At 69.0% G+C, this 56,228-nt stretch carries 51 protein-coding genes and 1 pseudogene (2 of these 52 only partly in view); 28 read left to right on the plus strand and 24 right to left on the minus strand.

The annotated features are described in order from the left end of the window. Both ACIBL3_RS14220 and ACIBL3_RS14225 read left to right on the plus strand, forming a co-directional pair. Positions 1-101, plus strand: the 3' portion of a protein-coding gene (locus ACIBL3_RS14220; RefSeq protein WP_396353704.1) for an acyl-CoA thioester hydrolase/BAAT C-terminal domain-containing protein. 628 nt of this gene lie to the left of the window's left edge; the window shows 101 of its 729 coding nt (coding positions 629-729); the start codon falls outside the window, past its left edge; it ends in the stop codon at positions 99-101. A 22-nt stretch (positions 102-123) separates the two neighbouring features. After that, positions 124-522, plus strand: coding sequence for a hypothetical protein (locus ACIBL3_RS14225; RefSeq protein ID WP_396353705.1), 399 nt, complete (start codon positions 124-126; stop codon positions 520-522). On the opposite strand, the gene ACIBL3_RS14230 is transcribed toward ACIBL3_RS14225, so the two are convergent. Together ACIBL3_RS14230 and ACIBL3_RS14235 are read right to left on the minus strand one after the other, a co-directional pair. After that, on the minus strand, positions 519-1,427 hold the full coding sequence (locus ACIBL3_RS14230) for a TIGR03086 family metal-binding protein (protein WP_396353706.1): 909 nt from the start codon (positions 1,425-1,427) through the stop codon (positions 519-521). The two genes, ACIBL3_RS14225 and ACIBL3_RS14230, sit on opposite strands and share 4 nt — an antisense overlap. A gap of 63 nt (positions 1,428-1,490) precedes the next feature. Next, the gene (locus ACIBL3_RS14235; protein ID WP_396353707.1) at positions 1,491-2,942 is read right to left on the minus strand and encodes a hypothetical protein; all 1,452 of its coding nucleotides are present in this window, start codon (positions 2,940-2,942) and stop codon (positions 1,491-1,493) included. A 125-nt stretch (positions 2,943-3,067) separates the two neighbouring features. On the opposite strand from ACIBL3_RS14235, the gene ACIBL3_RS14240 reads away from it, so the two are divergent. The 4 genes from ACIBL3_RS14240 to ACIBL3_RS14255 all read left to right on the plus strand — a co-directional run bounded on the left by ACIBL3_RS14240 (position 3,068) and on the right by ACIBL3_RS14255 (position 8,198). Further along, on the plus strand, positions 3,068-4,660 hold the full coding sequence (locus ACIBL3_RS14240; protein WP_396353708.1) for a succinic semialdehyde dehydrogenase: 1,593 nt from the start codon (positions 3,068-3,070) through the stop codon (positions 4,658-4,660). A gap of 76 nt (positions 4,661-4,736) precedes the next feature. Next, the gene (locus ACIBL3_RS14245) at positions 4,737-6,440 is read left to right on the plus strand and encodes a GMC oxidoreductase (protein ID WP_396353709.1); all 1,704 of its coding nucleotides are present in this window, start codon (positions 4,737-4,739) and stop codon (positions 6,438-6,440) included. 571 nt (positions 6,441-7,011) lie between these two features. Continuing rightward, positions 7,012-8,007: a biotin synthase BioB gene (gene bioB / locus ACIBL3_RS14250; RefSeq protein WP_396353710.1), complete on the plus strand. Its 996-nt coding sequence runs from the start codon at positions 7,012-7,014 to the stop codon at positions 8,005-8,007. Further along, the gene (locus ACIBL3_RS14255) at positions 8,004-8,198 is read left to right on the plus strand and encodes a hypothetical protein (RefSeq protein WP_396353711.1); all 195 of its coding nucleotides are present in this window, start codon (positions 8,004-8,006) and stop codon (positions 8,196-8,198) included. The genes bioB and ACIBL3_RS14255 overlap by 4 nt, the downstream gene beginning before the upstream one ends. A gap of 56 nt (positions 8,199-8,254) precedes the next feature. On the opposite strand, the pseudogene ACIBL3_RS14260 reads toward ACIBL3_RS14255, so the two are convergent. Then, positions 8,255-8,335: pseudogene (locus ACIBL3_RS14260) on the minus strand (hypothetical protein); the annotation flags it as partial. A 206-nt stretch (positions 8,336-8,541) separates the two neighbouring features. Here ACIBL3_RS14260 and ACIBL3_RS14265 point away from each other — a divergent pair. From ACIBL3_RS14265 to guaA, 6 genes are all read left to right on the plus strand, one after another. Then, a complete protein-coding gene (locus tag ACIBL3_RS14265) occupies positions 8,542-9,846 on the plus strand; it encodes an adenosylmethionine--8-amino-7-oxononanoate transaminase (RefSeq protein WP_396353712.1) in 1,305 nt (434 codons plus the stop codon). Then, positions 9,846-10,967, plus strand: coding sequence for an 8-amino-7-oxononanoate synthase (locus ACIBL3_RS14270; protein ID WP_396353713.1), 1,122 nt, complete (start codon positions 9,846-9,848; stop codon positions 10,965-10,967). Before ACIBL3_RS14265 ends, ACIBL3_RS14270 begins: the two co-directional genes overlap by 1 nt. Beyond that, positions 10,964-11,653, plus strand: a complete 690-nt coding sequence (bioD, locus tag ACIBL3_RS14275; RefSeq protein ID WP_396353714.1) for a dethiobiotin synthase — start codon at positions 10,964-10,966, stop codon at positions 11,651-11,653. Before ACIBL3_RS14270 ends, bioD begins: the two co-directional genes overlap by 4 nt. Then, entirely contained in the window at positions 11,650-12,720 is a 1,071-nt protein-coding gene (locus ACIBL3_RS14280; protein ID WP_396353715.1) for a hypothetical protein, read from the plus strand. The genes bioD and ACIBL3_RS14280 overlap by 4 nt, the downstream gene beginning before the upstream one ends. A 19-nt stretch (positions 12,721-12,739) precedes the next feature. Then, positions 12,740-12,919, plus strand: a complete 180-nt coding sequence (locus ACIBL3_RS14285; protein WP_396353716.1) for a hypothetical protein — start codon at positions 12,740-12,742, stop codon at positions 12,917-12,919. A gap of 378 nt (positions 12,920-13,297) precedes the next feature. After that, on the plus strand, positions 13,298-14,848 hold the full coding sequence (guaA, locus tag ACIBL3_RS14290) for a glutamine-hydrolyzing GMP synthase (RefSeq protein ID WP_396353717.1): 1,551 nt from the start codon (positions 13,298-13,300) through the stop codon (positions 14,846-14,848). Between the two features lie 85 nt (positions 14,849-14,933). On the opposite strand, the gene ACIBL3_RS14295 is transcribed toward guaA, so the two are convergent. Continuing rightward, a complete protein-coding gene (locus tag ACIBL3_RS14295) occupies positions 14,934-15,947 on the minus strand; it encodes an Rv2578c family radical SAM protein (RefSeq protein WP_396353718.1) in 1,014 nt (337 codons plus the stop codon). 98 nt (positions 15,948-16,045) lie between these two features. Here ACIBL3_RS14295 and ACIBL3_RS14300 point away from each other — a divergent pair, with 98 nt between their 5' ends. Together ACIBL3_RS14300 and ACIBL3_RS14305 are read left to right on the plus strand one after the other, a co-directional pair. Then, positions 16,046-16,879: an NAD(P)H-binding protein gene (locus ACIBL3_RS14300; RefSeq protein WP_396353719.1), complete on the plus strand. Its 834-nt coding sequence runs from the start codon at positions 16,046-16,048 to the stop codon at positions 16,877-16,879. Between the two features lie 20 nt (positions 16,880-16,899). Continuing rightward, the gene (locus tag ACIBL3_RS14305) at positions 16,900-17,694 is read left to right on the plus strand and encodes a TetR/AcrR family transcriptional regulator (RefSeq protein ID WP_396353720.1); all 795 of its coding nucleotides are present in this window, start codon (positions 16,900-16,902) and stop codon (positions 17,692-17,694) included. On the opposite strand, the gene ACIBL3_RS14310 is transcribed toward ACIBL3_RS14305, so the two are convergent. Beyond that, complete coding sequence (locus ACIBL3_RS14310; protein ID WP_396353721.1) at positions 17,689-18,651, minus strand: endonuclease/exonuclease/phosphatase family protein; 963 nt, start codon at positions 18,649-18,651, stop codon at positions 17,689-17,691. The two genes, ACIBL3_RS14305 and ACIBL3_RS14310, sit on opposite strands and share 6 nt — an antisense overlap. A gap of 114 nt (positions 18,652-18,765) precedes the next feature. Between ACIBL3_RS14310 and ACIBL3_RS14315 the strand changes: the two genes are divergently transcribed. Both ACIBL3_RS14315 and ACIBL3_RS14320 read left to right on the plus strand, forming a co-directional pair. Beyond that, complete coding sequence (locus ACIBL3_RS14315) at positions 18,766-20,526, plus strand: HSP90 family protein (protein WP_396353722.1); 1,761 nt, start codon at positions 18,766-18,768, stop codon at positions 20,524-20,526. Continuing rightward, on the plus strand, positions 20,523-23,183 hold the full coding sequence (locus ACIBL3_RS14320; RefSeq protein ID WP_396353723.1) for a tetratricopeptide repeat protein: 2,661 nt from the start codon (positions 20,523-20,525) through the stop codon (positions 23,181-23,183). The genes ACIBL3_RS14315 and ACIBL3_RS14320 overlap by 4 nt, the downstream gene beginning before the upstream one ends. A 45-nt stretch (positions 23,184-23,228) precedes the next feature. Here the strand turns inward: ACIBL3_RS14320 and map are convergent, their stop codons facing one another. Then, positions 23,229-23,996 carry a type I methionyl aminopeptidase gene (map, locus tag ACIBL3_RS14325; protein WP_396353724.1) on the minus strand — a complete coding sequence of 256 codons (768 nt, stop codon included), beginning with the start codon at positions 23,994-23,996 and terminating at the stop codon, positions 23,229-23,231. A 72-nt stretch (positions 23,997-24,068) separates the two neighbouring features. On the opposite strand from map, the gene ACIBL3_RS14330 reads away from it, so the two are divergent. The 3 genes from ACIBL3_RS14330 to ACIBL3_RS14340 all read left to right on the plus strand — a co-directional run bounded on the left by ACIBL3_RS14330 (position 24,069) and on the right by ACIBL3_RS14340 (position 26,206). After that, positions 24,069-24,347 carry a helix-turn-helix domain-containing protein gene (locus ACIBL3_RS14330; RefSeq protein ID WP_396353725.1) on the plus strand — a complete coding sequence of 93 codons (279 nt, stop codon included), beginning with the start codon at positions 24,069-24,071 and terminating at the stop codon, positions 24,345-24,347. Positions 24,348-24,414: 67 nt separating this feature from the next. Continuing rightward, positions 24,415-25,575 (plus strand): CapA family protein, encoded by a 1,161-nt coding sequence (locus tag ACIBL3_RS14335; RefSeq protein WP_396353726.1) that lies wholly within the window; start codon positions 24,415-24,417, stop codon positions 25,573-25,575. Positions 25,576-25,663: 88 nt separating this feature from the next. After that, entirely contained in the window at positions 25,664-26,206 is a 543-nt protein-coding gene (locus ACIBL3_RS14340) for an rRNA adenine N-6-methyltransferase family protein (RefSeq protein WP_396353727.1), read from the plus strand. Positions 26,207-26,263: 57 nt separating this feature from the next. On the opposite strand, the gene ACIBL3_RS14345 is transcribed toward ACIBL3_RS14340, so the two are convergent. Both ACIBL3_RS14345 and ACIBL3_RS14350 read right to left on the minus strand, forming a co-directional pair. After that, positions 26,264-28,000, minus strand: a complete 1,737-nt coding sequence (locus tag ACIBL3_RS14345) for an ABC transporter ATP-binding protein (protein ID WP_396353728.1) — start codon at positions 27,998-28,000, stop codon at positions 26,264-26,266. After that, positions 27,997-29,718, minus strand: coding sequence for an ABC transporter ATP-binding protein (locus tag ACIBL3_RS14350; protein ID WP_396353729.1), 1,722 nt, complete (start codon positions 29,716-29,718; stop codon positions 27,997-27,999). The genes ACIBL3_RS14345 and ACIBL3_RS14350 overlap by 4 nt, the downstream gene beginning before the upstream one ends. 166 nt (positions 29,719-29,884) lie before the next feature. Between ACIBL3_RS14350 and ACIBL3_RS14355 the strand changes: the two genes are divergently transcribed. After that, positions 29,885-30,850 carry a glycerophosphodiester phosphodiesterase family protein gene (locus tag ACIBL3_RS14355; protein ID WP_396353730.1) on the plus strand — a complete coding sequence of 322 codons (966 nt, stop codon included), beginning with the start codon at positions 29,885-29,887 and terminating at the stop codon, positions 30,848-30,850. Here the strand turns inward: ACIBL3_RS14355 and ACIBL3_RS14360 are convergent. Both ACIBL3_RS14360 and ACIBL3_RS14365 read right to left on the minus strand, forming a co-directional pair. Continuing rightward, a complete protein-coding gene (locus tag ACIBL3_RS14360) occupies positions 30,847-32,115 on the minus strand; it encodes a M48 family metalloprotease (RefSeq protein WP_396353731.1) in 1,269 nt (422 codons plus the stop codon). The two genes, ACIBL3_RS14355 and ACIBL3_RS14360, sit on opposite strands and share 4 nt — an antisense overlap. A gap of 71 nt (positions 32,116-32,186) precedes the next feature. Further along, a complete protein-coding gene (locus ACIBL3_RS14365) occupies positions 32,187-32,531 on the minus strand; it encodes a PspC domain-containing protein (RefSeq protein WP_396353732.1) in 345 nt (114 codons plus the stop codon). 144 nt (positions 32,532-32,675) lie between these two features. Between ACIBL3_RS14365 and ACIBL3_RS14370 the strand changes: the two genes are divergently transcribed. After that, positions 32,676-33,029 (plus strand): MmcQ/YjbR family DNA-binding protein, encoded by a 354-nt coding sequence (locus ACIBL3_RS14370; protein ID WP_396353733.1) that lies wholly within the window; start codon positions 32,676-32,678, stop codon positions 33,027-33,029. On the opposite strand, the gene ACIBL3_RS14375 is transcribed toward ACIBL3_RS14370, so the two are convergent. Continuing rightward, positions 32,992-33,576: a DsbA family protein gene (locus ACIBL3_RS14375; RefSeq protein WP_396353734.1), complete on the minus strand. Its 585-nt coding sequence runs from the start codon at positions 33,574-33,576 to the stop codon at positions 32,992-32,994. The two genes, ACIBL3_RS14370 and ACIBL3_RS14375, sit on opposite strands and share 38 nt — an antisense overlap. Before the next feature lie 214 nt (positions 33,577-33,790). Here ACIBL3_RS14375 and ACIBL3_RS14380 point away from each other — a divergent pair, with 214 nt between their 5' ends. Further along, a complete protein-coding gene (locus ACIBL3_RS14380) occupies positions 33,791-35,488 on the plus strand; it encodes an ABC transporter substrate-binding protein (RefSeq protein ID WP_396353735.1) in 1,698 nt (565 codons plus the stop codon). Here the strand turns inward: ACIBL3_RS14380 and ACIBL3_RS14385 are convergent. After that, a complete protein-coding gene (locus ACIBL3_RS14385; RefSeq protein ID WP_396353736.1) occupies positions 35,485-36,045 on the minus strand; it encodes a GNAT family N-acetyltransferase in 561 nt (186 codons plus the stop codon). The genes ACIBL3_RS14380 and ACIBL3_RS14385 overlap by 4 nt on opposite strands. 233 nt (positions 36,046-36,278) lie before the next feature. Between ACIBL3_RS14385 and groL the strand changes: the two genes are divergently transcribed. Together groL and ACIBL3_RS14395 are read left to right on the plus strand one after the other, a co-directional pair. Further along, positions 36,279-37,904 (plus strand): chaperonin GroEL, encoded by a 1,626-nt coding sequence (gene groL, locus ACIBL3_RS14390; RefSeq protein WP_396353737.1) that lies wholly within the window; start codon positions 36,279-36,281, stop codon positions 37,902-37,904. 242 nt (positions 37,905-38,146) lie between these two features. After that, positions 38,147-40,426 carry an MMPL family transporter gene (locus ACIBL3_RS14395; RefSeq protein ID WP_396353738.1) on the plus strand — a complete coding sequence of 760 codons (2,280 nt, stop codon included), beginning with the start codon at positions 38,147-38,149 and terminating at the stop codon, positions 40,424-40,426. Between the two features lie 4 nt (positions 40,427-40,430). On the opposite strand, the gene ACIBL3_RS14400 is transcribed toward ACIBL3_RS14395, so the two are convergent. Next, on the minus strand, positions 40,431-40,934 hold the full coding sequence (locus ACIBL3_RS14400) for a putative immunity protein (RefSeq protein WP_396353739.1): 504 nt from the start codon (positions 40,932-40,934) through the stop codon (positions 40,431-40,433). A 38-nt stretch (positions 40,935-40,972) separates the two neighbouring features. Further along, complete coding sequence (locus ACIBL3_RS14405; protein ID WP_396353740.1) at positions 40,973-41,359, minus strand: hypothetical protein; 387 nt, start codon at positions 41,357-41,359, stop codon at positions 40,973-40,975. Positions 41,360-41,615: 256 nt separating this feature from the next. Between ACIBL3_RS14405 and ACIBL3_RS14410 the strand changes: the two genes are divergently transcribed. Both ACIBL3_RS14410 and ACIBL3_RS14415 read left to right on the plus strand, forming a co-directional pair. Next, complete coding sequence (locus ACIBL3_RS14410) at positions 41,616-42,551, plus strand: GNAT family N-acetyltransferase (protein ID WP_396353741.1); 936 nt, start codon at positions 41,616-41,618, stop codon at positions 42,549-42,551. Between the two features lie 48 nt (positions 42,552-42,599). After that, positions 42,600-43,064, plus strand: a complete 465-nt coding sequence (locus tag ACIBL3_RS14415) for a hypothetical protein (protein ID WP_396353742.1) — start codon at positions 42,600-42,602, stop codon at positions 43,062-43,064. Here ACIBL3_RS14415 and ACIBL3_RS14420 read toward each other — a convergent pair. The 10 genes from ACIBL3_RS14420 to ACIBL3_RS14465 are packed head-to-tail and all read right to left on the minus strand — an operon-like array spanning position 43,055 to position 55,102. Next, the gene (locus ACIBL3_RS14420) at positions 43,055-43,777 is read right to left on the minus strand and encodes an FHA domain-containing protein (protein ID WP_396353743.1); all 723 of its coding nucleotides are present in this window, start codon (positions 43,775-43,777) and stop codon (positions 43,055-43,057) included. The two genes, ACIBL3_RS14415 and ACIBL3_RS14420, sit on opposite strands and share 10 nt — an antisense overlap. Continuing rightward, positions 43,774-45,051: a VWA domain-containing protein gene (locus tag ACIBL3_RS14425; protein ID WP_396353744.1), complete on the minus strand. Its 1,278-nt coding sequence runs from the start codon at positions 45,049-45,051 to the stop codon at positions 43,774-43,776. Before ACIBL3_RS14425 ends, ACIBL3_RS14420 begins: the two co-directional genes overlap by 4 nt. 18 nt (positions 45,052-45,069) lie before the next feature. Next, positions 45,070-46,122, minus strand: a complete 1,053-nt coding sequence (locus tag ACIBL3_RS14430; RefSeq protein ID WP_396353745.1) for a protein phosphatase 2C domain-containing protein — start codon at positions 46,120-46,122, stop codon at positions 45,070-45,072. Next, positions 46,119-48,497, minus strand: coding sequence for a tetratricopeptide repeat protein (locus ACIBL3_RS14435; protein WP_396353746.1), 2,379 nt, complete (start codon positions 48,495-48,497; stop codon positions 46,119-46,121). The genes ACIBL3_RS14430 and ACIBL3_RS14435 overlap by 4 nt, the downstream gene beginning before the upstream one ends. Next, on the minus strand, positions 48,494-49,618 hold the full coding sequence (locus ACIBL3_RS14440; protein WP_396353747.1) for a hypothetical protein: 1,125 nt from the start codon (positions 49,616-49,618) through the stop codon (positions 48,494-48,496). Before ACIBL3_RS14440 ends, ACIBL3_RS14435 begins: the two co-directional genes overlap by 4 nt. Next, complete coding sequence (locus tag ACIBL3_RS14445; RefSeq protein WP_396353748.1) at positions 49,615-50,589, minus strand: transporter substrate-binding domain-containing protein; 975 nt, start codon at positions 50,587-50,589, stop codon at positions 49,615-49,617. The genes ACIBL3_RS14440 and ACIBL3_RS14445 overlap by 4 nt, the downstream gene beginning before the upstream one ends. Beyond that, positions 50,586-51,908: a hypothetical protein gene (locus ACIBL3_RS14450; protein ID WP_396353749.1), complete on the minus strand. Its 1,323-nt coding sequence runs from the start codon at positions 51,906-51,908 to the stop codon at positions 50,586-50,588. Before ACIBL3_RS14450 ends, ACIBL3_RS14445 begins: the two co-directional genes overlap by 4 nt. After that, positions 51,905-53,257, minus strand: coding sequence for an AAA family ATPase (locus ACIBL3_RS14455; protein ID WP_396353750.1), 1,353 nt, complete (start codon positions 53,255-53,257; stop codon positions 51,905-51,907). Before ACIBL3_RS14455 ends, ACIBL3_RS14450 begins: the two co-directional genes overlap by 4 nt. Then, on the minus strand, positions 53,254-53,805 hold the full coding sequence (locus tag ACIBL3_RS14460; RefSeq protein WP_396353751.1) for a hypothetical protein: 552 nt from the start codon (positions 53,803-53,805) through the stop codon (positions 53,254-53,256). The genes ACIBL3_RS14455 and ACIBL3_RS14460 overlap by 4 nt, the downstream gene beginning before the upstream one ends. A gap of 31 nt (positions 53,806-53,836) precedes the next feature. Continuing rightward, positions 53,837-55,102, minus strand: a complete 1,266-nt coding sequence (locus ACIBL3_RS14465; RefSeq protein WP_396353752.1) for a toxic anion resistance protein — start codon at positions 55,100-55,102, stop codon at positions 53,837-53,839. A 189-nt stretch (positions 55,103-55,291) separates the two neighbouring features. Between ACIBL3_RS14465 and ACIBL3_RS14470 the strand changes: the two genes are divergently transcribed. Continuing rightward, positions 55,292-55,450 (plus strand): hypothetical protein, encoded by a 159-nt coding sequence (locus ACIBL3_RS14470; protein WP_396353753.1) that lies wholly within the window; start codon positions 55,292-55,294, stop codon positions 55,448-55,450. Positions 55,451-55,603: 153 nt separating this feature from the next. Further along, positions 55,604-56,228: the 5' end (the start) of an AAA domain-containing protein gene (locus ACIBL3_RS14475; RefSeq protein WP_396353754.1), read on the plus strand. 3,419 nt of this gene lie beyond the right edge of the window; only the first 625 of its 4,044 coding nucleotides appear in the window; it begins with the start codon at positions 55,604-55,606; its stop codon lies beyond the right edge, outside the window.

Genomic DNA, 56,228 nt, shown 5'->3' on the forward strand with positions numbered 1-56,228 from the left:
AAGCGGGCGGTCAGCGGATGGCCCGCGGCGGCACCGGAGAAGCCGATCGAGAGCTCGGCGCACTGGCCTGGCGCGACGTGCGTCGAGTCCTCGCGGCTTGAGCGGTTCTGGAAGGATGGCGCCATGGGATTGTTCAGCCGACGGAGCGATCAGGACGCCGACAACGTTGCGCTCGCCGCCGCGCGGGCCAGACTCTCCCCTGACGACGTGGACCAGGTGCGGTTCCTGCTCACCACCAAGAAGTCTGTGCACGCGGTCAAGCTCGTCCGGGACCGGACCGGCCTGGACCTGAAGCACGCCAAGAGCCTCGTCGACGACATCCGGCTCGGCCGCTACGTCCCGCCGGTCACCGACACCCCGGTCGTCCGCCTGCCCGGCACCAACCTGGCCGAGCGCACCCGCGCCCTCAAGGCACAGGGCGAGCTGCACCAGGCCACCGCCCTGGTCGTCTCCGAGACCGGGATGACCGAGGCCGAGGCCGGCCTGTTCGTCGGCGCCCTCAAAACCGACGTACCGGACTAGCCCTTAACGTAGGAGAACTTCTCGGCGATCTTGCCGTCGCGGAGGCGCAGTACGTCGACGCCGCGGACGTGACCGCGCTGACCTGACGCCTCTTGCCACGAGTACGTCCAGCGCACCACGCCCCGGTCGCCCAGCACCACGGACTCCTCGGTCTCGAATCGCGGGTCGTCGGTGTTCGCGAACAGCTTCTCCCACTCCGCGCGTACGGCGGCCGCGCCCTCGAACCGCACTCCGTCCGGCGCAGGCGACGTGGACTCGAACACACAGTCCTCGGTGACCAGCGCCATCACGGCTTCAAGGTCCTGCCGGTCGAACGCCGCTCCGAAACGGGCGACGATCGCGTCGCCCGTAGACCAGCGCGGGTCGCGCCCGAAGGCGCCGATCAGCTGGTCGCCCGGGTCCGTGAACCCCTCCATCGGATCGGCGACCATGCCGGCCGAGCGGTAGAGATCCGCCCGCTCCGCGAACCAGGTGGCGACCTCGTCCACCAGTTCCGGATCGAGCTGGGCCTCGGCGCCGATCGCCGCCGCCAGGTCCCAGCCGTGCACGAGATGGTCGGCGGCCAGCTGGCGCAGGTACTCCGGCGCATCCTCGGCGCCGTACGACAGGTGCACCTTCTCGATCGGTGCCCCGGCCGCCTCCTGCGCGGCGCGGGCCGCGGCGTAGGCGGCGGTCACCGGGTCGTCACCGAGAAGATCGCCGTCCAAGGAGTCGCCGACGTCCGCGATGGTCTTGCCCTCCATCAGCGGTACCGTCCAGCGCTCCTCACCGACGACGTGGTTCACCAGCTCACGAACGTTCCAGTCCGTGCAGGGCGTCGGAGCGGTCCACTGATCGGGACGCACCTCGCCCACCAACCTGGCGAAGTTGCCGACCGTCCGGTTGTGCAGTTCCACCACTTGCATGACGATTCCCCCTCTCAAGCGTCAGCGTCCGCCTGACGAGGGGAGGCGTCAATGACCCGGAGGTTACCGGCCGAGCTGGAGCTGCTGCGCGGCCTCGTGGGCGTGCTGTGAGGCCATCACGTCCCCAGTCGCCGCGAGCAGGTCGCCGTGGTGCCGGTAACAGGAGCCGGCCAGGTCCTTCATCACCGCGTCGTCGTCGGTGAACGGGATCAGCGCGGTCGCGACCTCCGCACACCAGCCGCCCAGGTCGAGCGCGAGGTCGGTGCGGCCGGCCTGGTAGTACGCCTCGGAGATGTCGAGCAGCAGCTGCGCCCAGATCGGCGCGTAGGTGCTGGTCTCGTACCGCATCCGGTGCGACTCCCGCTCGGAGGAGATCGCGAACAGGTAGTGCGCCTCCATTCCCAGAGTCAGCGCGGTGTCCACGTCCTGCATCAGCAGCGGGCGGACCAGCTCAGCCAGCTCGGTCGCGCGTACGGCGGCCGACTCCGGGTCGGTGCGACCGGACACGGTCGCCAGCGTCATCCCGGGTGCGGGCTCACTCAGCGCCAGCAGCCGGTGGTACTGCTCGAACGGGCCGAGCTTGATCTCCGCGTTCTCCAGCGCCGCGACCAGAGTCAGCGGCAGGCCGCGGTCCAGCTCCTCGGTGACCCGTTGAGCGGTCTCCGCGTCGGTGTCGAACGCCGTACGCAGGCAGGTCTCGCCCTCCATGATCCGGCCGACGACGCGGAGGTGCTTGCCCTTCCGGGTGAGCGCGGCGACCAGCGTGCGCATGTCGGTCGTCGACTCCGAGTCCGCGAGCGTGTCGGCCGTGCTCAGCCCGACCTCGTCCGCCTCCAGCGCCAGGTCGAGCCGGCCCTCGGCGGCGTGTACGTCGGCCGACACGGCGGTCGCCGTACACAGGTAACGCGCGTAGGACAGCGACTGCGGGCTCTCGTTGATCTGGTCTGCGAGCTGCAGGAACAACTGGGTCGCCGCGTCTGCGGACGCGACCGCCAGCGCGGGGTCGCCGTACCGGCGCAGGATCAGCGCGTTCATCGCGAGCACCCGGGCGAAGTCCGGCTGGTGCTTCAGCCCGTCCTCGCCGCCGACGAGCTGGCCGTACGCGATCACCGCGCCGTCCATCTCCAGTACGGCGGTCGCCCCGTGACCGCGATGGGCCTGAGTCATCGCCCGCCGCGCCCGCACGTCGGCCAGGAAGGAGGTGGCGTCGAGGACGCCGGCGTCGCTGAGCTCGGTGTAGCCGAGCTGGGCCTCGTGCAGCGCGGCGAGCGCTTCCTCGTGCCGGCCGGACGCGTTCAGCGAGCCGGCCAGCTCGTACTGCGTCGCGGCCATCAGGTGCTTGGCCTCGTAGTGATTCGGGTGCCCCTCGGCGCGTTCCCGGGCCAGCTCGATCACGCGTTGCTGGTACGGCCCGGCCTCGTCGGCCCGGCCTTCCTCGATCAGCACCTGTGCGGTCTGCAGAGCCTCAGCGAGCTCGTCCTCAGGAGGCGTCCAAAGCCCCCCGCTGTCCACCATCTCGACGTTCCACCCCTTCGCAGGTTCAGCCGTTCAGCTTAGTGGTCTACCGGGCGGAACACTTAGGCCTGACACGGCCGATTTCCGGTACTGACATGGGTATTACCGGCAGGTAGCCTGGATCCATGAGTGAGCAGACCTCGATTCCCGCGGATCCCGAGCTCGACCCGACCGCGTCGTACGCGACCGATCAATCGGTCGTGCGCCGTCTGTCGGGGCTGCTTCGCGCCTCGGCCGGGGCGAGGACGTCGTACGCGCCGGCGACCGGGCAGCCGATCGCCACGCTGCCGTTGTCCAGCCCGGACGACGTGGTCGCGGCGGTCCGTTCCGCGCGCCGGACGCAGCAGACCTGGAAGCGGGTGCCGCTGGCCGAGCGCGCGGCGATCCTGCTGCGGTACCACGACCTGGTCCTGGACCATCGGCACGAGCTCGTGGACCTGGTGATCCTCGAGTCGGGCAAGGCACGCAAGCAGGCCTTCGAGGAGGTCGCGCACGTCGCCCTCACCGCTCGCTACTACGGCCGCAAAGCCGCCGAGCTGCTCGAGCCGCAGCGCAAGCTGGGCATGTTCCCGATCCTGACCCGGGCCGAGCAGCGGTTCGTGCCGAAGGGTGTCGTCGGCATCATCTCGCCCTGGAACTACCCCCTCAGCATGGCGATGGCCGACGGTCTCCCGGCTGTCCTCGCGGGCAACGCCGTCGTCCACAAGCCCGACAGCCAGACCCCGCTGACCGCGCTCCGGGCGATCGAGCTGTTGTACGACGCCGGCCTGCCACGCGAGGTCTGGCAGCCGGTGAACGGCGAAGGCCCCACCGTGGGCGGCGCGATCATCCAGAACACCGACTACATCTGCTTCACCGGCTCGACCAAGACCGGCCGGCTGGTCGCGAAGCAGGCCGGCGAGCGCCTGATCGGCTGCAGCCTGGAACTCGGCGGCAAGAACCCGATGCTCGTACTACGGGACGCCGACATCAACCGGGCCGCGGAAGGCGCCGTACGGGCATGCTTCTCCAGCGCCGGCCAGTTGTGTGTCTCGATGGAGCGGTTGTACGTCGCCGACCAGGTGTACGACGCCTTCGTGACCGCCTTCATCGACCGGGTGAAGAAGCTCCGGCTGTCGGCCGGGACCGGCTGGGACGTCGACATGGGCTCGCTGATCTCCAAGGCGCAACTGGAGACCGTCACCCGGCATGTCGACGACGCTCGCGCGAAGGGCGCCGTCGTACTCGCGGGCGGGAAGGCGCGTCCCGACATCGGCCCGCTGTTCTACGAGCCGACTGTGCTGTCCGGGGTGACGCCCGAGATGGAGTGCTTCGACAACGAGACGTTCGGGCCGGTGGTGTCGATCTACCGGTTCTCCGACGAGTCCGAGGCGATCCAGCGCGCGAACGAAGGCGAGTACGGACTGAACGCGAGCGTCTGGACGCGGGACGGCCGGCGCGGCCGGGCGGTCGCCGCTCAACTGGTGGCCGGCACGGTCAACGTGAACGAGGCGTACGGCGCGACCTTCGGCTCGATCGACACCCCGATGGGCGGGATGCGAGCCTCCGGCCTCGGCCGCCGCCAGGGCGTCGAAGGCATCCGCCGGTACGTCGATGCACAGGCGATCGCGACCCAGCGGGTGCTCCCGATCGCGGCCTCGCACGGCATCTCCGACGAGGCCTACGCCGAATTCATGACCGGCGCCCTCCGGGTGCTCAAGAAACTGGGCCGCCCATGACTGAGCGAAGCGAAGTCATCGAACAACACAGCGCTGTTTCTGCGTCAGGCGCGCCCGGAGCGAAGCGAGGACGTGCATGAGGCAGAACGATTACGACGTCCTGATCATCGGGTCCGGGTTCGGTGGCAGCGTCAGCGCGTTGCGGCTGACCGAGAAGGGCTACAAGGTCGCCGTACTGGAAGCGGGCGCGCGGTTCGAGGACGCCGGGTTCGCGAAGAACTCGTGGGACAAGAGCCGGTTCCTGTTCGCGCCGAAGCTCGGCTGGTACGGCATCCAGCGGATCAGCGCGCTGCGGGACGTGATCATCCTGTCCGGCGCCGGTGTCGGCGGCGGCAGCCTGGTCTACGCGAACACCCTCTACGAACCGCTGCCCGCGTTCTACACCGACCGCCAGTGGGCGCACATCACCGACTGGAAGTCCGAGCTCGCGCCGTACTACGACCAGGCGAAGCGGATGCTCGGCGTCACGACGTACCCGCATTTCACCCCGGCCGACGAGGTGATGAAGCAGGTCGCCGACGACATGGGCGTGGGTGAGACCTTCCACCCGACCCCGGTCGGCGTCTTCTTCGGCGAGCCCGGCGTGGAGGTCGACGACCCGTACTTCGGCGGCGCCGGACCGCGCCGTACGGGCTGCATCGATTGCGGCGAGTGCATGACCGGCTGTCGGCACAACGCGAAGAACACGCTGACCAAGAACTACCTCTACCTGGCCGAGAAGGCCGGCGCCGAGGTGTACCCGATGACCACGGTCACCTCGGTCGAGCCGCTGCCGAACGGCGGGTACGCCGTCGACACCCGCCGTACCTCGAACCGCAAGAGCACGCGCCGGTTCACCGCCCAGCAGGTGGTGTTCGCCGCGTCCGCCCTGGGTACGGCGAAACTCCTGCACCGGCTCCGGGACGAGGGCAAGCTGCCGCGACTGTCCGACCGGCTCGGCGTGCTGACCCGGACCAACTCCGAGTCGTTGGTCGGGGCCATCGCCCGGGACCGGGACGTCGACTACACCCGCGGGGTCGCGATCACCTCGTCGTTCCACCCCGACGACATCACCCACATCGAGCCGGTGCGGTACGGCAAGGGCAGCAACGCGATGTCGCTGCTGCAGACCGTGCTGACCGACGGCGACGGGGACCGGCCGCGGTGGCGGACCTGGTTGCGCGAGCTCGGCGTGCAGCGGAAGAACATCCGCCGGCTGTACGACCTCAAGCACTGGTCCGAGCGGACCGTGATCGCGCTGGTGATGCAGACCGCGGACAACTCGATCACCACGTTCGGCCGGCGGGACCGGTTCGGCCGCTGGCGGCTGACCTCGAAACAGGGGCACGGCGCCCCGAACCCGTCCTGGATCCCGGTCGCGAACCAGGTGGTCCGGCGGATGGCGAAGCTGATGAACGGCACCCCGGGCGGCACCATCGGCGAGCCGTTCAACGTGCCGATGACAGCGCACTTCATCGGCGGCTGCGCGATCGGCGACTCGGCCGAGACCGGCGTGGTCGACCCCTACCACCGGGTCTACGGGTACGACGGCCTGCACATCCTGGACGGGTCGACGATCTCGGCGAACCTCGGCGTGAACCCGTCGCTGACGATCACCGCCCAAGCGGAGCGGGCGCTCTCGTTCTGGCCGAACAAGGGCGAGGACGACGCCCGGCCGCCGGTCGGATCGGCGTACCGGCGGGTGCAACCGGTGAAACCCGGGCATCCCGTCGTACCGGCCGATGCGCCGGGGGCGCTGCGGCTCCCGATCATCCCGAAGCAGTCTGTGACGAACCCGTAACACAACGACAACAGTTCACCAGTTGTCAGGTGAAATGAAGAAGCCTCAGCAAACTCGTGGGGCTGCTGAGGTTGGTGGGAATTGCGAAAAGCTCCAGAAAAGGGAGCAGGTCCCTCGGGAACGTTTCCGCCCAAATCGTTTCCCGAGGGACCCACTCAAGCCGGGGTGAGGCGCCCGGCGCTTTGGGATCGGGTCACCAACCACAGCTGGCGACCCGAGCTCTTGGTACCCCACTTTACATCCGATCCGGGGAGTTTCGAGCTTTCGCGGGTGGTTGTGACCACTCTGCGTGCTGATCGTAATGATCAGCCCTCAAGCTCTTCTGAATCGATACTGCGTTGCTCCCTGTGACCGAGAGGCTGTCGTCCTTGCGGTAACCGCCTCTGCACACATCAACGAGCCCCTCTACGGGGGGTTACGAGGTTCTCCGGAAAAATCCAGAAAGTTTTGCCGGGGCTGCGGAGAGTTGCTGCGACGGCTCGATCGCGGGTGTTCCACGTGACGCCCCTCGCAGCAGTTGTCCGGCTCCCTGACTTACTGTGGGCCGACCGTCAGATGAGGCAGGAGAACGATGAGCGACATCCTCGAGGTGGCCCGGGAGCAGGTTCTGGAGCGGGGCGTCGGCCTTTCCCAGGAACAGCTGGTCGAGGTCCTGCAGTCACCGGACGACCAACTGGCCGACCTGCTCGCGCTCGCGCACGAGGTGCGGGTGAAGTGGTGCGGCGAGGAGGTCGAGGTCGAGGGGATCATCTCGCTCAAGACCGGTGGCTGCCCGGAGGACTGCCACTTCTGCTCCCAGTCCGGCCAGTTCACCTCCCCGGTGCGCTCGGTCTGGCTGAACATCCCGGAGCTGGTCGAGGCCGCCAAGGAGACTGCGAAGACCGGCGCCACCGAGTTCTGCATCGTGGCCGCCGTCCGCGGTCCGGACCAGCGGCTGATGTCGCAGGTGAAGGCCGGCATCGAGGCGATCAACGCCGAGGTCGACATCAACATCGCCTGCTCGCTCGGCATGCTCACCCAGGAGCAGGTGGACGAGCTCAAGGCGATGGGTGTGCATCGCTACAACCACAACCTCGAGTCGGCCCGGTCGTACTTCGGCGACGTCGTCACCACGCACTCCTTCGAGGAGCGCTGGGACACCTGCCTGATGGTCAAGGAGTCCGGCATGGAGCTGTGCTGCGGCGGCCTGGTCGGGATGGGGGAGACCCTCGAGCAGCGCGCCGAGCTGGCCGCGCAACTGGCCGAGCTGGACCCGCACGAGGTGCCGCTCAACTTCCTCAACCCGCGGCCGGGGACGCCGTTCGGCGACCTCGAGATCATGGACGGCAAGGACGCGCTGCGCACGATCGCCGCGTTCCGGCTCGCGATGCCGCGGACCGTGCTCCGGTACGCCGGCGGCCGTGAGCTGACCCTGGGCGACCTGGGCACCCGCGACGGCCTGCTCGGCGGCATCAACGCCGTGATCGTCGGCAACTACCTGACCACCCTGGGCCGTCCCGCGACCGCCGACCTCGACCTGCTGGCCGAGCTGAAGATGCCGGTCAAGGAACTCCAGAAGACGCTGTGACCACGCTCGTGTACTGCGGCCACTGCGGCCGCGAGCTGGCCGACGGCAGTCACGAGGACTGCCGTCAGGCCCTGGCTCTGGAGCCTCCCCGCTACTGCGCCGAGTGCCGCCGCCGGATGGTCGTCCAGGTCCACCCGATGGGTTGGTCCGCCCGCTGCTCAGTGCACGGAGAGCTAACGGACAGCATCTGAAGCAGCCACCACATCGACGAGGCCGTGTCCTTTGTCGTACGACGTACTGCCTCCCCGTGGATCCGGTTGGTACGCAGCACCGTTGGTGTACTGGTGTGCGGTCGAGCGACGATCCCGGCGATGTGTGGCGCGGCCATCGACGTACCGCTGATCGTGTTGTAGTTGCCGCCGTCCAACGGGGCCAGCCCAGTGGTGCCAGTAACAATGCTTCGCTCAATGTAAGCCCGTGACCACGGAATGAGAAGGGCGAGCGAGAGGTGGCCCACATCGCGACCACCCGCGCCTCCGCACCCCTGCGCCAGCGATTACCGTGTGGACGGATCAGGCACGGAAGGTGGGCGCGGTGGCCGGCGAGTGGTGGCAACGGGACGCGGAGCGGCTGTGGCATCCGTACTCCTCGCTGAGCGATCCGTCCCCGGTCCGGTTGGTCCGCGGCGCTGACGGCGTACGGCTGCGGCTGGACGACGAAGCCGGCGGCACGGTCGAGGCGATCGACGCGATGGCGTCGTGGTGGTGCATGATCCACGGCTACCGCAACCCGGTGCTGGACGCCGCCGTGAAGAGCCAGGTGGACGACTTCAGCCACGTGATGTTCGGCGGGCTGACGCACGAGCCCGCGATCCGGCTGGCCGAGCGGCTGGTCGAGATCACCCCGGATCCGCTGCAGCACGTGTTCTTCTGCGACTCGGGTTCGGTGTCGGTCGAGGTCGCGATCAAGCTGGCCCTGCAGTACCAGGTTGCCCGGGGCAACAGTGGGCGGACCCGGCTGCTGACCGTCCGGGGCGGCTACCACGGCGACACATTCGCGCCGATGAGCGTGTGCGACCCGGTGAACGGGATGCACTCGCTGTTCACGGGCGCCTTGAAGGAGCAGTCGTTCGGCCCGCAACCGCCGGCCGGGTTCGACCGGCCGGAGGACGATCCGGAGCTCCGGGCCTGGGCCGCGGCCCTGACTGCTCTCGCGGACGAGCGTGCAGGGGAGATCGCCGCGATCGTCGTCGAGCCGGTCCTGCAGGGCGCGGGCGGGATGTACCCGTACAGCCCGGCCTGCCTGCGCGTACTGCGTGACCTCGCCGACCGGCACGGGTTCCTACTGATCTTGGACGAGATCGCCACCGGCTTCGGCCGGACCGGGACACTGTTTGCCTCCGAGCATGCGGGGATCGATCCCGACATCCTGTGCGTCGGTAAGGCCCTCACCGGCGGCTACCTCTCCTTGGCTGCGACCTTGTGTACGACGGACGTCGCGCACACCGTTTCGAACGGCCCGGGTGGCGCGCTGATGCACGGCCCGACCTTCATGGCGAACCCGTTGGCCTGCGCGGTTGCGCTTGCTTCGATCGACTTGTTGCTCTCGCAGGACTGGGCCGGCCGGGTTGCGCAGATATCTGCGGGTCTGTCGGCTGGTCTGGCGCCTGCGGCGTCGATGCCGGGCGTGAAGGATGTCCGCGTGATCGGTGCGGTCGGCGTCGTACAGCTGGGCGGTCCGGTCGACATGAAGCGGATGACGGACGCCGTGCTGCGGCGGGGCGTGTGGGTCCGGCCGTTCCGCGATCTGGTCTACACGATGCCGCCGTACGTCTGCACCGACGAGGAGATCGCGACCATCACCTCGGCGATCACCGGCGCGGTGCAGGAGGTCGGCTGATGCTCGAGGAGTGGCTCGCACCCAAGGCCGCGGCCCTGGAGTCGCGCGGCCTCACCCGCCGGCTCCGCGCTCGGTCTTCCGGCGAGGACCTGATCGACCTCGCAGGCAACGACTACCTCGGCCTGTCGCGCGACCCGCGGGTGATCTCCGCCGCCGCCGAGGCCTTGCAGACCTGGGGGACCGGCGCGACCGCGTCCCGCTTGGTCACCGGCACCACAGACCTGCATGAGGAACTGGAGTCGGCGCTGGCCGCCTACGTCGGGCAGGAGTCGGCGCTGGTGTTCTCGTCGGGCTACCTCGCCAACCTCGGTGTCGTGACAGCGCTCGGCGGTCCGGGCACTGTGCTGGTCTCGGACGAGCATGTGCATGCCTCCCTGATCGACGCTGGGCGGCTGGCCCGATCGCGTGTGGAAGTCGTCCCGCACAACGATGTGGACGCCGTCGGGAAAGTTCTTGCCGAACGCAACGAACCGCATGCGCTGGTGTTGACCGAGTCCGTCTTCAGCGTGCTGAGCGACGAGGCTCCGCTGACCTCGCTCGCCGCGGTTGCTCAGGCTCACGGCGCCGTACTCCTGGTCGACGAGGCCCACGGCCTGGGCGTCACCGGCGGCGGCCGTGGCTCGGTGGCGGCGGCGGGGCTGGCCGGCCTGGATCACGTGGTCGTCACCATGACGTTGTCCAAGTCGCTGGCTTCACAGGGTGGCGTCGTCCTGGGCCCGCGGTTGTTGCGTGAGCATCTGGTGAACCGGGCCCGGCCGTTCATCTACGACACCGGCCTCAACCCGGCCGCCTGCGCGGCTGCCCTGGCCGCGCTGCAGGTTTTACGGGCCGAGCCCGGGCGGCCCGATGCCATCCACGCCGCGACCGCCCGCCTGGCCGTGGCCTGTAACGTCCCGCGGCCGTCCGGTGCGGTCGTCTCCGTGCCGATGCCCGGGCCGCGTGAGACGGTCCAGGCCGCCGAGCTGTGCCTGGCCGCTGGCGTACGGGTCGGCAGCTTCCGCCCGCCATCCGTCCCCGACGGCATCTCGCGCCTGCGCCTGACCGCCAACGCGGGCCTCACCGCTGCCGACTTCGACCAGGCTTGCGCGGTCGTCATCGATGCGATCGGTCAGGTTTCATGATCCTCATCGTCACCGGCACCGACACCGGTGTAGGCAAAACGATCGCCACCGCCGCCCTCGCCGTACGCGCGGCACTTGCTGGCTCGGTCGCCGTCGTCAAACCCGCCCAAACCGGTGTCACTCCTGACGAACCAGGCGATCTCGCCGAGATACGCCGCCTGACCGGCCTCCCCGAAGCTCCCCTCTCCGCTCAGCCCGCCTCGACCACCTTCCACGAAGGTGTTCGGCTCCGCGACCCTCTCGCGCCTGCGACGGCTGCCCGGCGCGAAGGCGTCCCGCTTCCCAGCGTCGAAGAGCATGCCAAGCTCATCGACGACCTGGCGGCGACACATGACACCGTCCTCGTTGAAGGGGCGGGCGGACTGCTGGTCGGGTTGGACTCCGAGGGGCGCGGGCTCGCGGAGCTTGCCGCGCACCTGACGGCGCCTTGTGGGTTCGTGGTGGTCACACGTTCGGGTCTCGGCACGCTCAATCACACCGGGCTCACCGTCGAGGCGCTGCGCAGGCGGAACCTTCCGATCGAGGGGCTGATCATCGGCTCCTGGCCGGACGAGCCCGACCTGGCCGAGCAGTGCAATCTCGAGGATCTGCCGACGACGACCGGCGTACCGGTGATCGCCCGGATCCCGGCCGGAGCCGGTGCCATGGACGGGTTTGCGAGCGCGGCCGCGGGCTGGTTCGCGTGACCGGTTGCCCTGCCCGGTACGACGAGGAGCTCGGGTACTGGGTGGTCGACGATCCCGCGCTCGCGCGTGCGGTGATGCTGGATCCGGAGACGTTCCGGCCGGACAACGCCGTACTGGCTCACACGCCGTTGTCCGTGAAGGCGTTGCGGGTGTTGTCAGCGGTTGGTTTCGCGCTGCCGCCGACGCTGGCGAACAACGCGGGGGAGTCCCACCGCCCGATCCGCGCCGCCGTCGCCCGCTTCTTCAGCCCCGCCCGCGTCGCCGCGGTCGAGCCCCTCACCCGGTCGCTCGTATCCACCCGGGTAGCCACGGCGATGTCCGCCCTGGCCTCCGGCGACCAGCTCGACCTGGTCCAAAGCATCGCAGCCGAGCCCCCTGCCCTCGTGCTCCTGCACATGCTCGGCCTCCACGACGTCGACGTACCTGCACTCAAGTCCTGGAGCCAAGACTCCCTCGAACTCTTCTGGGGCCGGCCTGACGCGGACCGCCAACTCGAACTCGCCCACACCGCCGCCGAGTTCTACACCTGGCTCCGTACCCGCACAACCGCCGCCCGCAGCACCCCGACCGACGACCTGTTCGGTGTCCTGGTCGCCCTGGACCTAACCGACGAAGAGATCTGCGCCGTCGCCTACTTCCTCCTGATAGCCGGCCAAGAAACAACAACCCAACTCATCTCGACTGCTTTTCAGAGGTGCCTTGGGAGGTCCTTCGAGGCAGCCGAGGTTGTCGAGGAGGTGTTGCGGGAGGCTTCGTCGGTGCCTACGTGGCGGCGGGTTACGGCGAGGCCTGCGGTGATCGGTGGGGTCGAGCTGCCTGCGGCCGCTCCCGTCCTGCTCGGTCTGACCGGCCACGGCGGTCCTGCCGACCTCGCCTTCGGGATCGGCATCCACCGGTGTCTCGGCGCCGGCCTGGCCCGCCTCGAGGCCCGGGTGGCGCTGGAGTGTGCGGCCGACCTGCTGAGCGCCGTACGTCTGGTCGAAGAACCGCCCATGATCGACCTGCTGTCATTCAGGGCGCCCAAGCGACTTCGAGTCGTAACGCGGAGTAATACAAGCGACAACTGACGCCGATAGCGTTCCGCGGGTGAGCTTCCCACCTCGCCGCCGCGTGCGACTGTGGTTCGGCCGCCACCTGATCGCCGACTACATCGGCGACCCAGCCTCCGCCGACCGCCACGAGGCCGCCATGCGCCGCCGCTTCCCAGGCCTCCACACCACGAACGAGCCCCTCCGCACGACAGACCACACGCTGGCCAAACACTAGGGTTGCCTCCGGTCGCGGTGAGGTACGGCGCGAACCGCGGCGAGCTGAGCTTGGTGGCGACTGCAGCATGCTGAACGGTAGTTTGATTTGCTCGGGGCATGATCCTAAACTCGGGTACGAAGGCGGAGGCAGGTCTCTCCGTTACAAGATCGCCTGAAGGCCCGTCGGTGTTCGCGGTGGGCCTTTGGCATGTCGCGGGTCCGCGGCGACTCGTCGTTGAGCACTGAAGATTCGCTGCATCGTCGACAGGCAGCTCGAGATGCGGTAGAGCCTAACGGCTTGCGGTCGGGCGATGACACTTCGGCTGAGTCGGTCGCCGGCGGGCCGCTCCGGACAGCGGATTACAGCCGGGCTGAGCTGCACCGATAGGCTTTGCGGGTGAGCGAGCATGAGTTGGTACTGGTCGTCGACTTCGGGGCGCAGTACGCGCAGCTGATCGCGCGCCGGGTCCGCGAGGCCAAGGTGTACTCCGAGATCGTGCCGCACTCGATGCCGGTCGAGGAGATGCTGGCGCGGAATCCGAAGGCGATCATCCTGTCCGGCGGTCCGCAGTCGGTGTACGCCGAGGGCGCGCCGCGGGTCGAGTCCGGGCTGTTCGAGGTCGGGCTGCCGACGTTCGGGATCTGCTACGGGTTCCAGGCGATGGCGCAGACCCTCGGCGGCGAGGTCCGCCGTACCGGGCTGCGGGAGTTCGGCCGGACGCCGGTGACGGTGAGCACCGCGGGCACGCTGCTGGCCGGGATCCCCGAGGACCTCAACGTGTGGATGTCCCACGGTGACGCGGTCCACGCTCCGCCGGCCGGCTTCGCCGTACTGGCTGCGTCCGAGGGCGCGCCGGTGGCGGCGTTCGAGGACCTGGAGCGCCGGCTCGCCGGTGTGCAGTGGCACCCGGAGGTGCTGCACTCGCAGGCCGGGCAGGCCGTGCTCGAACACTTCCTGTACGACATCGCCGGCTGCAAGGGCGACTGGACCACCTCGAACGTCGTGGAGGACCAGGTCGAGCTCATCCGGCAGCAGGTCGGTGACAAGCAGGTGCTGTGCGCCCTGTCCGGCGGCGTCGACTCGGCAGTCGCGGCGGCCCTGGTGCACCGGGCGATCGGCGACCAACTGACCTGCGTGTACGTCGACCACGGTCTGCAGCGCGCCGGTGAGTCGGACCAGATCGAGAAGGACTTCGTCGCCGCGACCGGGATCCGGCTCGAGGCGGTCGACGCGGAGGATCAGTTCCTCGGCGCGCTGGCCGGCGTGACCGACCCGGAGCAGAAGCGGAAGATCGTCGGCCGCGAGTTCATCCGGACCTTCGAGGCGACCGCCCGCAAGGTGGACGCCGAGCGGCACATCGAGTTCCTGGTCCAGGGCACGCTGTACCCCGACGTGGTCGAGTCCGGCGGTGGCGCCGGCGCCGCGAACATCAAGTCCCATCACAACGTCGGCGGTCTGCCCGACGACCTTCAGTTCAGCCTGATCGAGCCGCTGCGCACCCTGTTCAAGGACGAGGTCCGCGAGCTGGGCCTGGCCGTCGGCCTGCCGGAGGCGATGGTCTACCGGCACCCGTTCCCCGGCCCGGGCCTGAGCATCCGCATCATCGGCGAGGTCACCAAGGACCGCCTCGACATCCTCCGCGCCGCCGACCTGATCGCCCGCACCGAGCTCACCGCCGCCGGTCTGGACCGCGACATCTGGCAGTTCCCGGTCGTCCTGCTGGCCGACGTCCGCTCGGTCGGCGTCCAGGGCGACGGCCGTACGTACGGTCACCCGGTCGTCCTCCGCCCGGTCACCAGCGAAGACGCGATGACGGCCGACTGGGCCCGCCTTCCGTACGACGTCCTCGAACGCATCTCCACCCGCATCACCAACGAGGTCGACGAAATCAACCGCGTAACCCTCGACATCACCAGCAAGCCCCCCGGCACCATCGAGTGGGAGTAGACCGCGAGACGGGTTGTGCAGCGAACCCTGGCGGGTTTTGCGTTGTATGTGCCGGAAACCCTCCAACATCGCGCCAGCGGGTGACTTAGAAGAGGGTTTGCTGGGTGATGTCGGGGGGTTTGTGGGGGAGGGGTGCGGAGCGGCGGGGGGAGGGGTGCGCGAAGCCGTGTTTGTGGAGGAGGGGGTGGATTTTGGTGGTGAAGGCGGAGAGGTAGCTGGGGGCGGCGTTGGGGCCGTGGGCGTAGAGGGATGTGTAGCGGGGGACCAGGTCGGGGCGGGTTCGGGCTAGCCAGGTCATGAACCATTCCTTGGTGCCTGGGCGGAGGTGCAGGACGAGTGGGGTGACTCCGGTGGCGCCGGCTTCGGCGAGTTGGCCGAGCAGGTCGTCCAGGTGTTCGGCTGAGTCGGTGAGCCAGGGGAGGACGGGGGCGACCATCACGCCGCAGGGGAGGCCGGCGTTGCGTACGGCGCGGATCAGGTCGAGGCGGCCGCGGACGGACGGGGCACCGGGGTCGACGAGTTTGCGGAGGTCCTCGTCGGCCAGGGCGAGGGAGATGCCGATGCCGACGGAGACCTCCGTGGCGGCCGTGGACAGCAGGTCGAGGTCGCGGCGCAGCAGGGTGCCCTTCGTCAGCACGGACAGCGGTGTGCCCGAGCCGGCCAGCGCTTCGATGATCCCCGGCATCAGCCGGTAGCGGCCCTCGGCCCGCTGGTAGGGATCGGTATTGGTGCCCAAGGCAACCTGTTCGCCGCGCCACGAGGGGCGGGCGAGCTCGCGGCGGAGGACGTCCACCACGTTGGTCTTGACCACGATCTGCTGGTCGAAGTCGGCGCCTTGGTCGAGCTCGAGGTAGGCGTGGGTCGGCCGGGCGAAGCAGTAGCGGCAGGCGTGGGTGCAGCCGCGGTACGGGTTGATCGTCCAGTTGAACGGGAGCGACGTCCCCGGCACCGAGTTCAGCGCGGAGCGCGCCAGCACCTCGTGGAAGGTGACACCGCGGAACTCCGGCGTGGTCACCGACCGGACCAGGCCAGCGATCGAACCGAGCCCCGGCAACGTCCCCGGAGTCTCCGCGTCGACCTGCTGACCAGCCCATCTCATGCATCACAGTCGAACATATGTTCCCCAGATCTTCAAGTCGACCGGCAGACTATTCTCGTATACCCTACGGAAATAGCCAGCAAGGGAGGACACAAGAAATGACGATCCTGGTGACCGGCGCAACGGGCAGCGTGGGCCGACTCCTCGTCGACGAGCTCGTGGCCGCAGACCTGCCGGTCCGAGCGCTCACCAACAACCCCAAGAAGGCTGCGCTCCCACAGTCCGTCGAGGTCGCGAAGGGCTACCTCGGCAAACCCGAGACCCTCCCGGCCGCGCTGCGCGGCATCGACACCGTCTACCTGGCGCCGCTTCCGGCGTACGTCGACGACTTCGTGACCGCCGCCCAACAGGCCGGCGTACGGCGGGTCGTCGTACTGTCCGGTGAGCCTGCGGAGTACGAAGCGCAAGGTGATCCGGCCGAGTGGCACTACTACAAGGTCGAGCGTGCGATCGAGCAGGGCGGCTTCGAGTGGACCCACCTGCGGCCGGGCCAGTTCATGAACAACACCCTCGACTGGGCGACGTCGATCAAGGCGGAGAACGTCGTACGCGCGCCCTACCCGGCGGCGGTCCAGACGCCGATCGACCTGAAGGACATCGCCGCCGTAGCCAAAGTAGCCATCAGCAACGAGAGCTACACAGGCCAGAAGCTCACCATGAGCGGCCCGGAAGGGCTGACCGCGCCGCAGCAGGTGGAGTACATCGCCCAGGCGCTCGGGCGCGAGGTGAAGTTCGAGGAGCAATCGCCCGAGGAGTACATGGCGGTCTGGACCCCGATCGTGGGCACCGAGACGGCGCAGTGGCTGCTCGACGGCTTCCGGATGATGGCTGAGCACCCGATGACTCCAGAGCCGACCGTGCAGCGGCTGACCGGCCGGCCGGCGATCACCTACCGCGAGTGGGCGCTAGCCAACGCCGACGCCTTCCGCTGACCCATGGGACGCTGTGCACTGTGACAGTGCGGCACAGCGGTGGAGGTCAGCCCGAGCGCACGCTCGCTCTGCTCTGGCGGAACCAGCGACAGCAGGGGTCCCAGCGACAGGAGGTACGGCGTACCGCCGGCCGGCGACCGTCGCTGGACGTCGACGGAGTGGTGCAGGCCGGTATCCGGTTGGCTGACGAGCGTGGGCTCGACGCAGCCTCCATGGGTGGAGTCGCGAAGGCACTCGGCGTAGGCACGATGACCCTCTACACCTACGTGCCGTCCAAGGAAGAGCTGCTGGACCTCATGGTCGACGAGGCACTGGCTGAGCGGCAGCTACCCGGTCCTGGCGAGTCCAGACCGACGGACTGGCGCGAGCAGGTGGAGGTGTACTCCGAGCAGACCCGAGCGATGTACGAGCGCCACCCCTGGCTGGCCCGCGTCTCCACCGTCCGCCCGCCCGTCGGCCCGGGCATGCTGGCCGGCCGTGAGTACCTGCTCTCCACACTGTTGCCACTCGACCTCAGCCCGCGTGACACGAACACGGCTGCGCTAGCCATCACGACGTACGTCGACTCCGCGGCCGGTCTGGAGGCCGAGAACGAGCTGGTCGAGCGTTCCAGCGGGCAGAGCAACGAGGCGTGGTGGTACGACCGCAACGACCTCTGGGAGACGTACTTCGATGTCGAAAGACATCCCGCGATGACGGCCATCTGGAACGCGAACGGGTACCAGGACACCGTCCGCGAGGCGGCCACCGACGCGTACCGCTACGGCCTCGACCGCCTGCTCGACGGGGTCGAGGCCCAGGCGAAATCCCTATAGATCAAGGGAGATCCAGGCGGGATCGTGATCGGTTCCGTCCCGGGCGAGCTTGCGGCGCCGGCCGATGAACGCCTCCTGCAGTCGCGGCGCCAGCGCCGGTGACAGCCAGATCTGGTCGATCAGGTCGAACGTCCGTGGCTGCCCGGACTCCTTGAACGTCGACGTCCAGGCCGGGTTCGCCGGCAGGTCGACCGTCGTCGTGACGGCGCCGATCTCGGTCGGTGTCAGCAGCGCGTTCACCAGCCCGGCCTTCTGGTACGCCGCCAGCGCGGGCGAGTCCGGGGTGTCGTTCATGTCGCCGCAGAGCAGGAAGCGCTGCCGGGTGCTGGTCCGCTGCGCGATGATCCGCATGATCGTGTCCGCCTGCTGGGTCCGGAGCAGCTGGGCAGCCTCGAAAGCCGCGACCGGGTTTGCGACGGTGAAGTCGACGAACTTCGACTTCAGGTGCGTCCCGAAGACGGTCAGCACGTTGCGCCCGCGGACGTCCAGGATCTCCGCCTCGACCAGGTCGCGGGAGAAGATCGGCCGGTCCGGCACGTCCGGGTGGAACGCGCGCTGGTAGCTGGTCACGCCACCGAGCGGCCGCCGGGACAGGATGCCGATGTCGATGAACCGGGTCGAGTCGTTGCCGTCGATCACCATCACGTGCTCGTAGCCGCCGTCCAGGTGGTCGCGGTTGAACTCGCGCAGTACGTCGGCGTTCTCGACCTCCTGCACGACCCACACGTCCACGTTCGCGGCCAGCAGCCGTTCGGCGACCCGGGTCGTGTCCTCCGGCTTCTTCGCCACCAAGAGTTTGCCGTGGCCGTCCAGCTGCAACCGGCGGCGGTGCTCGTCGTCGAACGTGTACGTCGCCGGCACCGAGCTGGTGCCTTGCGCGAGCACGTCCACCGCACCGGCGAAGTTCCACCGGTCGAACAGATTGTTGAGGTTGAAAGTCCCCACCGTCAGCGTCATTTGTCCACACCCTCCCTACGACGAAAGTACGCCGTTCGCCACCGCCCGTCACCAACCTGAAGCGAACAGTCGCCGACTTCCGGGTGGCCCCCCACCATGCCGTAGGTTGCCCGGGTGAGTGAGAACTTCCAGGTCGATCTGCAAGGGATCGTCGACCTGCTGAGCAACCATCTGTACAGCAGCCCGCGGGTGTATCTGCGGGAGCTGCTGCAGAACGCGGTCGACGCGATCACCGCCCGGCAGGCCAAGGATCCCGATGCGCCGAAGCGGATCGAGGTGCGGACGGCGGACGACGTACTGACGATCAGCGACACCGGGATCGGGCTGCGGCCGGACGAGGTCCGGGAGCTGCTGGCGACGATCGGACGGAGTTCGAAGCGCGACGAGATCGGGTTCGCGCGGACGGAGTTCCTCGGCCAGTTCGGCATCGGCCTGCTGTCCGCGTTCATGGTCGCCGACGAGATCGAGGTCGTCACCCAGCCGGCCGGCGGACCGGCGACCCGCTGGCTCGGTACGGCGGACGGCCGCTACACGATCGCGGACACCGCGGACCGCGCCGAGGTCGGTACGACGGTCACGCTCAAGGCCCGGCGTGGTGTGGAGCAGTGGTACAAGCAGGCCACGGTGGTCGAGCTGATCCGGTTGTTCGGTGCGCTGCTGCCGATCGAGATCCGCGTGGACGGCGAGCAGGTCACCGACGGCAAGGCGCCCTGGGAGGGAGCCGGCGTCGCGGACCTGGTCGGCTACGCCCAGGACAAGCTCGGGTTCACGCCGTTCGACGTGATCCATCTGAACAACCCCGCTGCCGGGCTGACCGGTGTCGCGTTCGTGCTGCCGTTCGCGGCCAACCCCGCCGAGCGCGCGACGCATCGCGTCTACCTGAAGCGAATGCTGCTCGCGGAGAACGTCGAAGGGCTGCTGCCGGAGTGGGCGTTCTTCGTGCGCGCAGTCATCGACACCTCCGAGCTGCGCCCTACTGCGAGTCGCGAGGCGCTGTTCGACGACGGCAACCTCGAGGCCACGCGGGAGGCGCTCGGCGCGCAGCTGCGTGGCTGGCTGGTCCGGTTGGGCAGCACGGATCCGGGCAAGCTCGACAAGTTCCTCGGCATCCATCAGCTCGGTGTGAAGGCCCTTGCGCTGCACGACGACGAGATGCTCCGGCTCGTCCACCGCTGGCTGCGTTTCGAGACCAACCACGGCCGCATGACGACTGCAGAGCTCCAGGAACGTACTGGCGAGATCAGGTACGTCGCCACCATCGAGGAGTTCCGCCAGCTCGCCGCAGTGGCCGCTGCACAGCAGATCACTGTGGTGAACGGCGGCTACACCTACGACAGCGAGCTGCTGGAGCGGCTGCCGAAGGTAGTGCCCGACCTTGTCACCACTAGGTTCGACCCGACCGAGCTGAGCACCAGCTTCGACAGTCTGGACCCGGACACCGAGCTCCAGCTCCGCCCGTTCGTCCAGTTGGCGCAGGACGCGCTGGACCCGGTCGGCTGCGAGGTGGTGGTCCGTGCGTTCGAGCCGGCCAGTCTGCCCGCGCTCTACCTCGTCGACCGGTCCGCGCAGTTCGCCAGAGAGCTCCGGAGCACCAAAGACCGTGCGGACGCGCTGTGGTCGGAGGTGCTGGGTGCCCTCGACACGCACGACGACAGTCGCCCGCAGTTGGTGCTGAACCACCGCAGTCCATTGGTACGGCGGATGGCGTCGCTGAACGACCGTGAGCTCGCACAGCTCGCCGTGGAAGGCCTGTACGGGCACGCGTTGATGCTCGGCTACCACCCGATCGGCCCGGCCGACTCCGCGCTGGTGAACCGCTCGTTCCTCGGCCTGCTGGACCAGGCCGTCCCCACGCAGGAGGACCCGACCCGATGAACCAGGACCTGATCGACCGGCTGCAGCGTGCCGAGAGCACGCCGTACGGGAAAGCACGGTCCGCTCTGCTGGAGGACGTCGTACGGCGGGCGGACGCGGACGGCGCGGACGACCTGGCGTTCTACAGCCGGCTGGCACTGGTGACGGCGTACGTGATGGGTGGGGAGCCGCGGAAGTCGCTGGTGCCGTTCGCGCGGTGCGTTGCGGACTGGGACGCGGACCCGGGCAAGTACCAGGACTACTCGCACCTGTTCCACTGGTGCTTCAAGTACGCGCCCAGCACGCTGACCAAATTCCCCGAGGTCCCGCTGGACCGCGCGTACGCCGTACTGGACGACATGGAACGGCGTTGGCAGCTCAGTGGTCACAGCATGCACGCCGTACACCAGCACCGCTGGCTGGTCGCCCACCACATCGGTGACACGGAGGCTGCGGCCGAGCAGTTCCGGCTGTGGTCGACCGCGCCGCGCGACGACCTGTCGGACTGCGTCGGCTGCGACCCCACGTCGAAGGTGCACCACCTGACGAGCGTCGGGCATACGGCGGACGCCGTAGCGCTGGCCGTGAACGTCCTGGACGGGCAACTGACCTGCGCCGAGCAGCCGCAGCAGATGCTGACCGCATTGCTACCCGCGTACCTTGCCGAGGGCATGTACACCGAGGCAATCGACGCGCACCGGAAGGGCTATCGGCTCCTGCGTAGTCGGGTCGGTGAGCTGAGTGAGCACGCGGATCACGTGGAGTTCCTGGCTCGCACTGGCAATGAACTGAAGGCGGTGGAGCTGATCGAGCGGCACCTGCCCGAGTTCGACGACCCGCCGTCGCCGTACGCCGAGATGACGTTCGCTGCGGCGGCTGCGCATGCGCTCGGGCGAGTGGACGGGCTGATGATCCGGCTGCCGAAGGCTGACTCCGTGCCGGCGGCAGAGCTGAGTGAGCAGTTGGCTGGGCGGGCGCTGGAGTTGGCTGCGCAGTTCGATGCGCGGAACGGGACGACGCATCGCAGCTCGCTGATTCAGGGGATGCTGACGGCTGAGCCGTGGGTGGAGTACCTGCCGTTGTCAGAGACTGCTCGGCGGGCACAGGCAGTCAAGGCGGCAGCTCAGCAAGCGCCGGAGGAGCCTGTCGACAGCACGCAGCCCACACCGTCGGGCCGTGGCTGGTTGGACCGGGCCGAGGAGGCCTGGCAGAAGGCTCAGCCGGAGGAGGCGGCGGCTGCGTGGCGCGCCTTCGAGCAGGAGGTGCCGGAGAGCGAGTGGACCCCGGTGGACCGTGCTCGGGTGCTGGACGGCCGCGGTCTGGTCGCGCACGACCAGGCGGAGGTCGCACTGGAGGCATGGCGCGAGGCGCTGGCGTTGTACGCCGACGCGGGCGAGGAGGTCCGCGTACTGCGCGACCGCGGTCGCATCGGCCGGTTGCTGTGCGAGACCGGGCAGGTTGACGAAGGCCTCGCGACCGGTGAGGAGCCGATTCGCTGGCTGGTGGCCAACGACGAGCCACAGCGTCGCGGGCACTGGCAGTACTCGCTGGCGACCATGTACGCGCAGGCCGGTCGGCTGGACGACGCCGTACGGGAGCTGGCTGAGCTCCGCGAGCGTACGGACATCGACGAAGACCTGCGGGCGGGTGGAGCGATCCTGGAGTGCAACCTGCTCGCGAACTTGGGGCGCTTCGAGGAGGCGGAGGCGGCTGCGACGGTTGGCCTTGGTACGCCGTCTGACCTGGCGCGGTCGTTTGCGTACAAGCAGCGCGGGCGGCTTCGGCTGGAGCTGGAGCGTCCGGGTGAGGCAGCCGAGGACCTGATCGAAGCGGTGGCGCTGGCGGCGGGGACGCCTGAGCTGGACGTGCATGTCGCGCTGACTCAGCTGGAGCTGGCGCGTGCGTACCTGCTGACTGGGCGTCCGTTGGAGGCAGCTGAGACCGCTGAGGAAGCGCTGCCGGGGCTGGGGAGCAGTCCGGAGCTTGCTGAGCCGCTGGCGGACGCACGCGGCGTGCTGATTGATGCCTACAAGGCCCTGGGCGAGCTGCAGGCTGCGCTGACGAAGGTGGGCGAGCTGCTTGCGTCGGCGCCTGACGAGGCGCACCCGGCGTGGCTGGGCATGGTGCGGCAGGACGAGGGGTTGTTGCTGAGCCAGCTTGACCGTGATGAGGAGGCGGTCGACGCTCTGGTCGCGGCTGCCGCCTACTACGAGGCCGGTGAGCAGCCGGTGGAGCAGGTGCAGGCCGTGCGGCTCGCAGCCCAGTCGGCACGCTACGCGGGTAACTTCGCGCAGGCGGTCGAGTTGGTCGAGCGTGCTCGTCTGCTGCTGGAGGCGTTGCCGTCAGCCGACCAGCGCGTGCTCTTCCAGACTGCCGGTGTCCATTGGGACCTGGCCGTGATTGCACTCCAGCAGGGCGAGACGGAGACCGCCGTACAACAGGCCACGCAAGCCGCCGACCACTACGAGAAGGGCGGCTTCGAGGACCAGCACACCAACGCCCGCCTCCTGATCGCCGAACACGGCACCACGGACGCGAAACTCGCCGAAGACATCTTCACCACGCTCCCCACCGGCCACGACCTCTGGTACCGAGCCGGCTACCTCCTCCTGGACCGCCTGCGCACCGAAGGCCGCACCCAAGAGGCCGACGCGCTGGAGACTCGGCTCAACGACTAGTGCGGTGCCGCCGCAGCCCCACGGAGCACGTGCCAGGCGCGTGGGCTATACCAACGTGAGGATTTGGGGGCCTTCTTCGGTGACGGCGACGGTGTGTTCGGCGTGGGCGCCTCGGGTGTGGTCCGAGGAGCGGAGGGTCCAGCCGTCGTCGTCGATGACGTAGGTGGTGGTGGAGCCGGACCAGAACCACGGCTCGATGGCGAAGACGTGGCCGGGGCGGAGTTTGAGGCCGCGGCCGGGGCGGCTGCTGTTGGGGACGTGCGGGTCCTCGTGCATGCGACGGCCGATGCCGTGACCGCCGAAGTCCAGGTTGGTGCCGACCGCGGCCGCCTTGCCGATCCGGCCGATCGCGGCGCCGATGTCGCCGAGCCGGTTGCCCGGAACGGCAGCGGCGATCCCCGCCGCCAGCGCCTGCTCGGTAGTCGCGATCAATTCCAGGTCCTCGGCGCGTGGCGTACCGACGCAGAAGCTGATCGCCGAGTCCGCGCACCAGCCGTCGACCGACGCCCCGCAGTCCACGTTCAGGAGGTCGCCGTCCTGCAGCACGAGGTCTCCGGGCAGACCATGCAGTACGGCGTCGTTGACCGACGTACAGATCACGCCACTGAACGGCGTCGTCGCGAACCCCGGCTGGTAGCCCTCGAACAGCGACACCGCGCCCGCCGACCGCAGCACATCCCGCGCGACCGCGTCGAGCTCACGCAGCGACATCCCGACGGCGGCTTCCTTCTTCACCGCGGCCAGCGCGCTCGCGACCACCCGCCCGGCGGCCCGCATCTGCTCGATCTCCGCCGGAGTCTTCAACTCGACCATGCCCGCTCCTCGACCTCGGCCTCTCGGCCACTGCACTTCCCGGATAACTATACCGGTACTATTATCACGGTCATGGTACGACCACCTCTGTCCAGCTGGGACCGCGAGCGCGGCCGGCAGCTCGGCGCCCTGCTGCGGGAGGCGCGCGGTGAACGCAGCATGGTCGACGTCGCCGCGGCCTGCGGCGTCTCTGTCGACACGCTCCGCAAGATCGAGACCGGCCGCATCCCGACCCCGGCGCTGTTCACCGTCGCCGCCGTCGCCGCGACCCTCGACCTGTCCCTCGACACCCTGGTCGCGGCCTGCGCGGACAACCCGGCAACCCAGGACGACTCCAACCTGATCGCCTGACCCGCGAACCAAACCGCCGCCCGCGGCGTCTCCCAAGCAACCGGGGGACGAAGCTTGGGGGCTTGGAATGGCGGTACGACGTCGTGCTGTGCTGGGGGCGATGCTCGCCGGAGCGGGAGCGCTCGCGACGACCGGCTGTATCGCGGACACCGCCGCCGACACCGGTGGCACAAAGGGCGCGACAGCCAAGCCGAAACCCCAGAAAAACAAGGCGAACCTGCCTGACCGGATCACCCTGGTGGCGACCGGCGACGTACTCCTGCACGAGCGCCTGTGGACCACCGCCAAGCGCGACGGCGACAACGGCGCGTGGGACTTCGCCCCGGTGATGGCCGGCGTCAAACCGATCGTCCAGGACGCGGACGTCGCGATCGCCCACCTGGAAACCCCGCTGGCTCCACTCGGCGGCCCGTACCACGGCTACCCGCTGTTCCAGGGCCCTCCGCAGATCGCCGCGGCCCTCAGGCAGACCGGGTACGACGTCTGCACGACCGCAAGCAATCACAGCTTCGACGGCGGTGCGGCCGGCGTGGATCGCACCCTGAAGACGCTCGAGCGCGCCGGACTCCGGCACGCAGGTGTGGCCCGCACCCAGGATGAGGCCGAAACCCCAACGATCATTGACGTTCGCGGCGTGAAGCTCGCCGTCCTCAGCTACACCTTCGGGTTCAACGGCCTGCCGTACCCCGACGGTGACACCTGGCGGGCGGGCAAGATCGACGTACCGAAGATCAAGGCGATGGCGCAGAAGGCGCGTGATCGCGGTGCCGAGATCGTGGTCGTCAGCTGCCACTGGGGCACCGAGTACTCGAGCAAGCTCAACGACCAGCAGCGCGAGGTCGCTCCGCAACTGCTTGCCGACAGCAACATCGACCTGCTGCTCGGACACCACGCCCACGTCGTCCAGCCGATGGAGAACATCGACGGCAAATGGGTCGCGTACGGTCTCGGCAACCTGATCGCCGCGCACCGTGAGCCCAGCACGACCAAGGCCGAGGGCCTCCTGGTCCGCTTCACCTTCCAGCGCGACGGCGACCGCTGGACCACCGCCGCCGCCGAGTACACCCCGCTGCTGATGACGGACGCGTTGCCGGTCCGCGTTCTCGACGTACGGCGGGAGCTCGCCAAGCCAGGCCTGGCCGCGGCCCGCCGTACCCGCCTGGAACGCGCAGAACACCGTACGACGACAACCGTCAAGTCACTAGGCGCAACCCCGAAAGCCCTTTGACGGCAGTTGACAGCTGAAAATGCTTTGAACGTTGGCGGTCCGGCTGTTTAGGGTCGGGGCATGATTACGTACTTCGTGATGGTCCGTCGTGCCCGCCTCCGGGCAGGCGAGGGGTGCCTGGGGATGGCATCCGCTCGATAGTCGTTGGGCCCAACGCGTCGTCGACGCCGCCGGGGTCGGACCCGGTGAGCTCGTCCTCGACGTCGGAGCCGGACTCGGCGCGCTGACCGCGCCGCTGGTCCGGGCCGGAGCCCAGGTGATCGCCGTCGAGCTCCACCCTGGCCGTGCCGACCGGTTGCGGCGGCGGTTCGCGGATGCACCGGTCACGGTGGTCCGTGCCGATGCCGCCGACCTGCGGTTGCCGGCCCGGCCGTTCCGGGTGGTGTCGAGTCCGCCGTACAACGTCTCCACCGCACTGCTGAAGCGCTTGCTGGCACCGGGTTCTCGCCTGGTGTCGGCTGATCTGGTGCTGCAGCGGGCGGTGGCGAACCGGTGGTCTCGCGGCGACGTGCCTGGTGCGAACCGATGGCTCCGCCACTACGACCCGTCGATCGGTCTCCGCCTTCCCCGTAAGGCCTTCACCCCACCGCCGCATGTCGACTCAGCAGTCCTGGTACTGCGCAAACGGTAGAAAGAGCAGAACCCCCGCCGGTCAGAGGTGACCAGCGGGGGTTCTTGCTGTCGGCAACTAGCCGTGCCAGGAGTTCCACAGCGCGGCGTACGAGCCTTGGCGTGCCACCAGCTCGTCGTGGCTGCCCAGCTCCGAGATGCGGCCGTCCTCGACCACCGCGACCCGGTCCGCGTCGTGCGCCGTGTAGAGCCGGTGCGCGATCGCGATCACCGTCCGGCCCTCCAGGACGGCGGCCAGCGAACGCTCCATGTGTCGCGCAGCGCGCGGATCGATGAGCGACGTCGCCTCGTCCAGCACCAGCGTGTGCGGATCGGCCAGGACCAGCCGCGCCAGCGCGAGCTGCTGAGCCTGGGCAGGTGACAACGCCAACTGCCCGGACCCGACGCGCGTGTCCAGACCCTCCGGCAACGCCTCGGCCCACTCACGGGCATCCACCGCGGCGAGCGCGTCCAGCAGCTCGTCGTCGGAGGCGCTGGGTCGGGCCATCGACAGGTTGTCCCGCAAGGTGCCGACGAACACGTGGTGCTCCTGCGTCACCAGCGCGACCTGCTTGCGCAGCTCGTCCAGCGGCAGCTCGGTCATCCCGACCCCGCCGACCGTCACCGAACCCGTCCGTGGCGGATGGATCCCTGCGACCAGGCGGCCCAGCGTCGACTTCCCGGCGCCGGACGGACCGACCATGGCGATCCGCTCGCCCGGCTCGATGGTCAGATCGACGCCATGCAGTACGTCGCGGCCCTCGACGTACGAGAACCGCACGTCCTTCGCCTCGACCAGCTCACCGGCAGGCGACCGCCCGGACGGCGTCCGATCGTCCTGTACGTCGCTGATGCCTAGCAGCCGTGCGAACGCGGCACCGCCCGACTGCAGCTCGTCCAGCCAGGAGAGCAACCGGTCGACCGGGTCGATCAACTGGTTGACGTACAGCACGGCAGCCGTGACCGCGCCGAGCGACACGTGACCGTTGATGTGCAGCCAGCCGCCGAACACCAGCGTCCCCACCACCGGCACCAGGTACCCGATCTCGGCCACCGGGAAGTAGATGGTCCGCAGGAACAGCGTGTACCGCTCGGCCAGGTAGGAGCCGCGGATGTCGGCATCGGTCCGGCGGACGCGCTCGTCGTACCGCCGCAGTGCCTCGACCGTGCGGGCGCCCTCGACCGTCTCGGCGAGCGAGCTCGTCATCTGTGCGTACGCCGCGTTCTCCCGCAGGTAACCGTCCTTCGCGCGGCGCAGGTACCACCTCGTGCCGAGCCAGAGCGCCGGCACCATGGCGAGCAGCGGCACGAGCACCCAGACGCCGACGAGCAGCGTCGCGCCGACCGTGAACAGCACGGTGACGAACGCGATGATCGTCTCCGGTACGGCGAACCGCACCGTCCGCGACAGCGTGTCGACGTCCCGCGAGGTGCGCGACAGCAGGTCGCCCGTGCCGGCTCGCTCGACCGTGCCGATCGGCAGCGACAGCGCGTTGTCGACGAAGTCCTCCCGCAGCTCGGCCAGCACCTGCTCGCCGAGCGCGAACGACTTGAACCGGGCCCACCGGGTCAACAGCGACTGCGCCACGATGAACACCGCGATCACCAGGATCACCTGGTTGACCTTGGCGACGGTCGTGCCGTTCTGGACGTCCTCGACCAGACCACCGATCAGCCGCGGCGCGGCCAGGCCGGTGATCGCGGCCAGGCCGTGCAGCAGCAACGCGACCAGCAGGGTACGCGGGTGCCGCCGGGCCAGCCGGCGTGCGTGCCGGCGGATCTCGGCGGGACCCGCGACCGGAAGGATCTGCCTCATGTGAGCGCCTCCTCCTCTTCGGTCTGACGGGTCACGGTGCGGCGGTACTGCGGGTCGGTCTCTAGCAGCGTGCGGTGCTTGCCGGTGGCAACCACTCGGCCGGCGGCGACGAAGATCACCTCGTCGACCCGGTCCAGCAGCAGCGGGCTGGCGGTCAGTACGACGGTGGTGCGCCCGGCCCGGTGGTCGCGCAGCCGGTCCGCGATCCGCGCTTCGGTGTGCGCGTCGACCGCGGAGGTCGGCTCGACCAACACGAGCACGGACGGGTCCGTCAGCAGGGCACGGACCAGCACCAGCCGCTGCCGCTGCCCGCCGGAGAACGACCGGCCCTTCTCCTCCACCTCGGAGTCGAGCCCGTCGGTCAGCGCAACGAGCACGTCATCGGCAGACGCCGTACGCATCGCTGCCATGACTTCTTCGTCGGTACGGCGGTTGTCCGGGTCGAGCTCCTGGCGCAACGTCCCGGTGAACAGTTGGGAGCCGGTGTCGCTCACCAGGATCCGTTGCCGGATGTCCTCACGAGTCGCGCTGGCCAGGGTGACTCCGCCGTACCGCACCTCGCTGGTGTCGTCGTACCGGCCCAGTCGGTCGGCCAGGGTGTTGTAGGTGTCCGGCTCGGCCGAGACGATCGCGGTGAGCAGACCGTCGCGGGCGCGGATGCCGGAGACCGGGTCGACCAGGTCGCCACCGTCCGGCAGCCGCACTGGTCGCGTCGGCTCGCTGATTTCCGGCTGCAACGCCAGCACGTGGATCACCCGGCGCGCCGCGACCAGACCGCGCATCAGCTGGTTGGCGAACTCGGTGGCCGTGCGCAGCGGCAGCACCAGGAACGTCGCGTAGCCGTAGAAGGCGACGAGCGAACCGGCGCTGAGCGTCCCGCGCAAGGCGAAGTGCGCGCCGATGCCGACCACGAGGACGACGAACACCCCAGGCAGCAGCACCTGAGCAGCGTCCAGCACGGACTGGATCTTCGCGACCCGCACACCGGCCTGCCGGACCTGCTGCGACTCACTGCGGTACCGCCCGGAGAAGGACTCTTCGCCGCCGATGCCGCGCAGCACGCGCAGACCGGCCACGATGTCCGAGCCGAGCGAGTTCAGCTCTCCGACCGCCTCGCGTTGCGCGGACTGCCGCTTGTGCAGCGGGCGCAGCATCGGCCCGAGGCAGAACAGCATGACCGGCACGCCGATCAGCACCACCAGGCCGAGCGTGGTCGAGGTGGACAGCAGGATCGCAGCGACCACCACGAAGGCCACGATCGCACCGCTGAACCGGGCCGAGATCTCCATCAGGTTGCCGATGTAGGCGAGGTCGCCGGCGCCGATGCTGACCACCTCGCCGGTGGCCAGGTTCTTCGGCAGGGTCGCACCAAGATCGGCCGACTTCCGGGTCACCACCTGGACCGTGCGGTAGGCGGCGGTCAGCCAGTTCGTCACTGCGAACCGGTGCCGCATGATGCCGGCCAGCGCCTGCACCACGCCGACCGCGAACAGCACCGCGGTCCACTGCAGCAGCCGGTCGGCGTCGCGCGCGGCGATCCCCTCGTCGATCGCCAGGCCGAGGATCGCCGGGATGAACGCCTGCGCGCCCATCCAGAGGATGCCGAACGTCATCCCGCCGGCGAGCGTGCGCGACTGACCGCGCGCGACCCAGAGCAGGTAACGGGTCGGCGAGCGGTGGTCGGGAACGCCGGGATCGGCGAGTGGCAGCTGTCTCATGGCTCCCTCAGGCTAGGTCTGGCCACCGACACTCCGCATGCGAATTACTCGCACCTGGGGACGTCACGGTGCGTGCCGCCGCGGTCTCCCCGCGCATCAAAAGACCTTCACCTTGCGTTGGGCAACGGGTTCCCGTCGCGCCATGTCGGCCGCCTGTCCTGGGACCATGCTGGTGATCGCGCATCGGGGAGCGAGTGGCTACCGCCCAGAACACACGCCGGCGGCGTACCGCCTGGCTGCGGCCCAAGGAGCCGACTACCTGGAACCGGACCTGGTCGCCACCCTCGACGGCGTCCTGGTCTGCCGGCACGAGAACGAGATCTCAGGTACGACGGACGTCGCCGACCACCCGGTGTTCGCGGACCGGAAGATCACCAAGATCGTCGACGGGACCGCCGTGACCGGCTGGTTCGTCGAGGACTTCACCTACGACGAGCTGCGGCAGCTCCGGGCCCGGGAGCGGATGCCGGCCCTCCGCGCCGACAACACGGCGTACGACGGGCTGGAGACGATCCCCACCTTCGACGAGGTGGTGGCACTGGCCCGGCAGGAATCACTCCGGCTCGGACGGCCGATCGGCGTACTGCCGGAGATCAAGTACCCGGCGTACTTCCGGCGGCTCGGGCTGCCGCTGGAGGAACTGCTCACCGAGCGGATCCTGACGCTCGGACTGCGCAACGACGAGATCATGGTGCAGTCGTTCGAGCCGACCAGCCTGCGCCGGCTGTCGGTGATGACCCGGGTGCCGCTGGTTCAGCTGGTGGACGCGGAGAGCGCGCCGAACGACTTCCTGCGGACCGGCGACGGCCGCACCTTCGCGGACCTGATCGAACCGGCCGGCCTACGCGAGGTGTCGACGTACGCACAGGTCTTGGCGCCGCACAAGGACCTGGTCATCCCACGCCGCCCCGACGGCTCCCTCGGCGAGCCGACCAGACTGGTCGACCAGGCCCACCGCCTCGGCCTCGCTGTCCAGCTATGGACCTTCCGAGCCGAACGCCGCTTCCTCCCCACCGGCACAGACTTCCGCACCGAGCTCACCACCTTCACCCGCCTGGGCATCCAAGGCCTCTTCACCGACCACCCCGACTTGGCAGTCGCCGCCATCCGGCGACCAGCGCTCAAGGTCTAGAGCGCGCTACGGAACTCAGCCAGGACGGCCTGGCCGGCGGGTGCCAGCTCTGCGTCGATATTTCTGTTCTCGTCGAGCCCGAGCACGACCTGCGCGGTGGTGCCGGGCCTGGCCCGGATGAGCCTGGTCCGCAGGTACGTCGGCGGGTGCGTGGCGTCGGTCCGGGTCTCACGGCTCCGGCTGGCCCTGACCCGCCGCTCGATCTCGCGCTTCGGTACTTCGTTCACAGCACGCCGGACCGCCTCGAGCGGCTCGATCTCGCCGCCGAAGCGCAGTACCCGCTCCATCGCCCGGAACGCCGTGTCGCTCAGCAGCAACCGTTCCAGCGCGTGTGCGGTCGCCTCCGACCCCGCGATCTCTGCAGCCCTCCGGTCAGCCAGATACTCGGCCCGCTGGCTGCCGCGGAAGTAGGCCCGGTCAAGCAACCAGGCGTACCCGCGCACCAACCCGCCGAATGTGGCGTTCACGAGGCGGGTGATGAGTCCGACGTACGTCGCATCCGCGTTGATCAGGTAGCTCAGGTCCTGCCGGTACCTGTCCAGCGGCTGCTCGGAGAAGGTCAGCCGCAGCTCGTGCAGGATCGACTCCGCCGCACCGATCACCCAGCCGTGGTGGGCGTCGCCGTTCCGCCCGTGCCCGAGCTCGTGCGCCAGGACTGCGACGCGCTCCTGCGGGCTCAGGCTGGTCCACAGTGGCAGGCCGATGCCGACGACCGGGCGAAAGCGCCAGCCGATGCGGCCGAACCACAGGTTGGGTTCCGCGTCTACGACCACGGCTGCCACCTTCTGGGCGCCGAGTGCGTCGGCGATGCGGTCCAGGGCGCCGTACAGGGTCGGGGCTTGGTCGCGGAGGAGCAGTTCGGCGTCGGGCGGCAAGCGGTCGGCACGCGGGCGGAAGATCCACGCCACTCCGAACGACAGGAGGGCGAGGGGAACGCTGAGCCAGAGTGGCCGGTAGAGCAGTAGAAGGGCGAATCCGCCTGCTAGTGCCAGGAGTGGCAGGAGAAGTACGACGGCCGAGAGCAGGTACGCGGCGAGGCGGGCCGCGTCCCAGCCGGGGCGGTGAATGCTGCCGGTTTCCAGCTCGCGGTAGAGCGCGTCGGCGAGCCTGTGCTCGAGCCGAAGCCGCCAGGCCGGCGTGGGGTCTGTCTGCGGAGACGGGTCGACGTTCCAGTCACACTGGTCGCACCAGGTGACGTAGTGCCGTTCGACCCTGATCTGGTGCCCACAGTCGGGGCAATTCGTCACGTCCTCGGTGCTCTGCACGCGAGAAGTGTGGCAGGCCGGGCAGCAGGGTGACGGTCGCGTGCGACTGGGTCACCCTGCTGCTGCGTCGGTCATGCCGCCGGGGGCTTGTTGTTGGTCGGGTTGGTGTCGTCGTAGATGCGGGAGGCGATGTCGGCCTCGGGGGTCTGCTGGGGCTGGTTCACCGACTGCTGGACGTTCCGCCACACGGCCTTGCCATCGGCCTCGGGCATCACGACCCACGCGATCACGTAGCCGATCAGCGCGGTGCCACCGGTGAGCAGGGTCAGGCCGACGATGCCGAGGCGGACCAGGGTCACGTCGATGTTCAGGTACTCCGCGATGCCCCCGGAGACACCCGAGAGCATCCGCTGGTCGCGGGAGCGACGGAGTACCTTGCCGGACAGGTTGGAGAACGGTGCGTTGGAGTTCGTCATGTCTCAACTCTCCCGCCTGAGCCACCCCCACCACATCCGGATCGCTACCGACCAACCCCTGATCCAACCCCAGGGTCCCTGGTCCCGTCCCCCGTACGACTTTCGTGCCGCGGAAATGTCTGTGGGGGCGTTTACGGTCGGGGGATGGATGGTGGCGGGCTGGTGAAGGTTGTGCTGGGGTTGCCGGGGGTGGAGGAGTACGAGGGCTGGGCGGGGCAGCCGGTGTTCAAGGTGCGGAACAAGAGCTTTGCGTACATGTCGGAGGACGAGACCAGGCTGCTGCTCAAGTCCCTGCGCGAGGAGCAGGAGGCCCTGGTGGCGGAGAACCCGGAGGTCTTCGCGCCGTCCTGGGCTTCCGGCCGGTTCGCGTGGCTCGACGTCGACATCGCCGCGGCCGACGACGAGGAGCTCCGCGAGCTGGTGACCGAGGCGTGGCGTCTGACGGCTCCGAAGTACCTGATCACCCAGCTGGACGCAGCACAGTCGTCAGGTCCCTGAACCACACCCGCGGCCGCAGCCCGCTGACCGACTGACCGAGGACGTTCCAGGTGGGAGTGCCCTCCACGCCGAACTTCTTCGCCTGCCGTTCGGACCGGACGAGAGCGTCGTACGCCGTTCCGTCAGCCAAAGCGGCCCGCAGCCGCGCCGGGTCCCCACCCGCCGCCTCCGCCAGGATCGCGAGCAGGTCGATGGACTCGATGTCCTGCCCCTGCGCGAAGTACGCGGCGAACACCGACTGAGCGAACCGCTGGGCCACCCTCGGCCGGATGCTCTTCAGCCACTCAAAGGCAGCCAGTGCCGGACGCGTGTGCGGCATCCGGGTCGCCCAGCGCAAGGGCAACCCCGCCGCCTCGGCTTCCCGGGCGAGGAAGTCGTACGACGGCCCGATCCGCGGCCCGGCCGGCTTCCCGCCCGGCGGGATCTCGGGGTGGATGCGGATCGCGTGTTCGACCACCTCGATCCCGCGGTCGCGCAGGATCTGGTTCCGGTCCTGCGCGATGTAGCAGTACGGACAGACGAAGTCGAACCAGTGCTCGACGACCATCAACAAAACTCCTCGAATGTTCAACTACCTGCCTCGGGTACAACACGCCCGCGGGCTGGTTCAGTCCCGGAAGGTCTCACGGAACGTGCTCGCGGCGCCGAAGCCGGTTGATTGAATCTTAATGTTGTGAATCAAAGGGGGGAGCAACAAGCCTCATTCGCGGGTCTGTCGCGCCGGCGGGCGCCGGGCGACACTGGGGATGGGGGCAGGGGGGATGAGGATGGTTCGCGCTGAGCGAATGCGGATGGCGATCGTCGGCATGGCACTTGGTACGTCGCTGGTCGCGTGTGAGGGCGCCGACTCCGGTGACGCCTCCGAGGCCGCGGGTGGCGTGCGGGGCGGCACGGTCACGGTCTATTCCGTCAACGATGTGGAGCACCTGGACCCAGGGCGGAATTTCGGCGCCGACTCCAACATGATCGGCAAGCTGATCACCCGCACGCTCACGGACTACCGCTACGACGCCAAGGCGAAGAAGGTCGTCCCCGAGAACGACCTCGCTGAGAGTTACGAGTCGTCACCCGACCTGAGGACGTGGACCTTCAGACTCAAGGACGGGATACGGTACGAGGACGGCACGCCGGTCAAGGCGGCAGATGTGAAGTACAGCGTCGAGCGCTCGTTCTCCGCCGACCTGCAGGAGGGTGCGCCGTACGGCCGCGAGTATCTGGACTGCCCGGGCTACAAGGGCCCGTACGTCGCCGGCAACAACGGCGGCAAGGGCTGCACCGCGATCGCGGTGCCGGACGACAAGACCATCATCTTCAAGCTGAACCGGCCGCTCGCCACGTTCGCGGGTACGGCGAGCATGAAGATCTTCTCGCCCGTCCCGCAGGCCAAGGACACCAAGACGGCGTACGACAACCACCCGGTCTCGACCGGCCCGTACAAGATCCAGTCCTATGCCCGTAAGCAGCAGTTGGTGCTGGTTCGCAACGACCAGTGGGACCAGAAGACGGACCCGCTGCGCAACGCCCGGCCGGACAAGTTCATCTTCAAGTTCGGTCAAGCCGAGGCGACCGTCGACCAGCGGCTGATCGCGGACGGCGCGGCCGACCAGAGCTCACTGAGCTTGGCCGGCGTGCAACCCGGGAACATCGCCAAGACCAACCAGGCGGACGTCAAGGACCGGGTGCTCCGGGGCACCGACATCTGCCGACGCTACATCGCGTTCAACCAGCAGAAGCCGCTCCTGAAGAACCAGAAGCTGCGCGAGGCGCTGTACTACGGCCTCGACCGCACCAGCTACCGCGACGGACATGGCGGCGAGCGGCTCGCTGCGGTGGTCGACTCGATCATTCCCCACGACATGGAGGGCTACCAGCCGGAGGAGCACTTCAAGGCTCCGCCGGAGGGTGACCCGGCCAAGGCCAGGCAACTGCTGGCAGAGTCCGGCTACCAGGGCGAGAAGCTCGTGCTCGGCACCGGTGACGCGGGCATAGGCGTCAAGGCTGCCGAGGCCGCGCAGGCGTCCTGGAAGGCCGTCGGGATCAACGTCGACATCCGCAAGATCCCCGGCGACAACTACTTCTCGACCCAGCAGCAGGACTCCGCGGCGACCGATCTGATCACCGCGGGCTGGTGCTACGACTGGCCGACCCTGGCCACCATCGTGCCGCCGGTGTTGGGCCCGGACACGACCGCTCCGAACAAGGCGGCGCCGAACAACTACGCGCGCAGCCCCGCCGGTTGGGAGCAGATGGCCACGCTGGCCAAGGAGTCCGACATGACGAAGGTAGAGGCCGGTCTGTCGAACCTGTACGCCGAGATCATGAAATCGGCTCCGCTGGTGCCGACCGTTCAGGACCTCAACGTGTACGTCGTGGGCTCGAACATCGACAACGCGGTGGCCGATCCGAACAGCGGTGGTTACGTCGACCTCACGCAGATCGGGCTCAAGAAGGCCGGCTAGAGGTTCTTGCGGACGAGGACCCAGCGTTCGCTGGTTCGGTTGATCTCGGTGAAGCCGGCGGACAGGAAGACGGTGAGGGGGCCGCGGTAGAGGTCGGCTGAGGAGGTGCGGTCGACCTTGTCGACGTCGACCGCGCAGGCTTCGACGTGAGAGGCGCCGTACGACTGGGCGAAGGCGGCGGCGCCGAGGGCGAGGTCTCCGGCGATGCCCTGGCGGCGGTGGCCGACGGGTACGACGAAGCAGGTGATGACCCAGGCGTCCGGCTGGTCGGTGCGCCAGTTGGGGGAGGCGATCACCCGTGGGTACGCCGTCCGCGGGGCGACCGCACACCAGCCGACCGGCGCGCCGTCGTCGTACGCCAGGACGCCGGGCGGGATGTCGCTGTGGCAGACCTGCTCGCGGAGATCGCTGCGGTTGCTCGTCTGGGTGGCGGAGTTCCATTGCTTTCCGCGCAGGCGGAAGTACTGACAGAAGCAGCGCGCCGGGTCGCCGCGCTCGCCCATCACGCCGGCAACGTCCTGCCACGAGTCCGGGCCGGCCGCTCGTACGTCCACCATGGGGCCTACCGTAGCGGGGGGCTGGCTTGCACTCGTTTGGGGCGAGTGCTAATACTTGGTTAGCACTCCATGGGTGAGAGTGATAAGTCTCGTGCCCGCGGAGTGTGACAGAAGACGGCCTCGATGAGGTGCCGGAGCGTGGCGGGACGTGACCGCCGCGGTGTGGCGCCGTCCGTCGCGGGCATCCCGGCCGGCTGGACCACAAAGACTCGACGCGGGAGGACTCGCGGAGAATGCCCAAGCTGATTTCTTTCAATGAAGAGGCGCGCCGCGGCCTCGAGCGGGGGATGAACACCCTCGCCGATGCGGTCAAGGTGACGCTCGGCCCGAAGGGCCGCAACGTCGTCCTGGAGAAGAAGTGGGGCGCCCCCACCATCACCAACGACGGTGTCTCCATCGCCAAGGAGATCGAGCTCGAGGACCCGTACGAGAAGATCGGGGCCGAGCTCGTCAAGGAAGTTGCGAAGAAGACCGACGACGTCGCGGGTGACGGCACCACCACCGCCACCGTGCTGGCCCAGGCTCTCGTCCGCGAGGGTCTGCGCAACGTTGCCGCCGGCGCCAACCCGATGGGCCTGAAGAAGGGCATCGAGAAGGCGACCGAGGCGGTCAGCGAGCAGCTGCTGTCGCTGGCCAAGGACGTCGAGACCCGGGAGCAGATCGCTTCCACCGCCTCGATCTCCGCCGCCGACAACCAGGTCGGCCAGATCATCGCCGAGGCGATGGACAAGGTCGGCAAGGAAGGCGTCATCACCGTCGAGGAGAGCAACACCTTCGGCCTCGAGCTCGAGCTCACCGAGGGTATGCGCTTCGACAAGGGCTACATCTCGCCGTACTTCGTCACCGACACCGAGCGGATGGAAGCGGTCCTCGACGACCCGTACATCCTGATCGTGAACAGCAAGATCTCCAGCATCAAGGACCTGGTCCCGGTGCTGGAGAAGGTGATGCAGACCGGCAAGCCGCTGGCCATCATCGCCGAGGACATCGAGGGCGAGGCGCTGGCCACCCTGGTCGTCAACAAGATCAAGGGCACCTTCAAGGCCGTCGCCGTCAAGGCGCCGGGCTTCGGTGACCGCCGCAAGGCCATGCTGGTCGACATCGCCGTCCTGACCGGCGGCGAGGTGATCTCCGAGGAGGTCGGCCTCAAGCTCGACTCCGTCGACCTGGAGCTGCTCGGCCAGGCCCGCAAGATCGTCGTCACCAAGGACGAGACGACCATCGTCGAGGGCGAGGGCGACGCGGACCAGATCGCCGGCCGGGTGAACCAGATCCGCGCCGAGATCGAGAAGTCGGACTCCGACTACGACCGCGAGAAGCTGCAGGAGCGGCTGGCCAAGCTGGCCGGTGGCGTTGCGGTGATCAAGGTCGGCGCGGCCACCGAGGTCGAGCTGAAGGAGCGCAAGCACCGCATCGAGGACGCCGTTCGCAACGCGAAGGCGGCCGTCGAGGAGGGCATCGTCGCCGGTGGTGGCGTGGCCCTGCTGCAGGCGTCCGTGGCGGCGTTCGAGAAGCTGGAGCTCGAGGGTGACGAGGCGACCGGTGCGCAGATCGTGCGCCAGGCGCTGGAGGCCCCGCTCAAGCAGATCGCCGTCAACGCCGGCCTCGAGGGCGGCGTTGTGGTGGAGAAGGTCCGCAACCTCGACAATGGTTTCGGCCTGAACGCCGCGACCGGCGAGTACGTCGACCTGATCGCCACCGGCATCATCGACCCGGCCAAGGTGACCCGGTCCGCGCTGCAGAACGCGGCGTCGATCGCGGCCCTGTTCCTCACCACCGAGGCCGTCATCGCCGACAAGCCGGAGAAGGCCGCGGCCGCTCCGGGCGGCGCCCCCGACATGGGCGGCATGGACTTCTGATCCACTGAAGTCCAGCAACACAAGAGCAAGACGAACGGTCCCGGGCTCCGCCCGGGACCGTTCGTTGTTGGCGGAAAGAGCAGCACAAAGGCGGTCCCGGGCGGGTGCTCGGGGCCGCTTTTGTTGTGGTGTTTGACTACTGAGGGTAGGCGAATTCGGCGTCTGGTGACGGGTTGTCAGGTTTGCGGACTCGGCCGTACTGTCGAATTTGGGTGTCCGGGGGTGGGCGCCCGGGGGGTGCTATGCACGCGTTTCTGGAACGTCTCGGCCGGGGGGCCGCCCGTCGGCACTGGATCGTGATCGGAATCTGGCTGGTGATCGTCGCCGGCCTGTTCGTACTCCGGTCCTTCTTCGGCGGCACGTATGTCAACAACTACACGGTGCCCGGGAGCGAGTCCTCGGCCGGCCTCAACGTGCTGAACCGCGACTTCGCCAAACAAGGCGGGTACTCCGGCTCGATCGTCTTCCACTCGCCGTCCGGCACGGTCTCCGAACAGGCTGCCGCGGTGAAGACCGCGATGACCAACGTCGGCAAACTCCCCGACGTGGTCTCCGCAGACGACCCGCTGGCCGCCCAGCAGGCGGCGTACATCTCCAAGGACCGCACCGTCGTCAACGCCCCGGTCTCGTTCTCCGTCGTACCGGCATCGCTGGACAGCGACTACCTCGCCGAGCTGGACGCGGCCGTGCAGCCGGCCCGCGACGCCGGGCTCGAGGTGGAGTACGGCGGTGGCGCCGGGCAGATCGGGAAGCAGGCCGACGACCAGTTGTCGGAGGCGATCGGTCTCACGCTGGCGCTCATCCTGCTGTTCCTGATGTTCCGGTCGATCGTCGCCGCCGCGCTGCCGCTGGTGTCCGCTGTCTTCAGTGTGGGCGGCGGTCTGGCGATTCTCGGCCTGCTCGCGGCCGTGAAGGAGTTCCCGGTCTCGGCCCCGACCGTCGCGACCCTGCTCGGCCTAGGCGTCGCGATCGACTACGGCCTCTTCCTGGTCTCGCGGCACCGCGAGCAGCTGGACAACGGCATGGAGGTCGAGGAGTCGATCGGCAAGGCCGAGTCCACTTCCGGCGCGGCCATCCTGGTCGCCGGTGGCACGGTCGTCATCGCGATCCTCGGCTTGTACGTGTCCGGCGTACCGTTCGTCGGCGCCCTCGGCCTCTCGTCCGCGATCCTGGTCGCGGTCACCGTCGTGGCCGCCCTGACGCTGATCCCGGCCCTGCTCGGCCTGGCCCGGCTGATGGTGCTGAACCGCGCCGACCGTAAGCACGTCGTCGAGGAGCGGGCCCTCGAGGCCGACCTCGACACCGCCGCCGTGACCGCGCACCGCGCCGAGGAGCGCGCGATCCGCGACGCCAAGCACGAGCAGAGCGCCTTCGCCCGCTGGGGCCGCCGGGTCAGCGACCGGCCCTGGACGTACGGGACCATCGCGACCCTGCTGCTCTTGATCCTCACCATCCCGCTGCTCTCGCTCAACCTCGGCCAGCTCGACGCCGGCACCGACCCGCCCGAGGACTCGAGCCGGAAGGCGTACGACCTGATCGCGCAGGGCTTCGGCCCCGGCGCCAATGGCCCGCTGACCGTCGTCGTCTCGCTGCCGAACCAGGACGCGAGCGCCAACCAGGCCCTGCTGACGAACCTCGCCGGCGAGCTGCAGAAGACGCAGGGCGTGGCCGCCGTCCAGCCGCCGTCGACGAACCAGGCCGGTACGACGGCCGCCATCAGCGTCGTCCCGACCACGTCCCCGTCGTCGGCCGACACCGAGGACCTGGTCAACCGGATCCGCAGCGACGTGCTGCCGGGGGTCGGAGGTACGACGTACGTCGTCGGCACGGTCGCCGGGTACGTCGACTTCACCGAGAAGGTCGCCGGCCGCATGCTCTGGCTGATCGGCGCCGTCGTCCTGCTCGCGCTGATCCTGCTCACGGTGGCGTTCCGGTCGATCGTGATCGGCCTGAAGGCCGCGATCCTCAACCTGCTGTCGGTCGGGGCGGCGTACGGCGTCATCGTCGCGGTCTTCCAGTGGGGCTGGGGATCCTCGCTGGTCGGAATCGACGAGACGGTGCCGATCCCGTCGTTCGTGCCGATGCTGATGTTCGCGATCGTGTTCGGGCTGTCGATGGACTACGAGGTGTTCCTGCTGTCCCGGGTGCACGAGGCCTGGGTGCAGACCAAGGACAGCCACCGCGCGGTCGCGATCGGGATCGGCGCGACCGCCCGGGTGATCACCACCGCGGCGGCGATCATGATCGTGGTCTTCCTCAGCTTCGTCCTCGACGACGACCCGACCGTGAAGATGCTCGCCGTCGGCATGGCCGTGGCCGTGCTGATCGACGCCAGCGTGGTGCGGATGGTGCTCGTCCCGTCGGTGATGACGCTGCTCGGCGACAAGGCCTGGTGGCTCCCGCGCTGGATGGACCGCATCATCCCCGACATCCAACTCGAAGGAGCCCTGGAGGAGCCCGCCCCCCAACCACCCACCGAAAAGCCACCCCGCGAAACCACCGGAGTCCCGCCAGCGCCCTGAGAGGTCAACCGCGCAAGCCGTTGTCGAGTCGGCGCGTCAACACACCGACTCGACTCTTGGAGGGTTTGCGAGCCGGCCAGTGCCGTACGACGTCCCGCACGGCCTGCGGCGCGTGGCCAATCGCCCAGTCGATGTGGTTGTCACCGGGCTCGCCCGTCGCCGACTCATACGCCTGCGCCATGGCGACGGCAGGCCCGAGCACGTGGTTCAACTGGTGCGGGGACTCCAGGTCGTGGATATACGGCGCCCCGGCCGCACCGACCGCAGCACGTGCCGCGTACTTGGCGGCCGGATCGTCTACCTCACCGGCCGCCTTCTGCGCTGCCCAAGCTGCCGACCGCTGCCGCTTCGACCGCTCGCCGCCGTTCGCGTAGTCCCGTGCGGCCTCAATTGCCTCTCGTGGACGGGTGTCGCCGGGAGCCCCTGCCTCGAAGAGCGGGAGCGCGCGCTCGGCGCAGGCGACGGCGAACTGGGTGACGGCACGACGATCTTCGTCGGTCAGCTTCATGGACCTCAACCGTATCGTTGAACCTCCCGATTGAGACTTCACGTGCCGGTGATCAGGTGGTTGGCGAGGGTGGGGGAGAAGGTGCCGGCTGGGATGCCCTGGCCGATGCCGCAGTTGCCGTCGGAGTCGCCTGGGACCTTGAGCCAGAGCAGGAGGTCCGCGGCGGTCGTGTACGACGTCACCGCCGCCTTGATGTCACCACTCCAGTTCCCGAACCAGCGGCCACCGGCCTTGCTGGCGATCTTGTCCCTGATCGCGGTCTCGTTCGGGTGCTGCTTCACGTAGACGGCCGGGTTGGAACTCGGGTCGACGTAGAAGCCGTTGGTGAGCTGGACCGGGTTCCCGGCGGCCGGCTCGGGAACGAACTGGCCGCCGAGGGTGAGCGATCCGGCGGTAAGCAGGGCGACCGTGGACAAGACAGCCATCGCGGGTAGGTCCTTCCGTCAGGGAGTGACTACTCAACGTGTCCACAACACTACCCTGCGGCCTCAGCTGTCTTCGTCCCAGCTGTGAATAACGGGTGGACTATGACCCCCGGCAGGCCCTAGTGTCTGGGGCGGCGAGAACGATTCCCGGAGTGGAAGGAGCGACCGATGAACACACCGACTTGTTTCCCGGCGCGCCCGATCCGCTCGCACAGCTCGCACTGAGCGGACGACCGCGCCTCCTGTTGGAGGATCAGTGAACATCCGCACCACCGTCGAGGCCGACCTCGGCACCATCCTTGCTCTGATCGAGCAGCAGAAGTCCGTCAACACCGTCACGCTCGAGCGCTACCGCGAGTACGTCGAGGCCGGTTACTACCGGCACGACTGGACCTGGGTCGTCGAGGAGGACGGCAAGATCCAGGCCCTCGCCATCTGGTGGGGCGCACCCGACGAGGACCACCCGTTCAGCATCGACGGCCTGTACTACGTCGGCGACGGCGACCCGGTCCCGGTCTGGACGGCCCTGATCGAGCACACGATCGCGGTCCGCCCGGCCGACGCCGAGCCGCCGGAGTACCACTTCTTCCTGGACAGCAACTGGCAGGAGGATCCGGACGCGGTGGCCGGACTCGAGGCGCGCAGCCGGGCCGCCGCGGCCGCCGGGTTGACCGAGATCACCGACCGGCTGCGGTACGAGTGGAAGCCGTCGTACGGACTGCCGGACAGGTCCACGCGGCTGCGGTTCGAGCCGGCCGACGACGAGGCGTTCGTGGACGTCCTCGCCCGGGTCTCCGAAGGCAGCCTGGACGCGGCCACCGCGCGAGAGATCGCTCGGCTCGGCGTCGACGGCGCAGCCCGCGCAGAGCTCGAGCTCTACAAGTCGATGCCTGGCGACCGAGCCTGGTGGCGGCTCGGGTACGACGCCGACGGGAAACTGATCGGGTTCGCGATCCCGTCGGCCAACGCGGGCGGGCCGACGGTCGGGTACCTCGGGGTGCTGCCCGAGCAGCGCGGCAACCGGTACATCGACGAGCTGCTCGCCGAGATCACCCACCTGCACGCCGAACTGCGCGCCGAACGGGTGACCGCGGACACCGACTTCGGCAACGTGCCGATGGCGAAGAGCTTCGAACGCCAGGGATACCGGAACTTCGCGGTCCGCCGGGTGCTGTCCTTCCCGGAGAGCTGATCCGAGCCCTATGCTCCCTGACATGTCAGGGGGCATAGGGGGATCGCGATGCGTGACATCGCACTGATCCTGCACGTCGCGGCCGGCATCCTGGCGGTGCTGCTGGGCCCGTTCGCGATCGTCCGCACCCTGCGCCGCCGCGGCCTGAACTGGGCCGGCGAGCTGTACCACTGGGCGATCGCGATCGTCTGCCTGACCGCTCTCGTGATGGTTCCGTACGACTGGGGCCGGCTGTGGGTGTTCTGGCCGATCTCGCTCGCGTCGTACCTCTTCGTCTACTTCGGGCAGCGCGCCGCGGAGGCGCCCGGCGGCCTCTGGTACCGCGGGGTGCTGCGCGGGTACGGCGGCGGCTGGATCGCCTTGTGGACAGCGATCCTGGTCGTCAGCGCACCCCAGCAGGCGTGGTCCTGGGTGATCCCGATCCTGCTCGGCACCGCGATCATCGAGTGGCTGTGCTTCAAGCCGATGCCGGACTGGACCAAGGAGGTCCAGCCCGAGCGGGATCAGGCCTGACCGGCCTTCTCCTCCGGCGTGGCCTTGCGTACGACGAGACGCGTCCAGGCGCCGACGTAGACGCGGTCGTCCGAGTTCAGCTCACGGCGCTGGCCAGGGACGATCGGGTCCTCGGGCAGCGGTCCGGCGGCCGGGGCGACGTACGTGCCGTTGGAGGACTGCAGGTCCTCGACCCACCAGCGGGTGCCGTCGGTGCTGAGCTGCGCCTGGCGGCGGCTGACGCCGGTGTCGTCACCGCAGTCGATCTCCGGGTGGATGTTCCGGCTCCGGGACGGGCGGCCGATCAGCACGCTCTTCTCGGTCAGCGGGATCACCACCGGCAGGCCCGGTGACGGACACGGGTCGTCACTCTGCTGTACGGCGTACCAGTCGGGGTCGACCCAGCGTTCGACCACCCAGTCGGCGGTCTCGAGCGGCGCCGGCGGGACCGGCGGCGGCGTGCCCAGGTCGAGGGACGACGCCGGACGCGGCATGGTGCCGGTGGTGAAGTCGTAGCCGCAGCTCTCGCAGAACAAGGCGTCCGCGGAAGCGGACTCCGAGCAGTTCGGGCAGGTCTGCGTCGCCGGCGCGGCCGGGGGAGCGGGAGCCGCGACGGCCGGCGCCGGGACCGATGCCGCGGCCGGAGTGGCCGCGGCGCCGATCGGCAGGCCGCAGACGTCGCAGTAGTCGGTCGAGACGGACGGGTGCCCGCTCGGACAGCTGACTGTCGTCATTTCTTCACCCGGGTGGTCTTGGTGGAGGCCGTGTCGAGGGCCATCTCGTCGGCCTTCTCGACGGTCCGCTTCAGCCGCACCGTACCCGCTTCCTGGTCATCGATGTCCACGACCTTGCGCAGCCGCGTGGTCGCCTCCTCGTTGCCGGTCTGCGCGGCCAACTGGACCGCGCGACCGAGCTTGGTGGTCGCGGTCGCGGTGTCACCCGCGGCCTTCGCGGCCAGGCCCTCCTGGATCGCCTCGGCCAGCTCGGTCTGCCCGGTGTAGTGCGCGACCTCCGGGCTGATCCGGGTGGTCAGCGCCTCGTCCGCGGACCACAGCGCCTTGACCAGGCCCTGGGCGACCACGTCGTCGCCGATCGCCAGCTGCACCCGGGCGGCGAGCTGCTCCTGCCCGATCGCCTTGGCGGCAAGGCGGATCGCCACGTGGTAGTCCCGCGACTCGTCACCCCACGAGCCGGTCGGATACGAGCCGGTCAGCGGGTTGAGCGCCGTACGGCGGGACGTCAGGTCCTCGACCGTGGGAGCGACCTGACGGACGAACAGGACCTCGGCTCCCTGCGGGGCCCAGACGCGCAGGTCGGCCTGGGCGACACCGCGGCTCATCGCGTTCTGGATCAACTTGGAGAACTCGGCGGCCAGCTGGTCCGGGGCCGGGATGATGTCGACGGTGCCGAGCAGGGCTTGCGCGATCCGCCGTACCTCGTCGACCTGCCAGGCGACGCCGACACCGCGGCAGTCGCACTGGAACTCGCCGGTGACAGCCTGGATCGTCTGGGTCAGGACCTCAGGGGTCTCGTGCTGGTTCTCGCCGTCGGTGAGCAGGATGGCGTGCTTCTGGGTCAGCGACGGCACGGTCTTGAACACCCGCGACGCAAGCCGCAGCCAGGTGCCCATCGCGGTCCCGCCGTCGGCGTAGAACCGGGACACCGCCTCCTTGGCCTGCTTCCGGGTGAACTGGTCCATCCGCACCATCACCGGCTCCGGCGACGGCGGGAACGCCAGCTGGGCCCGGTCGTTGCCGGAGATCACCGCGAACCAGACCCCGTCGAGGATCTGGTCGAGCGCGGTCTGCGCGGCGTACGCGGCGGCCCGGACGCCGTCGGCGCCCATCGAGCCGGAGGTGTCGACGATGATGATCTCGCCCGCGTCACCGCTGCCGGACTGCCCGGCCGCACCGGCGCCGCTGCAGTCCACCGTGACGATGGCGTGCACGTCGGTTCCGCCGTCGGGCAGGAACTCGTTCTGGTAGACGGAGGCGGTGAAGTCGGCCATCTTGTCGGCAGTCCTTTCTTAGATCCGCGCCAAGGCGACGGTGATGTTGTCCTGGCCGCCCTGGGCGTTGGCCCAGTCGACCAGGGCGGACGCAGTGGCCAAGGGCTCGCCACCGTGCGCCGCAGCGGTCTGACGTACGAGGTCGGCCAGCGGTGCCGCCTCGGAGCAGTAGTTCCACAGCCCGTCGGAGCAGACCACGATCCACCCCGGTCCGGTCACCTGGACGGTCGTCGTCCGGGGCGTGTGATCCGGGGCGTCCTTGCCCAGCCACCGGGTGATCGCGTGCGCGTGCGGCCCGGACTCGGCCTCCGCCCGCGGGATCCCGGTCGCGATCAGCTCCGCCGCCCACGAGTCGTCCACGGTCAGCGCGACTGCCCCAGTGGCGTCCTCAGGACCGTCCGGGAACCAGTACGCGCGACTGTCCCCGACGACACCCGCCACGAGCAGACCGTCCTCCAGCACCGTCGCCACGAACGTGCAGGACGCCGGGTTCGGACTGTCCGGACTCGTGTTCTCCAGTACGGCGTCATTGGCCGCATCGGCAGCCGCCTTGAGCCGGGCCGCGATCGCCGCACTGCGGGACGACTCGGTGCCGATGCCCTGCGCATGACCAGCAGCCAGTACGTCGCGAGCCGCACGGGCAGCCGCCAGACTGGCGACGTCCGAGTCGAGTGACGAGCTGACGCCGTCGCAGACAACCAGCAGAGCCCGGCTGCCCGGCTCCTCGTCGGCTGCCAGCGCCATGGCGTCCTCGTTGCGGCTGTGCCGGATGCCCCGGTCGCAAACCCCGGCCACCCACGGCGTGGGCTGCTCGTCGAAGTGGTCGCGCGGCTTGGCTGCCTTGGTGCCGCAGGTCTCGCAGTAGCCGTCGGCCCCGACCACACCGCCACAGGACTGGCACGGGCTCACCGGGGTCGTGTTGATCTCGACCGTCGGCTCGGTGTCGGTGTCCAGCGCCGGCGTGCTCGGCGCGCCGGACTTGAGCTCGGCCCCACAGGCCTCACAGAAGCGGTCGGCCTCGGACACCGGGCCACCACAGCTGGGGCAGACCGTCTGGGTCGTACTCGTCATCGCAACGTCCATCCTCTGACTTCGTTGGCCAGGTCGACCAGGGCGATCCGTTCCTGCCGGCTCTGCGCGTGATCCGCCAGTTGACGGTACGTGGCCTCGAGCCCGTTCCGCAGGTCCGGCTCGGTCGCCTCCCGGCCGTCGATCCGCAGCCCCTGCTGCGGACCGGACTGCTGAACCTCCGCCAGCGCGGTCCGGAACACGTCCGCGGCCAGGTTGGCCCGGTCGACCGGGTCGATGGTCAGCGACTCGATGCTGTCCATCGCATCGGCCAGCGCGGGCAGGCCACGACCCGATCCTGCCAGCAGACCGGCTCGCTGGCGACGTGCCCGGACGTACGCGCCGCTGGTCCGCGGCACCAGGTCGAGTGCCGCGATGGCACCGTCCAGGTCGTTGCGCCGGGTGCGGATGGCCGCTAGCCCGAACGCGGACGGTGCGATGTAGTTGGCGTCGGTGCGGGCGCAGGTGAGGTACAGGCCTTCGGCGACGTCGTACTCACCGCTGAGCTCGCAGGCGATCGCCAGCGCGAGCTTGGGGGCGAGTTCCCCGGGCACCTGGCCGTAGACGGCGTTGAAGGCCGACTGCGCTGCGGCGTTGTCGCCACGGGCCAGTGCGACCAGTCCGGCCATCCAGACCGCGCGCCACTCCCACGGGTCCTCGGCGAGCAGGTCGGAGACCGCGGTGTCGACCATGTCATAGCGGACCTCGCCGACCTCGAGAGCAGCCTCGGCGATCTCCAGCAGCGTCTGCGGCGAGGACTCCGGCGCGTCGACGAGCAGCTCGAGCCGCTTGGACGAGTCCGGCACGCTGACCGTCTTCAGCCAGCCGGCCATCTTGTCGCTCGCGTCTGGCGCCAGCGACGGCAGCTGCTGCCAAGGCGCCGCCTTGTCACCGAGCCCCGCGGACTTGTCGCCCGGAGTGCCGAACAGCAGCGACGACGCGGAGTGCTGTGCTGCCTTGGTGCCCTGCTTGTCGGCAACCACCTCGCGCAGGACACCGAGCAACTGCACCCGGAACTCGTCGGCCGTCTGGAACCGGTCCGCCGGGTCCTTCGCACACGCCTTCGCGAGCAGCCGGTACACCGAGTCGTACTTCTGGAACAGCGGTACGTCGTTCACCGGCGGCAGCGATCCGACGTACCGGCCCTGGTAGCCGCGGAACTCCATCGCCAGCACGCACAGCGTCCGGCCGAGCGTGTAGATGTCGGAGGCAACGGACGGCCCGACCTCGGCCACCTCGGGCGCCTGGAAGCCGATCGTGCCGTAGATCGCGGAGTCCAGGTCGTCGATCCGCCGGACCCCGCCGAGGTCGATCAGCTTGACCGCGTCGCCGACCTGGATGATGTTGTCCGGCTTGAAGTCGCAGTACACCAGGCCGAGGTCGTGCAGGTAGGAGAAGGCCGGCAGGATCTCCAGGATGTACGCGATCGCCTGATCGATCGGCAGCGCGTCGTACTGGCCGCCCTTGGCCGCCATCCGCTGCTTGAGCAACGTCTTCAGCGAGGTGCCGCCGACGTACTCCATCACGATGTAGCCGGCGCCCTCGTGAGTGACGAAGTTGTAGATCTCCACGATCAGCGGGTGCTCGACCCGGGCCAGGAACTGCTGCTCGGCGATCGCGGACGCGACGGCGTCCGGGTCCTCGGAGTTGAGCAGACCCTTCAGCACCACCCAGCGGTCGGAGACGTTCTTGTCCCGGGCCATGTAGATCCAGCCGAAACCACCGTGCGCCAAGCAGCCGGCCACCTCGTACTGGCCGGCCACGAGGTCACCCGGGTGCAGCTTGGGCGAGAACGAGAACTTGCTCCGGCACTTCGGGCAGAACCCGTCGGTGCGGCCCGGCTGGTCGCCACGGGAGCGGCCGACCGGGTTGCCGCAGTTGGGGCAGTTCCGGCGGTCCTCCGGGACCATCGGGTTGACCAGGATCGCTTTACTGGCGTCGATCGCGGGGATCGACGGCACGTGCGTGAGCCCGGCGCCGAGGCGGGCGCCGCGCAGGCGGGTGGACGACGTACCCAGGCGACGCGTGAGCTTCGAGCCGGCTGCGGCCGCGCGGGCGGAGCCGAGTGGTGTCGAGGCGAGCCGGTTGGACGCGCGGGAGACCGTCGACGGGGTGCTGAGCGGCGCCGGCTCGCTGACAACGGCGGGAGCGCCAGTGACGGCAGACGGGCTGGCGGTGCCGTCGGGCGCGGGCGAGCCGCAGACGTCGCAGTACCCGTCGACGAAGGTGCCGCTGCAGCCCGGCTGGTTGCAGGCACCCGCGGTCGGCGAGACGGTCGCCGTACCGGAGGACGCCGCAGGAGAGCCGCAGACGTCGCAGTACCCGTCCAGGATCTTCCCGGTGCAGCCCGGTTGGGTGCAGGCGGTGGTCGTGGTCATCTGGTCCCTCCTGTGCTGTCCAGGTAGGCCTGGTACGCCGTGACGAGTGCGGCCAGCCGGATCAGGTCGACCGGCTCCGACTCGATCACCGCACGGCCCCGCCGGTACAACTCGGCCAAGTCCTCGTTGCCCTGGGCAATGGTGGACGCCTTCACCTGGTACGCGTCCAGCCGGGCGGCCAGCTCGTCGCGTCGTTCGAGTGCGGCGCCGTACGCCGCCTGTGCCTGACCCAGTGCCCGCCGTACGGCGTCCAACCGGTGCAAGTACTTCTCCAGCTCAGCCGGCGTGTTCGGCACCGAGCCCAGCGCGGTCACATCCGGTACGGCGAGCCGCGGGGCCGGCGTGACACTGGCGACCGCCTTGTCCGCGAGCGCGCGGAGCGCCGTACCTTGCGCCTCCAGCTCACCGCGCAACGACCGTGCTCGCGCAACATCGGCCGCACGCTCCTTGCGGGTCGCGGCGCCGACGATCAGGTCGCGCTCGGTCCGCGCCGCGTCGATCTCCAGCGGACCGATCAGCCCGCCGATGTCCGCGCCGCGTTTGTTGCGCTCGGCAAGGTCCGTGACGCGCCGGTCGAGGTCGTGGTGCTCGGCGAGCGCTGCGTTGCGGGCATTCGCAGGCTCCTGCTTGACCAGGTCGCTGATCCGCTCGACCTGTGCCCGCAAGTGCCGCAGTCGCGCGGCCAGGTCGGCGTCACCTGGCTCCAGCGCGAGCTTAGCGCGCAGGCTAGACGCCAGCGCGTCCGACAGTTTGCATGCCTCGGGCAATGAGACGGCAAGCGATCCGCCGGCCCCGCCGGTGTCCAGACCGCCCCAGATCAATGTCGAGATCCGCTCGGTCTCGGCCGTCCCGACCCGTCCGGAGTCCCAGGTGACCAGGATCAGCTCGTACCGATCCGACACCGCCTTCCACACCGCCATGCTCAGTACGACGTCCGCACTCAATGCATCGGCGTCGGGGGAGTGCAGCGCCGCCTGGTCCAGCTCGTCGAGCTCGGCCTTCCGGCGGTCCCGCCAGGTGCCCAGCGCATCGAGGAACGAGAGCAGCTCCGTCGCCGGAATGCTGCTCCCCATCCTCCCCGGCGGCGCCGGCGCCGAGGCCGTCGGCGTACGAACGGTCATTGCTTCGGGATCCGGCCGTAGACGGACGGCGGGGGCGTGGTCAGGTCACCGAGGGCCTTACCGAGCCATTTGTTGTACGAAATCATCCACGTGCCGTCGGTCTTCATCTGCGCGAGCACCTGGTTCACGAACCGCACGAACTCGTCGTTCTTCAGCGACATCCCCAGACCATAGGGCTCATCGCTGATCCGCTCCGCGATCACCTTGGCGTACGGGTCCTGGGCGACGTCGCCCGCGAGCACCGTGTCGTCACCGGTGATGGCGTAAGCCTTGCCCGACTGGAAGAGCGCCAGGCAGCCGGTGTCGGTGTCGGCGGTAATCGGGATCGCCTGCGGGCTGAACTTCTTCAGGTTGTCCAAGCTGGTCGAGCCGGCTGGGGCGCAGACCGGCTTGCCGGCCAGGTCCTTGATGCTCTTCGCCGTCGACTCACTCGGCACCAGCGTCTTCTGGCCGGAACGGTAGTACTCCGCGGAGAAGGCGATCTGGTTCCACCGCGAGCAGTTGATCGTCATGTTCCGCGCGACGATGTCGACCTGTTCCTTCTGCAGCACCGGGATCCGCTGCGGGCTGGAGATCACCCGGAGCTCGACCTTGTTCGGGTCGCCGAAGATAGCCTTCGCGACGGCCCGCACCATGTCGATGTCGAATCCCTCGATCTGCCCGGTGAGGGGGTTCCGCGCGCCCAGGTTCAGGCTGTCCGCCGACACGCCGGCGATCAGCCGTCCGCGCTGCTGGATCTTCGCCATGTAGGTTCCGGCAGGCATGGCGTTGGGCTGTGGCATCGCGCCCTCGGGGGCGTAGGAGGCGACCGGGTTGCCGCAGGGAGGCTGCGTGGCAGGCGGTGCCGCCGAGGTGGCGGACGGCTGCGGCTTCGGCGGGATCTCGGTGGCGGCGTAGTCGCCGGAGCTGCAGGCGGTGGCGGTGAGCAGGATCGCGAGCGCGGCCGCGACCGGGACGACCAGTTTCCTCATCGGTACTCCTCCAGTCGCTGTGATATGCCCCAGGCGACCAGCAACGCGGCCGCGATCCCGATCGGGATGCCCAGCCAGCCGATCGGCGGCAGGCCGTCACGGGCGTCGGTCAACTCGCTGTGCACCGCCTCGCTCGACGTCTTCAAGTCACCGGCGGAGCTCTCGTCGAACGCGGTGAACGTGCCGACGGAGTTGCTGCCGGAAGCCTTGCCGATGGCTAGGTCGACCGCCTGGTCCCAGTTGCCGTTCGTGTCGAGCTCGCGGACCTTGACGTGCACCTTCTTGTAGGCGCCCCATTGCCCCTCGAGATCCGAGCCGGGGATGTTGTACAGCTGGTCGACCACCACTACCGAGGCGTCCTGGTAGGCCTTCTCGTAGGCATCGCCGGAGCCGCGGGCGATCAGGGTGAGGCTCTCGTTCGACCGTGCGTCGTACGCGGCGATCCTGGCCCGGGACAGCGCCAGCGTCTGGTCGTAGGCGTCCGTACGGGTGTTGGACGCGTCACTGGATGCGTTGGCGAGCGCGAGTCCGCCGACAATCGTGGTCAGCAGAACGAGTACGCCGCCGGCCGCGATCGGCACGTTGATGTAGCGGTGCGTACGACGGGCCAGCCAGCGCAACGTGATCCCGAAGACCACCAGCGTCAGTAGACCGCTGACGAGCACCCAGATGCTGCCGTACCCGATGCCGTCGAACTCGGCGTCGACCCGCTCCTCGTTGGCCTGCACCAGCGCCTTCACCAGCGGTAGCGAGTCGTTCTGCAGTACGGCGTTCGCGTCCTTCAGGTACTGCGATCCGATCGGCAGCCCCTGGCGGTTGTTCGCCCGGGCCTGCTCGATCAGGCCGTTGTACGTGACCAGGGTCTGGTTGAGCGCGCCGAGCGCCTCCTGGTCCGCGGGCTGCGCGGTCGCGGCCTCGGCGATCAGCCGCGCCGCCTCGGCCAGCGAGTCGACGAAGTGCTGGCGCTGGTCCGGCGGCTCGAGACCGCCGACCAGGAACGCGTTGGTGGCGTCGGCGTTGGCACTGACCAGGTTGGTGTGGATCGCCTGGATCCGGACCAGCTGGGCGGCGTTGGCCTCGGCGCGTTCGAGCGCGCCGTCGGACTGCCGGAACCCCTGCGCTGCAGCCAGGCCGAAGACGACGCTCATCGCCGCGGCCAGGATCAGGAACGCCCGCATCCGCCCCGGCGTGCCCTCGAACCACGCGGCGACCGGGCCGCGTTTGGGCTGCTGCGCACCGGGCTGCTGGGACGGTGGCGCGGCCGGTTGCTGGGCCGGCGGCGACCAAGTCGCCGGCGGCGCACTCTGGGTCTGGGTCACGCCTCTTCTCCTTGCTCAACCTGCTCAGGTTTTTCCGCTGTCCCGGCCGAGGGTTCGGGCTGTTCAGGCTCGTCGGTCAGGTCTTCGGCGAGGATCTGACGCAGTTCGTCCCTGGTGGGTGCCGTGACGTCGCGCAGCCGCCACGCGTGCCGGCCGATCGCGGCCTCCAGCACGTTCCGGGCGAACCGGCCGTTGCCGAACGACCGGCCCCGCGGCGTCGCGGCGAGGATCTCGCGGAACTTCGCCAGCGCGTCGGGGACCAGCTCGTAGTCGGCGCCCTCGGCTAGCCCGGTGAGGATCTCGGCGAGCTCGTCGTCGCTGTAGTCGTCGAACCCGATCGTGGTCCGGAACCGGCTGGCCAGCCCCGGGTTCGCCGCGATGAACTCCGCCATCGGCTCGGGGTAGCCGGCCACGATCACGACCAGGTCGTCGCGCCGGTCCTCCATCTCCTTGACCAGCGTGTCGACCGCCTCCCGGCCGTACTGGTCGGCGCCGAACTCGCCCGCGGTCAGGCTGTACGCCTCGTCGATGAACAGCACCCCGCCCGCCGCGGACGCGACCACGTCGGCGGTCTTCGTCGCGGTCTGGCCGAGGTACCCTGCGACCAGCTCGGAGCGGTCGACCTCGATCAGCTGCCCCTTCGACAGCAGTCCGAGCGCCTTGTAGATCCCGCTCACCAGCCGCGCCACGGTCGTCTTGCCGGTGCCCGGATTCCCGACGAACACCAGGTGCCGCGTGATCGTCGGACTCTTCAGCCCGGCCTCGGTCCGCAGTTTCTCCACCCGCAGTACGGCGACCTGCCGGTGCACCTCCCGTTTCACGGAGGTCAACCCGGTCAGCTCGTCCAACTCCGCCAGCAGCTCGTCCACCGTCTTCGCCGGCAGCTCTTCCACCGGCACTGCCTCGACGGCAGCCTTCGGCTGCGGTTCCGCGGTCACCTGAAGCGGTTGGGCTCCCGCGGCCTGCAACTGAGCCGCCGCAGCCACGGAAGCATTCCCCACAACCCGCATCGTCGGCTCACCCAAGGTGCACGCAGCCGACGCCACCTCCGCGAGCGCTTGCGCGTAGGCAACCTTCTCCACCGAGCCTTCGGCGATCAGTTCCACCAACGTCGCGGTAGGCGCTCCGCGCCACCGACGTCCGCGCACGGCTGCGTCGAAGAAGTCCTGAGTGGTCGCACCAGGAGTCGCCTTCGCCCAGTCCGCCGGCGCACCGGTCGCGGACTCGGCCAACGCGGCCGCCAGCGACAACGCCTCGGCGCGGGCCTTGTCCTCCGGGACGCCCGCACGAGCAGCCACAGCCAGCAGGTCCGTGACGGCTTGCTGCAGGGACTTGCCCCCCTCGCTCATGCTCCTCCTCGTCCAGGTGGTGGATCCAATGGTCCTGATGCCGGGCCGAGGGCCAGGTCCCCGCCGGTCGATCCGGTGCCGAACTTCTCCTGCAGGAACCGGCCGTGGGCGATCAGCGCCGCCGCGTCGGCCCGGTTCACCGCGTCGAACACCTTGTCCATCGTGGAGCCCAAGAGGTCCAACTGGTCGATCAGGATCATCAGCGACGTCTTGCCCTTGTCCACCGGCCGGGTGTCCGCCCACTGCCGCGGCAGCCGCAGGTAGCCGCCGATCGCCTCCGGCAGGTAGTCGGTCGCGGTCGCCATCACCGAGTACGCCTGCGCGCTGCCGCCCAGGTTCCCGAGCCGCGGGATCGTCTCCCGCACCGTCCGGACCACCCGCGCGACCCGGGACGCGACCGCCGCCGGTACGGCGCCCTCGGCAACCAACTGCTCGACGCGGGTCAGCGACGCGAGCAGGTCGCCGGTCGTCGGCGGACGGGGGACAGGCGCGGGCTCGGGCTCCGCCTTGCGGCCAGTGAGCCGCGCAATGAAGTCACCGAGCGCCATTCAACCCCGTCCCCCAACCCATGTGCCCGTGTCAGCGACCGAGGTCGAGGTCGAGGCTGCCGTGCACGACACGCTGGTCCTGCTGCGCGACCCGGTCCAGGTACGCGCGCGACTTGGTCACCTCGGTCTCCAGCGTCCCGATGGTGGCGGCCATGTTGTCCAGCGCCTCCACCTTGAACGTGTCGATCGCGTCCATGGTCGCGTAGATGTTCGCGAACGCGGCCTGCAGCTGCGGCAGCCCGATCGTCGCCGACGCGGCCTGCTGCTGGATCGCCACCGAGTTGTCCCGCATCATCTGCGAGGTCCGCTCGATCATGCCGCTGGTGGTGGTGTTCAGCGCGCTGATCTGGTCCAGCACCAGCTTCTGGTTGCTCAGCGCCTGCGCCACGATGACCGCCGTACGGAGCGCCGAGACCGTGGTCGTGGACGCGCGGTCGACACCCTTGATCAGCTCGATGTTGTTCTTGATCACGATGTCGATGGCCAGGTAGTTCTGGATCGACACCGCCAGCTGGGTGAGCAGGTCCTGGTGCTTCTGCCGGACGTAGAACAGCACGTCCTCGCGGAACGCCTTCGCCTTGTCCGGGTCGGTCGCCTCCAGTTCGGCGATGGCCGCCGACAGCCGGGCGTCCAGCCGCTCGGCGACGTACACGTACTGGTTCAGCCGGGTCATCGCGTCCCAGAGCTGCTGTTTCTCCAGGTTCAGCGCGGCGTTGTCCTTGCCGAGCTCGTCCTGGCCGTTGCGCAGCGCGTGCAGGATGCCCTCGAGGTGGCTCTGCGCGCTCTGGTACTTGCGGAAGTAGTCCTCGATCTTGTCCCCGAACGGGATCATCCCGAGCAGCTTCTTCGGACCGCTGGCTTCCTTCGGATCCAGGTCCTCGACCGTACGGCGCAGCTCGAGCAGGGTCTTGCCGACCGTGGAGCCCTCGGACAGACCGCCTTCCTGCAGCGCCCGGACCGGCGACTTGAGCAGCCGGTTCGAGCTGTCCGCCGCGGCGCGGATGTCGACGTCGCCCATGCTGCGGACGTCACTGGCCTTCGCGGCGAACTCCGGCGACCGCGGCTCGGCCGTCATCAGCGCGGCCAGGAAGGTGTCCACCTTCGAGTCCAGTCCGGGCAGCGCAGCCGGGTCGACCGCCGGCGCCATACTCGGCGCGGCCGTCGCGGCCACGGGCTGTGACGGCGGCGGAGCGGTCAGTATCAGCCCCGGCGCGGTGGCCGTCGGCGGCTGCAACGGCGCTGGTGCCGCCGCCGCGGGCTGAGCCGCCGCACCTGCTGTGTTGTCTGCTTCGGTCATCGTCGATTCCCCTCCACGAGGCGCCCCCGGGCCAGTGCGCTGTCACCTCCGTGACGCGCACACAATCTACGCGGTTCCGGGGTTCCAGCGCTGCCCCGTTGCCTACTCGTTGTTAGGCCGTGGCTGGTGGCCCCCGCCTACTGCGCCGCACTCGGCACGGCACCTCGCCGCACTGGAGCAACGGCCACGATGGAACCACATCGAGGCCGCCGCTCCAGCGCGCCGATGCACCGCACCGAGCACCTGCTCGCGACGGCGGGGGCCACCAGCCACGACCTAGCGACGCCGATAGCTGACGAACGCGAAGCCGTCGTGCGGCTCAAGAGCGGTCTCGAGCCAGCTTCGTGAATCTGCAGCAAGTGAGGTTTAGCAAAATAGCCTTACTTTTCGAGGCCTTGACCTAACGCTGAGTAATACCCAGACTATAAGGCTCGCCACGGAACGGCGGGCCTCGGCGGCTCCAGTCGGCCGGGCGGATCGTTTCGTTGGAGGGGGAGCAGTTTGCCATCATCAGCCGATAACGCACGTCTGGATCTGGTCAGGGCGAAAGCGGAGGAGTGGGCCGCGAGCCTGATCGACCTTGGACCGCGTAACACGTTGCTGCACTTTCGTGACACAAAGACTGCGAGTTTGGACTTGACCCGTGCCGCACCTGAGTCGCTTCGCGCGCTGCTGACCGGGACCGCGGTGACCATGACCAGGTTGTATCCAGATCCCGAGGCTCATCGGGACGCATGTATGCGCGCGAAGAACATCAAGCGACGCATCGTCGCTCTCGAGGAAGAACAGGGAATCAGCGCAGGCCGAATCGCGCACGGACTGCTGGCTGTCAGCACGACACGGCGAGGCGCGGGCGGCCGACCGGTGCCACCTTTGCGTGCACCGGTCCTGTTGCGCTCGGTCGACATCCAGGCCAAGACGGTCAGCGAGAGCGACTACAGCTTGCGGGTCGGTGACGAGGTCGATATCAATCCGGTTCTGCTGTACTCGCTGACCACCGAGTACGGCGCTTCCTTCGATCTGGACGATTTCCACGAGAAGGTAGTTGCCGTGCTCGGGGAGACAACAGATCCTGCCGAGCAACTGGAACAGACCTACCGCGTCCTGCACCGGGTTCTCGGGATGC

This window comes from Kribbella sp. NPDC050124, from assembly GCF_044460355.1.
In the GTDB taxonomy this organism is placed as follows: domain Bacteria; phylum Actinomycetota; class Actinomycetes; order Propionibacteriales; family Kribbellaceae; genus Kribbella.

Excerpts from the sequence above, each read along its gene's own strand:
- ACIBL3_RS14420 (WP_396353743.1), bottom strand. The coding sequence starts at position 43,777 with ATGACGACAGTCAGCTGTCCGAGCGGGCACCCGTCCGTCTCGACCGAC.
- ACIBL3_RS14345 (WP_396353728.1), bottom strand. The coding sequence starts at position 28,000 with ATGAGGCAGATCCTTCCGGTCGCGGGTCCCGCCGAGATCCGCCGGCAC.
- ACIBL3_RS14335 (WP_396353726.1), top strand. The coding sequence starts at position 24,415 with ATGGCGGTACGACGTCGTGCTGTGCTGGGGGCGATGCTCGCCGGAGCG.
- ACIBL3_RS14415 (WP_396353742.1), top strand. The coding sequence starts at position 42,600 with ATGCGTGACATCGCACTGATCCTGCACGTCGCGGCCGGCATCCTGGCG.
- ACIBL3_RS14400 (WP_396353739.1), bottom strand. The coding sequence starts at position 40,934 with ATGAAGCTGACCGACGAAGATCGTCGTGCCGTCACCCAGTTCGCCGTC.
- ACIBL3_RS14365 (WP_396353732.1), bottom strand. The coding sequence starts at position 32,531 with ATGACGAACTCCAACGCACCGTTCTCCAACCTGTCCGGCAAGGTACTC.
- ACIBL3_RS14435 (WP_396353746.1), bottom strand. The coding sequence starts at position 48,497 with ATGACCACGACCACCGCCTGCACCCAACCGGGCTGCACCGGGAAGATC.
- ACIBL3_RS14445 (WP_396353748.1), bottom strand. The coding sequence starts at position 50,589 with ATGAGGAAACTGGTCGTCCCGGTCGCGGCCGCGCTCGCGATCCTGCTC.
- ACIBL3_RS14395 (WP_396353738.1), top strand. The coding sequence starts at position 38,147 with ATGCACGCGTTTCTGGAACGTCTCGGCCGGGGGGCCGCCCGTCGGCAC.
- groL (WP_396353737.1), top strand. The coding sequence starts at position 36,279 with ATGCCCAAGCTGATTTCTTTCAATGAAGAGGCGCGCCGCGGCCTCGAG.
- ACIBL3_RS14235 (WP_396353707.1), bottom strand. The coding sequence starts at position 2,942 with ATGGTGGACAGCGGGGGGCTTTGGACGCCTCCTGAGGACGAGCTCGCT.
- ACIBL3_RS14320 (WP_396353723.1), top strand. The coding sequence starts at position 20,523 with ATGAACCAGGACCTGATCGACCGGCTGCAGCGTGCCGAGAGCACGCCG.
- map (WP_396353724.1), bottom strand. The coding sequence starts at position 23,996 with ATGGTCGAGTTGAAGACTCCGGCGGAGATCGAGCAGATGCGGGCCGCC.
- ACIBL3_RS14455 (WP_396353750.1), bottom strand. The coding sequence starts at position 53,257 with ATGAGCGAGGGGGGCAAGTCCCTGCAGCAAGCCGTCACGGACCTGCTG.
- ACIBL3_RS14405 (WP_396353740.1), bottom strand. The coding sequence starts at position 41,359 with ATGGCTGTCTTGTCCACGGTCGCCCTGCTTACCGCCGGATCGCTCACC.
- bioD (WP_396353714.1), top strand. The coding sequence starts at position 10,964 with ATGATCCTCATCGTCACCGGCACCGACACCGGTGTAGGCAAAACGATC.
- bioB (WP_396353710.1), top strand. The coding sequence starts at position 7,012 with ATGAGCGACATCCTCGAGGTGGCCCGGGAGCAGGTTCTGGAGCGGGGC.
- ACIBL3_RS14225 (WP_396353705.1), top strand. The coding sequence starts at position 124 with ATGGGATTGTTCAGCCGACGGAGCGATCAGGACGCCGACAACGTTGCG.
- ACIBL3_RS14245 (WP_396353709.1), top strand. The coding sequence starts at position 4,737 with ATGAGGCAGAACGATTACGACGTCCTGATCATCGGGTCCGGGTTCGGT.
- ACIBL3_RS14470 (WP_396353753.1), top strand. The coding sequence starts at position 55,292 with ATGGAACCACATCGAGGCCGCCGCTCCAGCGCGCCGATGCACCGCACC.
- ACIBL3_RS14430 (WP_396353745.1), bottom strand. The coding sequence starts at position 46,122 with ATGACGAGTACGACCCAGACGGTCTGCCCCAGCTGTGGTGGCCCGGTG.
- ACIBL3_RS14380 (WP_396353735.1), top strand. The coding sequence starts at position 33,791 with ATGAGGATGGTTCGCGCTGAGCGAATGCGGATGGCGATCGTCGGCATG.
- ACIBL3_RS14350 (WP_396353729.1), bottom strand. The coding sequence starts at position 29,718 with ATGAGACAGCTGCCACTCGCCGATCCCGGCGTTCCCGACCACCGCTCG.
- ACIBL3_RS14465 (WP_396353752.1), bottom strand. The coding sequence starts at position 55,102 with ATGACCGAAGCAGACAACACAGCAGGTGCGGCGGCTCAGCCCGCGGCG.
- ACIBL3_RS14230 (WP_396353706.1), bottom strand. The coding sequence starts at position 1,427 with ATGCAAGTGGTGGAACTGCACAACCGGACGGTCGGCAACTTCGCCAGG.
- ACIBL3_RS14240 (WP_396353708.1), top strand. The coding sequence starts at position 3,068 with ATGAGTGAGCAGACCTCGATTCCCGCGGATCCCGAGCTCGACCCGACC.
- ACIBL3_RS14355 (WP_396353730.1), top strand. The coding sequence starts at position 29,885 with ATGCTGGTGATCGCGCATCGGGGAGCGAGTGGCTACCGCCCAGAACAC.
- ACIBL3_RS14375 (WP_396353734.1), bottom strand. The coding sequence starts at position 33,576 with ATGGTCGTCGAGCACTGGTTCGACTTCGTCTGTCCGTACTGCTACATC.
- ACIBL3_RS14270 (WP_396353713.1), top strand. The coding sequence starts at position 9,846 with ATGCTCGAGGAGTGGCTCGCACCCAAGGCCGCGGCCCTGGAGTCGCGC.
- ACIBL3_RS14385 (WP_396353736.1), bottom strand. The coding sequence starts at position 36,045 with ATGGTGGACGTACGAGCGGCCGGCCCGGACTCGTGGCAGGACGTTGCC.
- ACIBL3_RS14440 (WP_396353747.1), bottom strand. The coding sequence starts at position 49,618 with ATGACCGTTCGTACGCCGACGGCCTCGGCGCCGGCGCCGCCGGGGAGG.
- ACIBL3_RS14425 (WP_396353744.1), bottom strand. The coding sequence starts at position 45,051 with ATGGCCGACTTCACCGCCTCCGTCTACCAGAACGAGTTCCTGCCCGAC.
- ACIBL3_RS14370 (WP_396353733.1), top strand. The coding sequence starts at position 32,676 with ATGGATGGTGGCGGGCTGGTGAAGGTTGTGCTGGGGTTGCCGGGGGTG.
- ACIBL3_RS14460 (WP_396353751.1), bottom strand. The coding sequence starts at position 53,805 with ATGGCGCTCGGTGACTTCATTGCGCGGCTCACTGGCCGCAAGGCGGAG.
- ACIBL3_RS14310 (WP_396353721.1), bottom strand. The coding sequence starts at position 18,651 with ATGACGCTGACGGTGGGGACTTTCAACCTCAACAATCTGTTCGACCGG.
- ACIBL3_RS14300 (WP_396353719.1), top strand. The coding sequence starts at position 16,046 with ATGACGATCCTGGTGACCGGCGCAACGGGCAGCGTGGGCCGACTCCTC.
- ACIBL3_RS14330 (WP_396353725.1), top strand. The coding sequence starts at position 24,069 with ATGGTACGACCACCTCTGTCCAGCTGGGACCGCGAGCGCGGCCGGCAG.
- ACIBL3_RS14295 (WP_396353718.1), bottom strand. The coding sequence starts at position 15,947 with ATGAGATGGGCTGGTCAGCAGGTCGACGCGGAGACTCCGGGGACGTTG.